General features: G+C 59.6%; 58 protein-coding genes and 1 pseudogene (2 of these 59 running past the window's edge). 22 read left to right on the forward strand and 37 right to left on the reverse strand.

Translation table 11 applies throughout. The features are described 5' to 3' along the window. From ACXAED_RS23955 to ACXAED_RS23965, 3 genes are all read right to left on the reverse strand, one after another. Positions 1-1,068, reverse strand: the 5' portion of a protein-coding gene (locus ACXAED_RS23955; protein WP_027233529.1) for an FAD-binding monooxygenase. It extends 870 nt beyond the left edge of the window; the window shows 1,068 of its 1,938 coding nt (coding positions 1-1,068); it begins with the start codon at positions 1,066-1,068; its stop codon lies off the left edge, out of view. A 272-nt stretch (positions 1,069-1,340) separates the two neighbouring features. Continuing rightward, a complete protein-coding gene (locus tag ACXAED_RS23960) occupies positions 1,341-1,520 on the reverse strand; it encodes a hypothetical protein (RefSeq protein WP_027233530.1) in 180 nt (59 codons plus the stop codon). Continuing rightward, complete coding sequence (locus ACXAED_RS23965; RefSeq protein ID WP_027233531.1) at positions 1,517-3,124, reverse strand: FAD-dependent monooxygenase; 1,608 nt, start codon at positions 3,122-3,124, stop codon at positions 1,517-1,519. Before ACXAED_RS23965 ends, ACXAED_RS23960 begins: the two co-directional genes overlap by 4 nt. 90 nt (positions 3,125-3,214) lie before the next feature. On the opposite strand from ACXAED_RS23965, the gene ACXAED_RS23970 reads away from it, so the two are divergent. After that, a complete protein-coding gene (locus ACXAED_RS23970) occupies positions 3,215-3,925 on the forward strand; it encodes a helix-turn-helix transcriptional regulator (protein ID WP_027233532.1) in 711 nt (236 codons plus the stop codon). An 88-nt stretch (positions 3,926-4,013) separates the two neighbouring features. On the opposite strand, the gene ACXAED_RS23975 is transcribed toward ACXAED_RS23970, so the two are convergent. The 4 genes from ACXAED_RS23975 to ACXAED_RS23990 all read right to left on the reverse strand — a co-directional run bounded on the left by ACXAED_RS23975 (position 4,014) and on the right by ACXAED_RS23990 (position 8,110). Then, on the reverse strand, positions 4,014-5,306 hold the full coding sequence (locus ACXAED_RS23975; RefSeq protein ID WP_027233533.1) for a TRAP transporter large permease: 1,293 nt from the start codon (positions 5,304-5,306) through the stop codon (positions 4,014-4,016). Then, positions 5,303-5,758 (reverse strand): TRAP transporter small permease, encoded by a 456-nt coding sequence (locus ACXAED_RS23980; protein WP_245597298.1) that lies wholly within the window; start codon positions 5,756-5,758, stop codon positions 5,303-5,305. The genes ACXAED_RS23975 and ACXAED_RS23980 overlap by 4 nt, the downstream gene beginning before the upstream one ends. A gap of 111 nt (positions 5,759-5,869) precedes the next feature. After that, a complete protein-coding gene (locus ACXAED_RS23985; protein WP_051357601.1) occupies positions 5,870-6,907 on the reverse strand; it encodes a TRAP transporter substrate-binding protein in 1,038 nt (345 codons plus the stop codon). Between the two features lie 30 nt (positions 6,908-6,937). After that, on the reverse strand, positions 6,938-8,110 hold the full coding sequence (locus ACXAED_RS23990) for an amidohydrolase (RefSeq protein WP_051357602.1): 1,173 nt from the start codon (positions 8,108-8,110) through the stop codon (positions 6,938-6,940). A 150-nt stretch (positions 8,111-8,260) separates the two neighbouring features. Here ACXAED_RS23990 and ACXAED_RS23995 point away from each other — a divergent pair, with 150 nt between their 5' ends. Further along, on the forward strand, positions 8,261-8,731 hold the full coding sequence (locus tag ACXAED_RS23995; protein WP_084299285.1) for a MarR family winged helix-turn-helix transcriptional regulator: 471 nt from the start codon (positions 8,261-8,263) through the stop codon (positions 8,729-8,731). 130 nt (positions 8,732-8,861) lie between these two features. Here the strand turns inward: ACXAED_RS23995 and ACXAED_RS24000 are convergent, their stop codons facing one another. Next, positions 8,862-10,418 (reverse strand): ISL3 family transposase, encoded by a 1,557-nt coding sequence (locus ACXAED_RS24000; protein ID WP_475054219.1) that lies wholly within the window; start codon positions 10,416-10,418, stop codon positions 8,862-8,864. A gap of 223 nt (positions 10,419-10,641) precedes the next feature. Here ACXAED_RS24000 and ACXAED_RS24005 point away from each other — a divergent pair. The 6 genes and pseudogenes from ACXAED_RS24005 to ACXAED_RS24030 all read left to right on the forward strand — a co-directional run bounded on the left by ACXAED_RS24005 (position 10,642) and on the right by ACXAED_RS24030 (position 18,366). Continuing rightward, positions 10,642-11,732: pseudogene (locus tag ACXAED_RS24005) on the forward strand (IS630 family transposase). 83 nt (positions 11,733-11,815) lie between these two features. Continuing rightward, positions 11,816-12,643: a helix-turn-helix domain-containing protein gene (locus tag ACXAED_RS24010; protein WP_161631043.1), complete on the forward strand. Its 828-nt coding sequence runs from the start codon at positions 11,816-11,818 to the stop codon at positions 12,641-12,643. A 189-nt stretch (positions 12,644-12,832) separates the two neighbouring features. Further along, complete coding sequence (locus ACXAED_RS24015) at positions 12,833-13,780, forward strand: glycine betaine ABC transporter substrate-binding protein (protein ID WP_051357604.1); 948 nt, start codon at positions 12,833-12,835, stop codon at positions 13,778-13,780. Positions 13,781-13,869: 89 nt separating this feature from the next. After that, complete coding sequence (locus ACXAED_RS24020) at positions 13,870-14,925, forward strand: quaternary amine ABC transporter ATP-binding protein (protein ID WP_051357605.1); 1,056 nt, start codon at positions 13,870-13,872, stop codon at positions 14,923-14,925. After that, complete coding sequence (locus tag ACXAED_RS24025) at positions 14,922-16,949, forward strand: ABC transporter permease (RefSeq protein WP_027233540.1); 2,028 nt, start codon at positions 14,922-14,924, stop codon at positions 16,947-16,949. Before ACXAED_RS24020 ends, ACXAED_RS24025 begins: the two co-directional genes overlap by 4 nt. Further along, a complete protein-coding gene (locus ACXAED_RS24030; RefSeq protein WP_084299289.1) occupies positions 16,936-18,366 on the forward strand; it encodes an amidase in 1,431 nt (476 codons plus the stop codon). The genes ACXAED_RS24025 and ACXAED_RS24030 overlap by 14 nt, the downstream gene beginning before the upstream one ends. Positions 18,367-18,598: 232 nt before the next feature. Here the strand turns inward: ACXAED_RS24030 and ACXAED_RS24035 are convergent, their stop codons facing one another. After that, positions 18,599-18,886 carry a DUF1330 domain-containing protein gene (locus ACXAED_RS24035; protein WP_027233542.1) on the reverse strand — a complete coding sequence of 96 codons (288 nt, stop codon included), beginning with the start codon at positions 18,884-18,886 and terminating at the stop codon, positions 18,599-18,601. Beyond that, positions 18,879-19,574, reverse strand: a complete 696-nt coding sequence (locus ACXAED_RS24040; protein ID WP_027233543.1) for a GntR family transcriptional regulator — start codon at positions 19,572-19,574, stop codon at positions 18,879-18,881. The genes ACXAED_RS24035 and ACXAED_RS24040 overlap by 8 nt, the downstream gene beginning before the upstream one ends. Positions 19,575-19,681: 107 nt before the next feature. Here ACXAED_RS24040 and ACXAED_RS24045 point away from each other — a divergent pair, with 107 nt between their 5' ends. The 7 genes from ACXAED_RS24045 to ACXAED_RS24075 all read left to right on the forward strand — a co-directional run bounded on the left by ACXAED_RS24045 (position 19,682) and on the right by ACXAED_RS24075 (position 27,776). After that, the gene (locus ACXAED_RS24045; RefSeq protein WP_027233544.1) at positions 19,682-20,284 is read left to right on the forward strand and encodes an amino acid synthesis family protein; all 603 of its coding nucleotides are present in this window, start codon (positions 19,682-19,684) and stop codon (positions 20,282-20,284) included. After that, positions 20,256-21,059, forward strand: a complete 804-nt coding sequence (locus ACXAED_RS24050) for an alpha/beta fold hydrolase (RefSeq protein WP_027233545.1) — start codon at positions 20,256-20,258, stop codon at positions 21,057-21,059. The genes ACXAED_RS24045 and ACXAED_RS24050 overlap by 29 nt, the downstream gene beginning before the upstream one ends. Continuing rightward, positions 21,056-21,982 (forward strand): flavin reductase, encoded by a 927-nt coding sequence (locus ACXAED_RS24055; RefSeq protein ID WP_027233546.1) that lies wholly within the window; start codon positions 21,056-21,058, stop codon positions 21,980-21,982. The genes ACXAED_RS24050 and ACXAED_RS24055 overlap by 4 nt, the downstream gene beginning before the upstream one ends. Next, positions 21,979-23,016: an LLM class flavin-dependent oxidoreductase gene (locus ACXAED_RS24060; protein WP_027233547.1), complete on the forward strand. Its 1,038-nt coding sequence runs from the start codon at positions 21,979-21,981 to the stop codon at positions 23,014-23,016. Before ACXAED_RS24055 ends, ACXAED_RS24060 begins: the two co-directional genes overlap by 4 nt. An 11-nt stretch (positions 23,017-23,027) precedes the next feature. Then, complete coding sequence (locus tag ACXAED_RS24065; protein WP_027233548.1) at positions 23,028-24,491, forward strand: aldehyde dehydrogenase; 1,464 nt, start codon at positions 23,028-23,030, stop codon at positions 24,489-24,491. 91 nt (positions 24,492-24,582) lie between these two features. Next, positions 24,583-26,253, forward strand: a complete 1,671-nt coding sequence (locus ACXAED_RS24070; protein ID WP_027233549.1) for a BCCT family transporter — start codon at positions 24,583-24,585, stop codon at positions 26,251-26,253. 74 nt (positions 26,254-26,327) lie between these two features. Further along, a complete protein-coding gene (locus tag ACXAED_RS24075) occupies positions 26,328-27,776 on the forward strand; it encodes an NAD-dependent succinate-semialdehyde dehydrogenase (RefSeq protein ID WP_051357608.1) in 1,449 nt (482 codons plus the stop codon). Positions 27,777-27,847: 71 nt separating this feature from the next. Here the strand turns inward: ACXAED_RS24075 and ACXAED_RS24080 are convergent, their stop codons facing one another. Genes ACXAED_RS24080 through ACXAED_RS24150 form a run of 15 tightly spaced genes read right to left on the reverse strand, consistent with a single transcriptional unit; the run spans position 27,848 to position 39,912 of the window. Next, complete coding sequence (locus ACXAED_RS24080) at positions 27,848-28,558, reverse strand: IS6 family transposase (protein WP_008335478.1); 711 nt, start codon at positions 28,556-28,558, stop codon at positions 27,848-27,850. Beyond that, positions 28,555-30,165, reverse strand: a complete 1,611-nt coding sequence (locus tag ACXAED_RS24085) for a type IV secretory system conjugative DNA transfer family protein (protein WP_475054226.1) — start codon at positions 30,163-30,165, stop codon at positions 28,555-28,557. The genes ACXAED_RS24080 and ACXAED_RS24085 overlap by 4 nt, the downstream gene beginning before the upstream one ends. Beyond that, positions 30,162-31,202 carry a P-type DNA transfer ATPase VirB11 gene (gene virB11, locus ACXAED_RS24090; protein ID WP_475054228.1) on the reverse strand — a complete coding sequence of 347 codons (1,041 nt, stop codon included), beginning with the start codon at positions 31,200-31,202 and terminating at the stop codon, positions 30,162-30,164. Before virB11 ends, ACXAED_RS24085 begins: the two co-directional genes overlap by 4 nt. A 5-nt stretch (positions 31,203-31,207) precedes the next feature. Beyond that, positions 31,208-32,353, reverse strand: coding sequence for a type IV secretion system protein VirB10 (gene virB10 / locus ACXAED_RS24095; RefSeq protein ID WP_475054230.1), 1,146 nt, complete (start codon positions 32,351-32,353; stop codon positions 31,208-31,210). A 2-nt stretch (positions 32,354-32,355) separates the two neighbouring features. After that, positions 32,356-33,201 (reverse strand): P-type conjugative transfer protein VirB9, encoded by an 846-nt coding sequence (virB9, locus tag ACXAED_RS24100; protein ID WP_475054232.1) that lies wholly within the window; start codon positions 33,199-33,201, stop codon positions 32,356-32,358. After that, entirely contained in the window at positions 33,198-33,884 is a 687-nt protein-coding gene (locus ACXAED_RS24105) for a VirB8 family type IV secretion system protein (RefSeq protein WP_475054235.1), read from the reverse strand. Before ACXAED_RS24105 ends, virB9 begins: the two co-directional genes overlap by 4 nt. A 2-nt stretch (positions 33,885-33,886) precedes the next feature. Beyond that, a complete protein-coding gene (locus ACXAED_RS24110; RefSeq protein WP_475054237.1) occupies positions 33,887-34,081 on the reverse strand; it encodes a hypothetical protein in 195 nt (64 codons plus the stop codon). 44 nt (positions 34,082-34,125) lie between these two features. Continuing rightward, positions 34,126-35,007: a TrbL/VirB6 family protein gene (locus tag ACXAED_RS24115; RefSeq protein ID WP_475054239.1), complete on the reverse strand. Its 882-nt coding sequence runs from the start codon at positions 35,005-35,007 to the stop codon at positions 34,126-34,128. Between the two features lie 2 nt (positions 35,008-35,009). Next, positions 35,010-35,249, reverse strand: coding sequence for an EexN family lipoprotein (locus tag ACXAED_RS24120; RefSeq protein WP_475054241.1), 240 nt, complete (start codon positions 35,247-35,249; stop codon positions 35,010-35,012). 3 nt (positions 35,250-35,252) lie between these two features. Further along, positions 35,253-35,960 (reverse strand): P-type DNA transfer protein VirB5, encoded by a 708-nt coding sequence (gene virB5, locus ACXAED_RS24125; protein WP_475054243.1) that lies wholly within the window; start codon positions 35,958-35,960, stop codon positions 35,253-35,255. Then, positions 35,957-38,317 (reverse strand): VirB4 family type IV secretion/conjugal transfer ATPase, encoded by a 2,361-nt coding sequence (locus ACXAED_RS24130; protein ID WP_475054246.1) that lies wholly within the window; start codon positions 38,315-38,317, stop codon positions 35,957-35,959. Before ACXAED_RS24130 ends, virB5 begins: the two co-directional genes overlap by 4 nt. After that, the gene (locus ACXAED_RS24135; RefSeq protein ID WP_475054248.1) at positions 38,317-38,646 is read right to left on the reverse strand and encodes a VirB3 family type IV secretion system protein; all 330 of its coding nucleotides are present in this window, start codon (positions 38,644-38,646) and stop codon (positions 38,317-38,319) included. Before ACXAED_RS24135 ends, ACXAED_RS24130 begins: the two co-directional genes overlap by 1 nt. A 27-nt stretch (positions 38,647-38,673) precedes the next feature. Next, complete coding sequence (locus tag ACXAED_RS24140; protein WP_065269219.1) at positions 38,674-38,961, reverse strand: TrbC/VirB2 family protein; 288 nt, start codon at positions 38,959-38,961, stop codon at positions 38,674-38,676. Between the two features lie 11 nt (positions 38,962-38,972). Next, positions 38,973-39,719 carry a lytic transglycosylase domain-containing protein gene (locus tag ACXAED_RS24145; protein WP_475054360.1) on the reverse strand — a complete coding sequence of 249 codons (747 nt, stop codon included), beginning with the start codon at positions 39,717-39,719 and terminating at the stop codon, positions 38,973-38,975. Continuing rightward, complete coding sequence (locus tag ACXAED_RS24150) at positions 39,619-39,912, reverse strand: hypothetical protein (RefSeq protein WP_027233668.1); 294 nt, start codon at positions 39,910-39,912, stop codon at positions 39,619-39,621. Before ACXAED_RS24150 ends, ACXAED_RS24145 begins: the two co-directional genes overlap by 101 nt. 483 nt (positions 39,913-40,395) lie before the next feature. On the opposite strand from ACXAED_RS24150, the gene ACXAED_RS24155 reads away from it, so the two are divergent. Further along, a complete protein-coding gene (locus ACXAED_RS24155; RefSeq protein WP_475054251.1) occupies positions 40,396-40,938 on the forward strand; it encodes a hypothetical protein in 543 nt (180 codons plus the stop codon). A 126-nt stretch (positions 40,939-41,064) separates the two neighbouring features. After that, positions 41,065-41,445, forward strand: a complete 381-nt coding sequence (locus tag ACXAED_RS24160; RefSeq protein WP_475054253.1) for a hypothetical protein — start codon at positions 41,065-41,067, stop codon at positions 41,443-41,445. Positions 41,446-41,857: 412 nt separating this feature from the next. On the opposite strand, the gene ACXAED_RS24165 is transcribed toward ACXAED_RS24160, so the two are convergent. Continuing rightward, complete coding sequence (locus tag ACXAED_RS24165; protein ID WP_475054255.1) at positions 41,858-42,274, reverse strand: RrF2 family transcriptional regulator; 417 nt, start codon at positions 42,272-42,274, stop codon at positions 41,858-41,860. A gap of 238 nt (positions 42,275-42,512) precedes the next feature. Between ACXAED_RS24165 and ACXAED_RS24170 the strand changes: the two genes are divergently transcribed. The 3 genes from ACXAED_RS24170 to ACXAED_RS24180 all read left to right on the forward strand — a co-directional run bounded on the left by ACXAED_RS24170 (position 42,513) and on the right by ACXAED_RS24180 (position 44,856). Next, complete coding sequence (locus ACXAED_RS24170; RefSeq protein ID WP_475054257.1) at positions 42,513-43,553, forward strand: NAD(P)H-dependent flavin oxidoreductase; 1,041 nt, start codon at positions 42,513-42,515, stop codon at positions 43,551-43,553. Between the two features lie 53 nt (positions 43,554-43,606). Then, positions 43,607-44,251, forward strand: coding sequence for a 5-formyltetrahydrofolate cyclo-ligase (locus ACXAED_RS24175; protein WP_475054089.1), 645 nt, complete (start codon positions 43,607-43,609; stop codon positions 44,249-44,251). Positions 44,252-44,553: 302 nt separating this feature from the next. Next, positions 44,554-44,856: a hypothetical protein gene (locus ACXAED_RS24180; RefSeq protein ID WP_475054092.1), complete on the forward strand. Its 303-nt coding sequence runs from the start codon at positions 44,554-44,556 to the stop codon at positions 44,854-44,856. Positions 44,857-45,027: 171 nt separating this feature from the next. Here ACXAED_RS24180 and ACXAED_RS24185 read toward each other — a convergent pair whose 3' ends face one another. After that, complete coding sequence (locus tag ACXAED_RS24185; protein WP_475054259.1) at positions 45,028-46,176, reverse strand: HPP family protein; 1,149 nt, start codon at positions 46,174-46,176, stop codon at positions 45,028-45,030. 463 nt (positions 46,177-46,639) lie between these two features. Between ACXAED_RS24185 and ACXAED_RS24190 the strand changes: the two genes are divergently transcribed. Next, entirely contained in the window at positions 46,640-47,080 is a 441-nt protein-coding gene (locus ACXAED_RS24190; RefSeq protein WP_475054262.1) for an HIT family protein, read from the forward strand. Between the two features lie 971 nt (positions 47,081-48,051). Here the strand turns inward: ACXAED_RS24190 and ACXAED_RS24195 are convergent. The 9 genes from ACXAED_RS24195 to ACXAED_RS24235 form a co-directional block, all read right to left on the reverse strand. Beyond that, positions 48,052-49,272, reverse strand: coding sequence for an adenylate/guanylate cyclase domain-containing protein (locus tag ACXAED_RS24195; RefSeq protein ID WP_475054264.1), 1,221 nt, complete (start codon positions 49,270-49,272; stop codon positions 48,052-48,054). A gap of 98 nt (positions 49,273-49,370) precedes the next feature. Then, positions 49,371-50,102, reverse strand: coding sequence for an organomercurial lyase (gene merB, locus ACXAED_RS24200; protein ID WP_475054266.1), 732 nt, complete (start codon positions 50,100-50,102; stop codon positions 49,371-49,373). Between the two features lie 384 nt (positions 50,103-50,486). Continuing rightward, on the reverse strand, positions 50,487-50,768 hold the full coding sequence (locus tag ACXAED_RS24205; RefSeq protein WP_475054269.1) for a hypothetical protein: 282 nt from the start codon (positions 50,766-50,768) through the stop codon (positions 50,487-50,489). 82 nt (positions 50,769-50,850) lie between these two features. Beyond that, complete coding sequence (gene merA, locus ACXAED_RS24210) at positions 50,851-52,302, reverse strand: mercury(II) reductase (protein WP_475054361.1); 1,452 nt, start codon at positions 52,300-52,302, stop codon at positions 50,851-50,853. Between the two features lie 238 nt (positions 52,303-52,540). Further along, entirely contained in the window at positions 52,541-52,729 is a 189-nt protein-coding gene (locus ACXAED_RS24215; RefSeq protein WP_475054272.1) for a hypothetical protein, read from the reverse strand. A gap of 3 nt (positions 52,730-52,732) precedes the next feature. After that, the gene (gene merF / locus ACXAED_RS24220) at positions 52,733-52,972 is read right to left on the reverse strand and encodes a mercury resistance system transport protein MerF (protein ID WP_475054275.1); all 240 of its coding nucleotides are present in this window, start codon (positions 52,970-52,972) and stop codon (positions 52,733-52,735) included. Positions 52,973-53,069: 97 nt separating this feature from the next. After that, positions 53,070-53,372: a hypothetical protein gene (locus ACXAED_RS24225; RefSeq protein ID WP_475054277.1), complete on the reverse strand. Its 303-nt coding sequence runs from the start codon at positions 53,370-53,372 to the stop codon at positions 53,070-53,072. Between the two features lie 22 nt (positions 53,373-53,394). After that, positions 53,395-53,700, reverse strand: a complete 306-nt coding sequence (locus ACXAED_RS24230; protein ID WP_475054279.1) for a heavy-metal-associated domain-containing protein — start codon at positions 53,698-53,700, stop codon at positions 53,395-53,397. A gap of 12 nt (positions 53,701-53,712) precedes the next feature. After that, the gene (locus ACXAED_RS24235) at positions 53,713-54,120 is read right to left on the reverse strand and encodes a mercuric transporter MerT family protein (protein ID WP_475054281.1); all 408 of its coding nucleotides are present in this window, start codon (positions 54,118-54,120) and stop codon (positions 53,713-53,715) included. A gap of 96 nt (positions 54,121-54,216) precedes the next feature. On the opposite strand from ACXAED_RS24235, the gene ACXAED_RS24240 reads away from it, so the two are divergent. Next, a complete protein-coding gene (locus ACXAED_RS24240) occupies positions 54,217-54,618 on the forward strand; it encodes a MerR family transcriptional regulator (RefSeq protein WP_475054364.1) in 402 nt (133 codons plus the stop codon). A gap of 214 nt (positions 54,619-54,832) precedes the next feature. Here ACXAED_RS24240 and ACXAED_RS24245 read toward each other — a convergent pair whose 3' ends face one another. Further along, positions 54,833-54,962 carry the 3' portion of a hypothetical protein gene (locus ACXAED_RS24245; protein ID WP_027255794.1) on the reverse strand. The gene runs 194 nt beyond the window's last position, so 130 of the gene's 324 nt are visible here — the last part of the coding sequence; the start codon falls outside the window, past its right edge — the gene reads right to left on this strand; its stop codon occupies positions 54,833-54,835.

Consider the following 54,962-nt stretch of genomic DNA (forward strand, 5'->3'; position numbering starts at 1 on the left):
GGTGTGGCAGGCATCCCCGGCGGTGAAAACGCGGGGTGTCCGGTGGGCAATCTCATCCGCGGGGACATCATCGAACTTGTCGGTCAGCCTGTGGCCGATCTCGTAGACCGACCACCAGACCACCTCTTTGACGTCGATGGAGTAGGGGGCCATGATCCGGTTCGCCGCAGCGATAATATCGCCGGCTGTCAGGTTGCGGTTCGACACCCGTTCATCCGGATTGAGCTTGTCGAGTTCGACATACATCCGGAATAGATAGCCGCCTTCGCGCGGGATGATCAGGATATTGCCTTCCTTCGCTGACTGGATCAGGCACTTCCTGCGCAGATCCGGGAAATCTGAATTCGCCAGAATATCCATAACCCCCCAGGCCTGATGCGCCGCATCGCCGTGTAACTTGCCACCGATTGATTTGCGCACTGTGCTGCGCGCGCCGTCGCAACCGACCACATAATTCGCGCGCACTGTAACAGTGTCACCTGCGCTGCCATCTTCGGCTACGTGTTCCAAGGTAACAGTAACGGGGTGATCGTCGCTGCCGCTGTCAATCGCCAGGTCATTGACGCGCAGCCCGTAATGGGGTTCCAAACGTGTTGGGGCGTTCTTCATCACGTCGAGGAACAACTGGTGTATCCTCGCCTGGTTCACGATTGTATGCGGCATCTCTGACTGATCATCGGCCACGTCCTGAGCGATCCCTACGCGGTGGATATGGCTCGGATCGGCGGGGGAGGGCTTCCAGAACGCCGTCTGGTTCACCCAGTAGGCTTCGCGCTTTACCTTTTCCGCAAAGCCAAAGGCCTGAAACATTTCCATCGAGCGGACGCTGACGCCATCGGCTTGCCCTTTTTCCATAGGCCCGTGTTTTGGTTCGACAATCATGGTCGAAATTTCCGGAAAACCCGCCAACTGTGCCGCGAGGCACAGCCCTGCGGGTCCGCACCCGGCAATCAGTACATCGACCTTTTGCGGGATATCGTTTGCGTTCGAGGTGGCACGACCAAGGCCTGGTGCTGATGGTTTGATATCGGGATCACCAGGTTTGAACCCGTCAACGTAGTACTGCATGGCCAACTCTCCGCTTCACCGCTTTCTGAACGGTTATTACTGATTGTACTATTCAGCGCCCCCCTCAAGTAAGGTATGTATACATACCATTCCGGTTGGCCAGCGCATTCATGCTGTTATTACTGGTTGCTCTTCCCCAGCGTAGAAACCGGGCCGAGAGGTGATGCGGTTAAGATCAGAGTCCCCGTTGATTTCGCAAATTCCAGTATGCCCGCCGGCTGCGCGACGAAGCCAGCCTGCGGGGGCACCGCACCGGACTGAAGGTGGCAGCGCTAAGCGGCAAGGTTCTTGCCCGCTTCCATGATGCGCCGGCAGACCAGGCCGGGGTCATCCAAATCGCGGGACAACAGCAGAACCAGTTTCGCCAGCAGTGCAGCGTGCTGTTCCTCTCCTGCGGCGTCCAGCGCACGGGCCAGGGTTTCAAAAACGGATTCGAGGTCTTCCGGTGTCATTTGATTTCTCCTGCTGTGGCGCGGGCGAAAGCCTGCCGCAGCGCTCCAGGTGTGGCTTGGCACCAGCGGGCGGCAATATGGGTGTCGGGCCGGATGAGATAGGCGCTGTCCGGAGAGGCAGAAAGCAACCGCGCGGCGTCGGAACCCGGTGGCAATACGATATGTGTCAGGCCCAGCTCAGCAGCAGTTTCGGCCAACGCCTCCCCGAAGGTGACGAGACTGAAGCCGGGGCCCAGAAGGCCGGAGAGAAACCCGTCTGAAGTGCGGGCGTCGGGCAACACCGTGCCAGGCTGCGGGCCACCTTCGAAGCCCGTATCGTCGGCCCAGACGGCAGGGCTGGCGGCATAACTGTAGGGAGTCATCTGCCGGGGGTTGGCCAGCCCGCCTGCGAACGGATGGCTTAGCGCGAGGTTTAGCGCCGTGTCTCGCATCAACTGCCAGCCGGGGCTGGGCGGGGTCATGAATCGGGCCGACTTGGATGCATTGGCGAAGACATCCAGCGTCGCGCCGCGGCGTTCCGGCGTGTAGCTGTCCAAAAGCGCTGTCCCGGCTTTTCCTTGCAGCACCCAGGCCAGTTTCCATGCGATGTCATAGGCGTCGGCCAAGCCGTTGTTCAGGCCGCGCACGCCGAAGATCGGCACGATATGGGCGCTGTCGCCGACGAAGAACACGCGTCCGTCCCGGTAGTCATCCAGCGCCAGCGTGTTGGCGGAATAGACGCTCCACCATTCCAGCTCCCAGTCGCCGTCATGGCCAATCTCCCGCAGCACTGCGCTGACCGAGGCGCGCACAGTCTCCTCGCGGATGGCTTTCTTCTCATCCTCGCCATCGTGAAGCTGGTAGTCGATGCGCCAGATATCATCTGGCTGCTTGTGTACCAGGACTGTACCGCCGCGGCGGCAGTCAGGGTCAAACAGTGCCCGGCGGATGGTTGGGTAACCGTGCTTCATCTGCACATCGGCGATGACATAGCGGCCCTCGTAGTTCTCACCTTTCAGGCGAAGGCCGCGCAGTTTGCGGATGGCACTGCGGGCGCCGTCCGCGGCCAGCACCCAAGCCGCGTTGAGCGTATAGATGCCGTGCGGGTCTTCGACCGTTAGGGTGACGCCATCGCGGGTATCACTGGCCCCGGTGATCCGGCTTTGCCAGCGGGTTTCGATCAGCGGCTCGCGGGCGATGGCGTCCCAAAGATACTGCTCGATGTACTGCTGCTGGATGTTGTACATCGGCCGGTACTTCTCGGCCCGGCTGTCAGGCATTGCGAACTCGAGGATCTGGCGGCCGCGGTAGAAACTGCGCCCTGTGGTCCAGGGCAGCGCTTTTTCCAGGAAGGGCGTTACTGCGCCGATGCGCTCGAAGATGCGAAAACTGTGGCGGGCGACACAGATGGCGCGGCTTCCGTCGTTGAAGGTGGACTTAGCGTCAAACAGCACCGATGGCACGCCGTGGCGGGCCAGGGCGAGTGCTGCTGTCATGCCCACAGGACCGGCGCCCACGATTGCGACCGGAACATCATCTGATAGATTGCTGCGGTATTCCGGCGGATCAAAATGCGGGTACGTGAAGTAGAGCGAGTCGGTGTCGCCGCGGCCTGCCGGTCTCATAGGTAAGTTCCTCCTTGATTGGGAAAAACATAGCTGCCCGGCAGGTGTCCTGTCTGTCCTCCTTGAGGGGGGACATGATAGCTTGTGGCGATGGCATCCTGTATCCGGCATATCGATACTTGTCTTGCGCTGCTGGGCAGCGGCGGCTTTGCGCCGGCGTTTTCAGAGTTCATGGAAACGTTGGGGGCCGATCAGGTCATGGTATTTGCGATCACTGAAGGGAATGCGCGCTGCCTGTTCTCGCGCCATTACCGAAGTGCAGCGCTAGCCGAGGAACTGTCAGCGCAATATCTGGATGGCTGGTATCTGCAGGATCCGCTTTTGCCTGAACTGGTGCAGGCGCAGCCAGGCACAGTCCGGCTGAGGCGGCTGGAGACGATTGCTGAAACGATGGGCAGCGACTACCGGCGGATATTCTTTGACACGCCGGGGCTGCGGGCCAAGACCACTGTGCTGGCCGCCGGAGTGCGGCTGAGGCTGTTCGTAAGCCTGTACCAGACGGGCGGGGCACAGCCGGACTGCGACGCGGATTTAGCACGAATTGCAGGCCGGTTGGCGCTGATGCATTTCGAAAGTACCGCCGGCAGCGCCACTCCACCGGCTCTGGACGCGTTGAGTGAGCGGGAGCGGGCGGTCTGCCTGGGTATTCTGGCGGGGCAGAAGGCGGAGGTGATCGCAGCGGCTCTGGAGGTCGCGCCCAATACCGTGATCACCTACCGTAAGCGCGCCTATGGCAAGCTGGGGATCAATTCGCGTGCGGGGCTGTTCTCGCTGTGCAGAGACCTTGGTGCCTCGAGCTGACATTGCTGCAAAGCTGGCGGCCGGCCTGCGGCAGTTTCCACAGTAAAAGTCCCGTTCAGGCAAGGAGAACCTGAACGGGTCTCGGAGTTCACCCTACCGTACTTCCCAGCCAAAGCGTCAGGGCAGGGAAGGCGATCAGCAGAGCCAGCCTGGCTACATCGGCGATGATGAACGGCACCAGCCCTCTGAAGATCTTTACCACCGGGACTTCTGGCAGCACGGCCTTGAGAACAAAGACGTTCATACCGACGGGTGGCGTGACAAGGGCGATTTCGGTCACCACGATCACAATGATGCCGAACCAGACCAGGTCAAAGCCTTGGGAAACCACCACCGGTGCGAACAGGGGCACGAAGATCAGAATGATGGCCATAGAATCCATCACGCAGCCCAGAACAAGGAACACCGCCATGATGACGAAGATCAGCGCGAGGCCTTCGAGCCCGGTCGACTCGACCAGCCCCAAAACACCCGCGGCAAGCCCGGACAGAGTGAGCAGCTTGGACAGCATCAGTGCGCCGAAAAGCACAGTGTAAAGCGATACCGAGGTATAGGCGGTATCGATGATGATGGTGCGCAGCACGCTCCAGCCGAGCCGCCCGTGAAAGGCCGCGATCAGGATGGCAAGACCAGCTCCCATGCCAGCGGCCTCAGTGGGGGTGAACAGCTTGGCATAAAGCCCGCCGATGATCAGCCCGAACAACAGCAGGAAAGGCCAGACGCCGGACAGCGCCAGGAGCTTTTCCGGCCAGGGGGTGCTTTCCCCGCGCGGGGCATGGCTTGGGTCAAGGGCCGCAATGATGCGGATTGCCACCATGTAGGCGGCCAGACCGATCAGCCCCGGCACCACTCCGGCAATAAACAAGTCGCCGATGTTGGTCTGGGTCAGAATTCCGTAGACCACCATGATGATCGAGGGCGGGATCAGGATGCCGAGTGTGCCGCCGGCGGCAATGGTGCCGGCCGCCAGCTCGTCGGAGTAGCCGTATTTTTTCATGCTGGGATAGGACACCTTGGCCATGGTGGCGGCGGTGGCATAGCTGGAGCCGCAGACGGCGGAGAAGCCGGAGCAGGCGGCCATGGCGGAAAGCGCCAGCCCGCCGCGCACGTTGCCCACAAAGGCATATGCGGCGCGGAACAGATCGTGGGCGATGCCGGTTTTGGAGATGACATTGCCCATCAGGATGAACATAGGCACTACGGCAAGGTCATAGGACAGCACTGCGTCCGAGATCGTCAGCGGCACCAGCTGCAGCGCAATGTTCCAGTTAATCGCCAGCCCGATACCTATGACCGAAACAGCGAGCAGCGAAAAGGCCAGCGGGATCCTGAGGAAGGCAAGCAGGATGGCCGCAGCCATGGACAGAGAACCGGCAATCATAACACTTCCTCCTTATGGGTGTTTTCGGCGTCGGCCAGCGGCCTGCCGAGGACCACGGCAAAGGCGGCCACTGCAGACAGCGCGCAGCTCAGTGCCATGAAGAAATAGAGCGGTGCGCGCGGCACGCGAAGCGCTTGACTGACCTCAGAAATGCTCGAGGCATTGAGGCCGTGCTTGACGAACAACCAGGCCATCATGCCGAGCACAGCTGCCACCAGAAGCCCGGTCAGCACGCGCCACCATGCCAACCCGGGGCGGTCCAGCAGTTTGTCGAGAAGATCGATTGTCAGGTGCGCCCCCGCGGCGGTCACCAAAGGCAAGCCGGCAAAGACTGTCAGCGCCATCAGGTGTTCGGTAATGTCATTTGCGCCGTAAACCGGTTCGCCGAACAGGCGGCGTCCGATCACATCGGTGAAGGTGAGAGCCACCATGGCCAGCAGAAACAGTGCCATTGCCGTTTCTACTGTCCGGCGGATTTTCAAAGCCAAAGAGCGCATCCTGCGGCCTCCTATTGCAGAAAGGGGGACGGCCGCACCGTCCCCGAGTGGTTTGCCCGGAGAGGGTTATTCCGCAGCCAATTCGGTGTAGGTCTCTCTGTAGAAGCCAAGCATCGCAGCCGGGTCTTCCACGCCGGCAGCCTTTGCCTTCTCGGTCCACTCCGACACCATCTCGTCGTAGATATTGTTCACCGCGGTAATCAGCTCGGGTGCGGCTTCGGCAATTTCGTGACCTTCAGCAGCCAGCTTCTCCGATGCAGCTGGGTTTTGGAGATCGAAGTTCTTGCCCCATGCCGCCGACAGGGCCTCACCGGTGACGGCTTCGATCGCCGCTTTGTCGGCATCGCTGAGCCGGTCCCATTTGGCGCCGTTCATGATCACGAAGAAGGTCGCGTCATAAAAACCGTTGGGGAAAATTGTGTGATGCTTGAGGCTGTCCTCGAGCCTGAAGTTGACCACGGATTCCATGGTGTGCAGCGAGCCATCGATGACTCCGCTTTCCAGCATTTCGTAGGCTTTGGTGGCGGGCGCCGCGACCGGAACCGCCCCCAGTTTGGTCAGCAGCTGCTCCTGGATCGGGCCTCCCATGCGGAACTTCTGGCCGCTCACATCCTCGGGTGTGGTCACAGCGGCGCTGCCGTGGTGCAGTTGGCCGCCTCCAAACATGCCTACGGCCAGCATCTTGACCCCGTCAAAAGCAGGATTGCCGGCCAGAAACTTCTCGTAGGTTTGCCAAAGCGCCCGGCTTTGTGCCTCGGCGTTGGTGCCGGCGTTGGGGAATTCCGCGAACCACAGCGGTACGAAACGCTCCGGCTCGTAAGTGAAATTACCCCAAGTGATGTCGGCGACGCCATTGCGAGCCAGCTCCCAGTGCTGCGGCGGGCTGGCCAGCGGCGCGGGCAGGATGGTCACGGTGACACGGCCTTCTGTGACCTCAGCTACTTTTTCGGTAAAGGGCACGAGAAAGTCGGTATGCACGAAATGGGTCGGCGGCACCCAGGACGACATCGTCAAGTTTTCCGCGCTGGCGGCTTGAACCGTAGCGGTCAGAATTACGGCAGCCGCCGCGGCGCCCTTGAGCAGTTTGATGGCAGGGTTGATCATCTGTTTCCTCCCTTGGATGTATGATCGTGGTTATTCAGGCTTGCGGGTCCGGCATTTGGCCAGGTCGGCAAAAATCGCAGCACCCAGCGGAATGACCGCCGGGTCGAAGACGAATTCGGGGTGGTGCGGTGCACGGCCGTCCTGTCCGATGAAGAAGTAGCTGCCCGGCACCCGGTTCAGAAATTCCGAGAAATCCTCGGAGGCCATCAGATTTCGGGCATCTGCAATAACTTTGTCTGCACCGGCGACCCGTTTGGCCGAGGCCGTCACTGCGGCGACGGCGTCACTATTGTTGAAAGTCACAGGAGCAACTTTGGTGACCTGAAGCTCTACCGCGACGCCGTAGAGGTGCTCGGCCGCAGTGGCGGCTTCCTGAAGCAAGGTGGCCAGCCTGTCGCGTACCTCGGGCGCGTTGGTGCGCATTGTTCCTTCGATGGAGACCTCAGCAGGCAACACATTGCGAGCCGTGCCCCCCGTGAGAACGCCAAAGGAGATCACACCGGCTTCCCGCGCATCGATGACCCGGGTCGACGTTTGCTGTACCAAACCGATGAAGGCAGAGGCCGCCGCGATGGCGTCCTCGCCAGTATGCGGCATCGAACCGTGGGCACCATTGGCGCGAATGGTGACGTCGATGTTGTCAGCTGAGGCCATTGCTGCAGCTGATGGTATGCTGACTTTGCCCGCCGGCAGGCCGGGCAGGTTGTGCAGGGCGTAGATCTCGTCGCAGGGAAAACGCTCGAACAGGCCGTCGGCCAGCATTGCGCGGGCACCGGTAAGCAATTCCTCGGCAGGCTGGAAGATGAAATGCACGGTGCCGTCGAAATCTGGGCTGTGCGCCAGATAGGCCGCCGCAGTGAGCGCGGTGACGGTGTGGCCGTCATGGCCGCAGCCGTGGAATCTCCCCTCCACTTTTGAACGGTAAGGCACGTCCGCCTCTTCTGCCATCGGCAGTGCATCCAGTTCGGCGCGAAAGCCGATGCGGCGGCCCGGTGCAGCATCACTGGCGCCTGCACCGTGCAAGGTTCCGACGACACCAGTGCCGCCGAGGCCAGTGGCAACTTCATAGCCGAATTCCGTTAGACGGCTGGCTACGAAGGCAGCGGTCTTGGTTTCTTCGAAGCCAGTTTCGGGATGGCTGTGAAGATCGTGCAGCCAGCTCTCAGAAATGGGCTTCTGGATGCTATACCACTCTGCGAACATGCGACGGGCCTCCATTATGTCTCAAGGCAAGATGGTTGCGATGTGAGATTAAATTTGCAAAGTGGTTATAGTTTAAGATTATTGCTTGGTGAAATCAGGGTATCGCTTGATACCTTTCCTGCACCGTGGCTCAGTAAATAACGGATCCAGATGAAGATGAAAAAAGCCTTCAGAAACGAAAGATTGACCTACCGGCTCGAGCTCGTGGCGCAGGAAGCGATCGGTGCCAATGACGAGATATTCTTGCGCGAAACGGGCTTCCGGATCCGGGAATTGCGGGTTTTAAGGCTAATTGACGACACACCTGGCACCACATTTGCGGAGATAGCCAAGGCGACGGGATTGGAGCGCAGCCTTACGTCGAGGATCATTCGAACCCTGTTGGGCGACGGCCTGATTGTAAGGGAGAACTCTCTTGAAGATGCCCGGGTGTTTCTGCTGACTACAACGCCCAAAGGGCAGAATATTCGTCGCATCGCCCGCCAGTTATCTGACCGTCTTGAGGTAATTCTGACTGAACCTCTGTCGGACCAGGAGCTTGCAACGCTTGACGGAATTCTCGACCGGCTCGGCAGCTGGATCACCTCGGAAGAGTACCGAACTGCATTGGCTGTTGATTAGGCAACCTGTTCTGGCGTTTTTTCCCAAAGAATCCTTCAGTAAACTGTCAATGAGCGTTCAAAACTGACCCGGTTTCAGCGTTTGAATTTGGCTCTGACTCAGTTTTGGTGCAACTTCGGCCTCCCTCAGATCAGAGCGCTTGAACGAGCCGCGCTTTGAGCAGGTCGATGTTCGCCCTTCCATACATCTGGCGTTTGAGCGTTTTGAGGCGGTTAATCTGCCCTTCAGTCTGCCCGTTCGACCATGGTTCCCGAAGCGCCGCGGCGACCGCTGCCTGATCTCGCCGCAGCCCGCGGGCAAAGGCACCGAGCAGCCCGTCTTCCGCTTCATTCAGCCATCCTTCCAGCGCGCCTTCGCGAGCATTGCGTACCATGTCCGTAAACCGGTCGGTCAGCCTTCGGGCTGTGGCGAGAGCAGGCAGCGAAGCTTCGATCCTTGCGACCTGGATGGCATCCGCCTTGCACAGATGATCCCGGCCCAGGGTCAGGAGGCGGGCAATCTTGCGCGTGGGCGGCGATTTTTCTGCTCCCGATGGCGCGGCCCGCCCGGCACGGCGCTGGCGCGTGGCCCATTCCCCGACGACGCGGAGGCTGCCCTGGAAACCATCGGCCCGCAGCCGGCGCCAGATTTCGGCGCCGTTCCGGCAGCCGCCCGCCCATTCCCGCTCCAGCCGCGGCAGCCAAGGAGTCAGACTGCTCTCACGGATGCGGAAAACATCCTCGCGTTCCCCGCGCAAAATCTGGCGGACGAGCTGGCGGCTGAGCCCTGTCTGGCGAACGATCCGCCGGATCGGTACGCCATCATCAGCCATCTGGCGAACCATCCGGTTGGTTTGCTGGCGGCGCAGATAGCCTTCGTATTGCAGCTTTTCAGCGGCTGTCAGCAGCTTTGGGTCCAGTGTCTTTGCTCCGATCGCTTTGCGGATGGCAGGCATGTTACGCTGCACAGCGGCCAGGAAAGCTGTGCTCACGTTTTCTAACAGGTGCCAGCGGTCGGCAACCTGAACCGCTTTTGGCAAGGCCCGAGAGACGGCACCTCCATAGCCTCCGTTGCGGTCGCGGGCGACGACCTCAATCCCTGGACGGGCCCGCAGCCAGGCCTCGACCGTGGCCGGTTCCCGGTCCGGAAGGAGATCAATGACCCGGCGCCGCTCCAGATCGCAGATCAAAGTGCCGTATCGCTGCCCCTTTCGCCAAGCCCAATCGTCGATACCTATAACGCGGAGATCACTGTTTGAGGCCTCAGCCGTGTCCCGGATGCTGCGGAGGAAAGTATCCTTGCTGACCGGCAGCAGGAGCCGTGCGGCGAGCGCCTGTGCCGGACGCCCGCCGAGTGCCAGGCCGAGGTGCCGGACCAGTCCTTGCAGACGGGAGGTGCGCCGCGCATGTGGCCGGGTCACGTCCGCCGGAAACCGCTCGGCAAATATCTTGGCTGGGCAATGCAGAGCACGGCAGCGAAAGCGGCGAACCAGCAGGACCAGTTCCACCTTCCGGCCATGCGCAGGAAGATCGGCAGGCCGTCGGCGGTACCTGCTGTGAACATGGCGTGAAGCCGTGCCGCAGCGCGGGCACGCCGCCGTGGCTTTGGCGGAACGCGAGTGGATCCGGACCGTGTTCCCAACAAGCTCAACCTGGTCGGCCTTGAGACCTGCTGGCAGGAAATCCCGCCGTGAAAACTGTGACGCCATCGGCAACCTCCTCCAAAACCTGCCAATATATAGCGCTTAGCAGGTTGGGCTGCACCAAATCTGCTTCAGAGCCAATTTTGCACGCCGATTCACACTGAAGGTCTGCAAGCGGCCTGAGGATAGGCCACCACACCCCGGGACTAAACACCTAAAACCAAAAGTGCTAGTGTTCCACACCTGACATAGGATTCCCATCGGTGATGATGTGTGTCAGTGTCGAGGGATGAGACGTGGTGACCTTTACCTGTATCTGAGCCCTGATGGCCGAGCCGAGTTTCAAGCCATTGTTGCCGCCCGAAACACGCCCCGCAAGCTGGTCTGGCGGGCCGAGATCGTGTTGGCGACGGCGGACGGCCACGGTACTTTCGCAATCATGCGGCGCGCGAAGGCGTCGAAGCCGACCGTTTGGCGCTGGCAGGCGCGGTATCTCGACGATGGCCTGGCCGGGCTCAAGCGCGACAAGACGCGGCCGTCGCGGGTGCCGCCGCTGCCTCGGGAGGTGCGCCTGAAGGTGATTGCCAAGACGGTGCAGGAGACCCTTCCGAACGCAACGCATTGGAGCCGCTCGACCATGGCCGAGGCGGTTGGCATCTCGCCGTCGAGCGTCGGCCGCATATGGGCCGATACGGGTCTGAAACCGCATCTGACCAAGTCCTTCAAGGTCTCGAACGTTCCAATGTTCGAAGAAAAGGACACCGATATCGTCGGGCTTAACCTCGATCCGCCAGAGCGGGCGGTGGTGCTCTGCGTCGACGAAAAATCCCAAATTCAAGCGCTTGACCGGACCCAGCCGGGGCTACTGCTGAAGAAGGGCCGCGCCGCCACCATGACCCACGACTACAAGCGTCACGGCACAACCACCCTGTTCGCGGCGCTCGACGTGAAGTCGGGCATGGTGATCGGCGAATGCTTGCCGCGCCACCGGGTCAAGGAATTCCTGAAGTTCCTGCGCCGCATCGACAGGGCCGTCCCGGCGCCGCGTGAGGTGCATCTGGTGCTCGACAACTACGCCACCCACAAGACGCCCGAGATGATGGCCTGGCTGGCAAAGCACCCGCGGTTCAAGTTGCATTTCACGCCCACCAGCGCATCCTGGCTCAACTTCGTTGAACGGTTCGTCGCCGAGATCACGTCCAAACGCATCCGGCGCGGCAGCTATTCCAGCGTCGACGACCTTGAAGCCGCAATCTACAACACCTGCTGCTGCACAACGCCAAGCCGAAGCCCTTCATCTGGACCAAAACGGCTGAAGACATCATCGCCCTAGATCGCCGCGCACTGAACGACCTCGATGAAATCCGGGGCAACAGGTAGCAAGCGTCAGACTCGAAGCACTAGGAGTTGGGGTTCAGGTCTCGCTTACACTGGTGCAGGATGCCGTTTTGGAGAGCATGAATATGGCAGTAAACAATTTTTCGGAAAATCTGCGTTTGTTGTGCAGTTATTCGCGTTCTATTTCTGACCTTTGCGAACGTCTTTCGATTAACCGCCAACAGTTTCATCGATACCTAAACGGCCAAAGCCGACCATCGCACAGAAATATGCTAAAGATTTGCGACCACTTTGGAGTGGAAGAGCACGAAATCCTAATGGACACCCGGGATTTCCGTCAGCTCATTGCGGTGCGGCGTCCTTTGGAGCATGAGGCGGATCCTTTTGGTGAATATATTGCAAAGCTGTATCGGATCAATCCCAACAGCTTAACCGAGATGTTGCCGTTCATTGGCTATTATCATTGTTACTACCGTCCAATTGAGTTTCCAGGGAAAATACAGCGGTCGCTTATGAAGGTGTATCGCGATCGCGGATATATTTACATAAAAAATGTGGAAAACTATGCTTCCGTCAAGCACCGATCACGGCGCACGCTAAAATACACAGGAATCGCGTTCCACACCGGTGAACGGATATTCGTGCATGAGCGTGAAATGAACGCCGGCCAAATGATCTGGACAACTATTCTCTACCCTGCCCAACGCGATCAAACTTCGGTTCTCACTGGCCTAAGCCTTGGAATCAGCAGCGCCGCAACGCGGGACATAGCCTGCTATCACGTCGTTTGGGAACCACTAGGGCAAACTATCGATCTCCGCCAGGCGCTGAAGGCATCAGGTCTATTCAATGAAGATGATCCGGCCATTTCGGATGAAATCCGGGAAGCAACGCTTAATGTCAGTAGAGCTGACAACCATGGATTTGTCGGTCGGCCTTGGTCACATTTCTGAGACTACAGCTGTCGCACCTTGTCTCTATCTTAGATGCAGTACGCGACTTCAGCTCTGGCGATCAATCTGCAACTTTCGTCGGGCTGAATACGCGTAGCGATCATCCGAATGGGAGGAGAGCCCCGTTGTGACCGCAGGACCGTGGTATGCGGCTCCGCGTGACGGCTATATCAACAGGGAGAACTTGACATGAAACCGAAATTTTTAGCCCGGGCAGCCGTCATGGCTGCAACCGCAGCAATACCGGCCACTGAAGTGCTGGCCACTAACCGTACCGAACCAATAGTGGTTCCGGTTGTCAGCGACACTTCCACTGACGTAATTTCGAAAATCCTCGGCGGGACGCTGACTGAAGCGGGTTATAGGGTGGAGTATGTCGAGGCGGATTACACGGCCAGTTTTTCGGGTATTCAAACAGGCGATCTCCAATTCGCCATTTGCTGGCAATCCACCTGGGAGCTTTGCGAAGGTGCAACCGAAAGCGGCAAAGCCGTCAATGCGGGTGTTACTGGAGTGAGTTCCGCCGAAGGCTGGTGGTACCCGGTTTCGCTTAAGGCGCACTGCCCCGGCTTGCCTGACTGGGAGGCACTGAAACAGCCAGCTTGCATTGAGGCGCTGGCTACAGCCGAAACTGCTCCGAAGGCCCGTTTTATTGAGGGCCCGGCTGACTGGATCATGCCAGTTCAAGAGATGGCAGCAGCCTTTGGAATAGATGTTGAGCCTATTGCTTCCGGAAGCGCGGCAGCGCTCGTGGCTACGATCTCGACGGCTGCCCGGCGCGGAGAACCGGTAATCGGCTGGGGATATACGCCGCATTGGTATTTTATGAGTGGTGAGGGTGAATTTGTGAAATTCCCTGAATACAGCCAAGATTGTTACCTTGACCCTGCTTGGGGACTAAACGCTGAAGCGACACATGACTGCAATGTGCAGGTTGGGGCGTTGTGGATCTACGCGAACGCGGAGTTTCTCGACAGTGATGCTGGTGCCAAAACAATCATCGACAAGTTTGAGCTTGCAGATGCCCAGGTTGCAACCATTCTGAAGGCAGTCGACGTGGACGGCATTTCATTGGACGAAGCCGTTGCCAGCTGGATGGTTGAAAATGAAACTATCTGGAAAGCGTGGATTAATTAGAGGCGCCTCAATTCTAGAACTCCGGCCCGGCCGCGCTGAAAGCCGGGCCATCCTTGCCTGTACGGGCTCCCTGCCGAAACGAGGCGAAAATGCCAAAAAATCAGAATTCTATATCTGCAGCCCGGCAAACACTAATTGAATGCCGTTCTGTCTGGAAACTCTACGGTGAAAAGGCGAAGAAGGTCGCCGGTAAGCATGGCCAGGACTTAACATCAGATATTCTAAAGGAAGAAGGGGTTATTTCTGCTGCTCGAAACGTGAGTTTCGATGTGAACAAGGGCGAAATCTTTGTGATAATGGGCCTTTCAGGTTCGGGAAAGTCGACGATGCTTCGCTGCATGACCGGGTTAGCCGAACCAACGCTAGGCTCCCTTAAGGTCAAGGGAACGGATCTTGCGACCGCTTCGCGCGATGAACTGACTACGATACGCCGGCACACAATGGGCATGGTATTCCAGGATTTTGCCTTGCTGCCGCATCTGAGTGTGCTGGACAATATTGCCTTTCCGCTTCGGGTACAGGGCGCGCGCAAGAACGAACGTCTCGCCAGGGCGCGCGAGATGATGGAACTGGTCGGGCTGTCCGGTCGCGAAAACTACTGGCCGCATGAATTGTCCGGTGGCCAGCAGCAGCGGGTTGGCATTGCCAGAAGCCTTACCACAGAACCTGATATCTGGTTCCTGGATGAGCCGTTTTCAGCGCTTGACCCTCTGATCCGGATGGAAATGCAGAACGAGTTCCTGCGCCTGCAGAACCTGCTGCACAAGTCCATCGTCTTCGTAACGCATGATTTTGACGAGGCGGTTCGATTGGCTGACCGGATCGCGATTATGGAGGGAGGCCGCGTAGTGCAGATAGGCACTCCCGAGGAGCTGATCATGCAGCCCGCCAATGAATACGTCGCCGAATTCACAGAAAAAATCCCGCGGAGCAAGGTGGTTCGGGTGCGCACCATTATGGGGAAGGTCCAAGCAGGGCTGGCTGGTGCCCCAGTAAACGCAGATGCTCTTGTCGGCGATGTCGCAGGCAAAGTGCTGGATAGCGGTGACCCGCTGCCTGTAGCCGATGAGACTGGACAGATCATCGGTGCTATTGAAGCACGGCAGGTTGCGGCTGTGCTGATGAACCTGGGGATAGCGGCATGAGTGGGATAAGTGATATTTCTCCTAAAGCGAGCGGCAGGATTGCCTACCCGGGTTGGAAAGCATTGGTTCTGCCAAGCACACTTCTCTTCACCCTGTTGGTTTGGATGACGGTGGAAGAAGGAAGCTGGCTGCACGATTATCCCGAGAGCCGGGTCTGGGAAATTGCGACCTCAGTCACCGTGGCAGTGAAATACCTAGTCAACGAATTCTCTATTGGCGGTGTCAACTTGGCTGAAGTCACGCGCGACATCGCTGATGTCATTGCTATCCCGATGCGGGGGCTACAGGGTTTGCTAGCGGAAGGCTTCACTGTCTACCACGATGACGGCAGCATGACCGTCATCCCCTCGCTTCCCTGGCCGGCGGTAGTTCTGGCGATGACACTTTTCGCTTGGTGGGCTGCCGGTTCGGGCGTGGCGTTTCTTACGTTCTCTTCGCTGATGTATTTTCTGCTCTTCGGGCTGTGGCTGCCGGCAATGTTGACATTGTCCTCAGTACTAGTCGCAGTCTTGGTCAGTTTCGCGCTAGGTCTTATGCTGGGCGTCTGGGGGTATCGCAGTCCTCGTGCCAATGCTGTGCTAATGCCGATCTACGATGTGATGCAAACCATCCCTACGTTTTCCTACTTGGTGCCGGTGCTATTGCTTTTTGGGTTCAACCCAGTGGCGGCGATGATTGCAACAGTGATCTACGCGATGCCACCTATGGCACGAGTAACTACACTGGCGCTTCAGAGGGTTCCGTCCAATATTAATGATTTTGGGTCCATGAGTGGTTGCACCCGGGGTCAAAAGATGTGGCTGGTGATGGTCCCAGCAGCTCGGCAGAATCTGCTGATCGGGCTCAACCAAGTCATCATGCTAACTTTCGCAATGGTGATCATCGCCTCTGTCATCGGCGCGGGCGGCTTGGGCGGCAAGGTCTATCAAGGGCTCAAAGCGTTGAAGATTGGCAATGCGGTCGAGGCCGGAATTGCCATAACCCTTATGGCCATCGCATTGGACCGGATTTCCAGAGCTATTGCTCTGCGGCGACCGAACCATACCGAGCCAGCGCCGGCTTTTTTCTGGCAACAACACAAACTGACCACGATAATGGTTCTGTTCACACCAGCCGCATACTTCTCAGGGTATTTTTTTCCCGCTTTGCAAACCTACCCTGAGATACTGACCGTTTCGACAGGTAGCTTCTGGAACGATGCCATACTCTGGGTAAGCGACAGTTTTTACACTCAGATCAAGGCGGTGCGGGAAGGTGTGATTGGCTATGCAATGCGCCCGATAAAAAACTTCCTTCTTGATGTTCCCTGGAGTGGTTTCATAGCAATTGTCACTGGGCTTGCTTATTGGGCTGGCGGACGGCGACTGGCACTGGTCAGCCTTGGTCTTTTGGGTTTCATTGCCATCACAGGCTACTGGGACGCAGCAATGATATCGCTCTACCTAGTCGCGCTTTCGGTGGTCGTCACGCTGGTTTTGGCATTGCCGATTGGCATCTGGGCTGGGTTGAACGAAAGCGCCGACAGGATCGTCACGCCAATTATCGACACCCTTCAGACACTGCCGAGCTTTGTTTACCTCATACCGGTAGTAATGCTGGTCGGAGTAGGTGAATTCGCCGGCCTCATCGCCATAGTAGCCTATTCCCTGCCCCCCGGAGTGCGATATGCAAAACAGGGCATCCGAAATATCAGCCGCTCTAACATCGAAGTGGCAGATATGTCCGGATGCACAGCCAAGCAGAAGCTGTGGCATGTGCAGCTCCCGCTTGCACTGCCAGATATCATGCTGGGGATCAATCAGACAGTCATGTTCGCCTTCGGGATGCTGGTGATCACTGCGCTGGTAGGCACACGCGGACTAGAACACGACACGCTGGTGGCAATCGCCAAGGTGCAACCCGGAGAGGGCATCGTCGCTGGGCTGGGCATCGCATTCCTATCAATAATCACTGACAGACTGATCGGCCAGGCAAGCCGCAAGCTGCAACAACGCACAAAGCAGAAAAACGATGCAATTAGCTAACCAGATGATAGCGCCGGATACAGCCTTATGCAGGCTGAGCGCGCTAGAAGCACTCGCATTGTTCCGATCGGGGGAGCTGTCACCTGTTGAACTGCTGCAAGCACAAATAAATCGAGCGGCAGAGGTAGAGCCGGTTATCAACGCCTTCACTGAAACCTTCTTTGACACCGCGATGCAGCAGGCGCGGCAGGCCGAACGGCGCTATCTTGATCGCACAGGGGATTTGCGCCCGCTGGAAGGGCTAACTGTCACTGTCAAAGACGTTATTGATCAGAAAGGTGCCCGGACTACCTACGGGAGTCTTGTTTACCGAGACAATCTGGCACACCGCGACCATCCCGTTGTTGCCAGGATCCGGCAAGCCGGAGGTATAATCCATGCACGCACAACAACGTCGGAACTGGCGTTCGGCTGGATTACTGCAACACGGCTTTGGGGTGTGACACGAAACCCCTGGAACCCGGCGCTATCACCAGGAGGCTCCTCTGGCGGCGCTGCTGCCAGTCTTGCTGCAGGGACTAGTACACTGGCAATTGGTTCGGACAGCGCAGGGTCAATCCGGGTGCCAGCCTCGCTTTGCGGGGTCGTAGGCTACAAACCGCCTGCCGGTCGTGTGCCCGACCCGGCAGAGGGGCATGACCCCTACAATGCGATTGGACCATTGGCGCGCAGTGTAGGAGACTGCGCGTTGCTGCTAAACGTGATCAGCGGTGGACATCCCTCCGACATCGGCTCACTGCGTGAGCGTTTAGAGCTGCCGCTCACCAATTTGGGCGAAGAACCACTCCGTGTCGCGCTTTCGCTTGATCTTGGCAAGTCATCTCCTGCCAGAAACATCGTAAGTGTCATCCGCGACTTTGCCACACGAATGCAGCAGGCGGGTATTTCCGTTGAGGAACCTAGTATCAGTTGGCCAGGTACCGTGATTGATGACGCAAAGGACTACGCTGTTAGTCTGATCGCAGAAAGCTTGAGCGGAATGCTTCAGCAACATGGCGCAGATGTATGTGACTATATCACAAGTGTCGGAGCTGCCGCGCGCAACTGCCCATGCACAGCGATCCCTCGTGCGTTTGAGACCAAGAAGCGACTCTATGCCGAGCTTTCTGCTATTCTCCACTCGGCTGACGCGCTTATTTGCCCAGTGGTCCTGACCAACTGCGTTGGTGCTGAGCAGCGCCCTTGGGAACGAATGATTGTGAACGGGGCCGAACTTGACAGTGACTATGACTGGGTGACAACACCCCATTTCAATATGTTAGGGCAACTACCTGCTCTGGCGGTTCCAATCGGCTGCGATGGGGGCGGGCTTCCGGTCGGTATTCAGATTGTCACCCGGCCGTATGATGATCAGCGCGCTTTCCGTGTTGCGGCGGCAGTGGAGCGAATAGTCCGGACGGCAACTAGAGGCTTCTAACATCTTCAAATCGAAATCGCCCACTGGGACTCTGATTAGAGCAAACACTCCAGCCACGCGGCTTTTCTTTCTCATCTCCTGCAAACAGTATGAATGCGTTGCACGATCACCCTCGAGTTAAGGCAAGGTATTGAGCTCATTGGCACCAGCCAAACTAATGACCAGTGACCTCAACGGTACTGCTCCAAATGTTTGCCGAACCTTTACGCCCGTATTCTCATTGAAGGTATACTCAAATCAAGCCCTCGATGATAGCAATGTCTGCAACGCAAGCACCTGCGCGTTCGGCTCTTGCCGTGCGGTAAGCCGGGGAGTTGTAGCAGGCGCGGGCTTGCTCCAGACTATCGAATTCGATGATCACTCTTCGCTGCCAGTCGCGGCCTTCAAGAGTTTCCGCTTCACCCCTTGCTAGAAATCGTGCCCCAAAATCCGCGAATGCCGCCGGGGCAGCGGCTTGGTATCCGCTGTAACGGTCGGGGTCCGTGATTGTTACGTTGGCGATCCAATAGGCTTTAGGCATTGCGAGTTTTGGCCTCTTCCTGGTTGAGCGTCCGCTTGGCAACAGCGGCCGCTTCCGTCAGGTGGCTCTGGACTGCGGCTCTGGCGGCCTCGGCGTTGCCTGACGTGATAGCCTTGCAGATATCCTGCATATGGGCGGGGCCGGGTTTTCGCCGCTCTGCGGTCGAGAGCGTCACCGCCCGCAGCCGGCTGATGCGGCCGTTCAGACGCTGGACGATTTCCCAGGCTACGTTGTGGCCGGCGCCTTCGAAGATGATCCGGTAGAACTCGGTCGTGGCGTTCAGCATCGGACCGGGAACACCTGCCGCAACGGCCTCTTGCAGCCTGCGCAGCGCGGAGTTCAGCATTTCCGCCAGCTGCGGCGTGATGTTGCGGGCGCATTCGGTGGCGGCGGCGGTCTCCAGCATCTGGCGGATGTCGTAGATCTGCCGTGCGTCTTCCCACCCCAGTTGCGCCACGATCGGCCCTTTGCCGGGCAGGATTTCCACCAACCCCTCCGCCTCCAGGTAGCGGATGGTTTCGCGCACGACGGTGCGGCTGACGCCGAGCTGCTCGCACAGAGGGCGCTCCACCAGCCGTTCACCTGGGGCAAACTTTCCGGAGACAATAGCCTCGCGCATCCGTTCCTGCACGATATCGCGCAGGGTCTGCGGGTGGTGGTCTATTTTGCTCATGATGGGGTTGGTCATATTGCATCCAATAGCAACAGGGACAGGGTGGAACAAGTGTGCATTGACATACTGTATGATGGTATACCATATTACGCAGAATGGAATCAAACAGGAAAGATCTGCCCATGCCCGCCGAAATCCGAAAGACGCTACTGCATGTCGAAGAGACCCTGATTGAGGGCGGCAAGGCAGCGGAAACCCCGTTCAAGATGATTGCTGCGGTGGCGGTGATCAAAAATCCCTGGGCAGGGCAGGGCTTTGTCGAGGATCTGCGTCCGGCAATCCATGACTGCGCGCCGGGGCTGGGCGAGAAGTTGACCGCGATGATCCTGGAGGCTGCAGGCGGCGGCGACAAGGTCGAGGGCTACGGGAAATCCGCCATCGTCGGGGTCAGTGGCGAGGTAGAGCATGCCTCTGCTCTCATCCACACCCTGCGGTTTGGCAACCACTTCCGCGAGGCGGTGGGGGCGAAGTCTTATCTGGCATTCACCAACACCCGCGGGCCGGCCAATGCGCCCCTGCAAATTCCGCTGATGGACAAGAACGACGGCGGGCGGCGCAGCCATTACCTGACCATCCAGTTGTCCGTCGCGGACGCGCCGGCGCCGGACGAGATTGTGATCGCGTTGGGAGCCTCCATCGGCGGTCGGCCGCATCACCGCATCGGGGACCGCTACCAGGATTTGAAGGAGCTGGGCCATGACGCTGACAACCCTGCAGCTGTCTAAGCCTTTCGGGGCTGTCACCTGCCAGCGGTCAGGGCAGGGTGCGCCTGTTGTGCTGCTCCATGGAGTGGGGATGCAATCGGCGGCCTGGGCGCCGCAGATCACTGCGCTTTCTGGAACCCATGAGGTGATCGCACTGGATTTGCCCGGTCATGGTGGCAGTGACCTGTTGCCCGAAGCGGCAGAACTGCCGGATTACGTGGCCTGGTTGCACGCGGTGATCCAAGCGCTGGACCTTGGCCCAGTGTATCTCGCGGGTCACTCCATGGGGGCGCTGATTGCCGGTGGTTATGCCGCCAGCCATCCTGAGAACGTGGCCCGGGTGGCGTTGTTGAATGGGGTGTTCCGGCGATCGGCGGAGGCCAGGGCCGCGGTTGAAGCGCGCGCTGCCGAAATCCGCGCTGGCAGCTTTGATCTGGAAACACCGCTGGCGCGATGGTTCGGGGAGAGTGAGGCTGACCAGGCGGCACGGGCGCAGGTGGCCGAATGGCTGTCGGGCGTGGACCTGGCGGGTTACGCCGCCGCCTATACCGCCTTTGCCCGCGGCGACAGCACCTATGCCGATGGGTTCGGCGGTATCCGTTGCCCGCTGCTGGCGCTGACCGGCGATGGCGATCCGAACTCGACACCCGCGATGGCGCAAGCCATGGCGGATGCCGCGCCGCAGGGCAGGGCGGTTGTCATCGAAGGCCACCGGCATATGGTCAACCTGACTGCCCCCGCAGAGGTCAACGCGGCCCTGCACGACTGGCTGAACACCGAAGGAGCAACGACATGAGCGAGATCGACCCGCGCGCCCTGCGAAACGCCTTCGGCACCTTCATGACCGGCGTCACCGTGGTGACAACGCACGATCCGGACGGAAACCCGATCGGCTTTACTGCCAACTCCTTCACCTCAGTGTCGCTGGACCCGCCTCTGGTACTGGTGTGCATCGCCAACTCCTCCAGCAACTACGCCGCGTTCGAGCAGGCCGAGGGCTTTGCCGTCAATGTGCTGGCGGAGGACCAGAAGGGCGTCTCCAACACTTTCGCCCGCCCGGTCGAGGACCGTTTTGCCGCCGTCAGCTGGCAGCAGGGGCCGCAGGGCAGCCCGGTGTTCGAGGGTGTCTCCGCCTGGTTCGACTGTTCCATGCACAACCGGGTGGAGGCGGGCGACCACCTGATCCTGATCGGCCGGGTGGAGGCGTTTGAAACCTCGCCTGCGCCGGGTCTCGGCTATGCCCGCGGCGCCTATGTGACAGCAGCGGCGGAGGCCGAGGCCCTGACCCAGGGCGCCAAGCTGATCGTCTCGGCATTGATCGAGCATGAGGGCAAGGTGCTGCTCCTGGGCAACGACCAGGGCAAGCTGACGCTGCCTGAAATCCGTGTCGGCAAGGAGGGCGCCTCTGCCGCCCTGGCCAAGCTGATTGCGGACACCGGCGTCGAGGCGGAGCCGGGGTTCATTTATTCCGTCTACGAAGACAAAGCGCGCGAACATCAGCACATCTCGTTTCTGTGCCAATCGGCCGGCGGCACACCGGCCAAGGGTGTTTTCACGGCACTGACCCAATCCACGCTGATGGACATTGCCGATGCGGCGATGTGCACCATGCTGGAGCGGTTCGCCAGTGAGGCCCGGATGGGCAATTTCGGGGTGTATTATGGCAATCAGACCACCGGGCAGGTCCGCCCCGTGGCGACAGGGAGCAAGGGCGCATGAAATTTTCCCTCTTTGCGCATATGGAGCGGATTTCCGCGGCAGACGATCAGAAGCGGCTGTATGACGAGTTCATCCAGCTGTGCAAAATTGCCGACGACGGCGGCATGCATGCGGTTTGGACCGGCGAACACCACGGGATGAACTTCACCATCTCGCCGAACCCGTTTCTGAACCTGATTGATGTGGCGCGGCACACCAAGCACGTGCGGCTGGGCACTGGCACGGTAATTGCGCCGTTCTGGCATCCGATCCGGCTGGCGGGCGAGGCGGCGATGACCGATATTATCACCGAAGGCCGCCTGGACCTGGGCATCGCCCGGGGCGCCTATTCGTTTGAATACGAGCGCATGATGCCCGGCATGGACGCCTGGGAGGCGGGCCAGCGGATGCGGGAGCTGATCCCGGCGGTGCAGGGCCTGTGGCAGGGCGACTATGCGCAGGAGGGGGAGTTTCATTCCTTCCCGAAAACCACGTCTTCCCCGAAACCGGTGCAAGAGAACGGTCCGCCGATCTGGATCGCGGCGCGCGATCCCAACAGCCACGAGTTCGCCGTGGCCAATGGCTGCAACGTGCAGGTGACGCCGCTGTGGAAGGGTGATGAGGAAATCACTGACCTGATGGGCAAGTTCAACGATGCCTGTGCCAAGCACGCCGATGTGCCGCGGCCCAAGATCATGCTGCTGCAGCACACCTATGTCGCGGACAGCGCCGAGGATGTGAAACGCGGGGCGGAGGAGCTCAACCGCTTCTTCTGCTACTTCGGGGCCTGGTTCATGAACAAGCGCGAGATCCGCCAGGGCCTGATCGACCCGCTGAGTGACGAGGAAATTGCAGCGCATCCGTTCTACTCGCCTGAGGCAATGGAGCGCGACCTGGTGATCGGGGAACCGGCGGCGGTGATTGAACGGCTGAAGAAATACGAGGCCCTGGGCTATGATGAATACTCGTTCTGGATCGACTCCAGCATGAGCTTCGAGCGCAAGAAGGCCTCGCTTGAGCGGTTCATCACCGACGTCATGCCAGCGTTTCAGTGAGGAAACCGAAAATGCAGACTTTCCAGCACTATATCGGGGGCGCCTTCGAGGAAGCGGGCGCCACCTTCGCAAGCCTTGACCCTGCCACCGGCAAACCCTGGGCGCAGATGCCTGCCGCTTCGGCGGCGGATGTAGACCGGGCGGTAAGGGCAGCAGAAGCTGCGTTTTTCTCTAGCGAATGGGCGGGTATGACCGCCACTCAGCGCGGCAAGCTGCTGATGCGGCTAGCCGATCTGGTGGCGGAAAACGCCCCGCGGCTGGCGGAGCTGGAAACCCGCGACACCGGCAAGATCATCCGCGAGACCTCGGCCCAGATCGCCTATGTGGCGGAATACTACCGCTACTATGCCGGCCTTGCCGACAAGATCGAAGGCGCGCATTTGCCGATCGACAAGCCGGACATGGAGGTCTGGCTGCGGCGCGAACCGGTGGGGGTGGTGGCCGCCATCGTGCCGTGGAATTCGCAGCTGTTCCTGTCGGCGGTGAAAATCGGCCCGGCGCTGGCGGCGGGCTGCACGGTGGTGCTGAAAGCCTCGGAGGAAGGCCCGGCACCTATGCTCGAATTCGCCCGGATCTTTGACCAGGCCGGCTTTCCACCCGGCGCTTTGAACGTGATCACCGGCGGGCCGGAGGCGGGTGCTGCGCTGACCAGCCACGCTTCGGTCGCTCATGTCGCCTTCACCGGCGGGCCGGAGACCGCCCGCCATATCGTGCGCAATTCCGCGGAAAACCTCGCCTCCACCTCGCTGGAGCTGGGCGGTAAGTCGCCCTTCATTGTGTTTGACGACGCCGATCTGGAAAGCGCGGTGAATGCGCAGGTGTCGGGCATTTTTGCTGCGACCGGGCAAAGCTGTGTCGCAGGATCGCGGCTGGTGATCCAGAAGGGCATCAAGGACGCCTTCCTTGCGCGGCTGAAAGAGAAAGCCGAAGCGGTGGTCATTGGCGCGCCGGATGACATGGCGACCGAAGTCGGGCCGCTCTGCACTCTGAAACAGCGCGACCATGCGGTGCACCTGATCGAGGCGTCGGTGAAGGCGGGGGCCAAGCTGGTCACCGGCGGCACCGTGCCGGAAGGGGAGGGCTTCTTTTTCCCGCCGACGGTTCTGGACTGCTCGGACGCGCCGGACGCCCCCTGCCTGTCGAACGAATTCTTCGGCCCTGTTTTGTCAGTGGTAGAGTTTGAGACCGAGGCCGAGGCCCTGGAGATTGCCAACACGACCGCTTTTGGCTTGGCCTCCGGCGTCTTCACCCGCGATCTCACCCGCGCGCACCGGATGATCCGCGGCATCCGCGCGGGCATCGTTTGGGTCAATACCTACCGCGCCGTGAGCCCGATTGCGCCCTTTGGCGGCCACGGCCTGTCTGGCCACGGCCGCGAGGGCGGCCTGCAGGCGGCTCTGGATTATACCAAGGTCAAGGCGGTCTGGCTGCGCACATCGGACGATCCGATCCCGGATCCCTTCGTCATGCGGTAGGGCCGGACTAACCCCATCGGAGGACATTTACACCACCGGCTGCGCTTGCGCGCGGCCGGACACACGCGGTCGTTGCCTAAGGGAGGAAACCATGGCGAGAAACGACAAACCCGGTCCCGGGGGCCTGCTGGTCGCCGGACAAGGGCCATTCAAAGGACTGCACAACGGCATGAGCATCGCCTCTAAGGCAATGATTGCTGCCTTTGTGGTGTTCACCATCCTGAACGTGGACTACGCGGGCAAGATCTTTGGCGGCATCCGCTCCTGGGTCGAAGGCGCGCTCAGCTGGTACTACATCAGCTCGGTCATCATTATTCTGTTTGCCTGCCTGTTCCTGATGTTCAGCCGCTTCGGCTCGATCCGCCTCGGGGATGATGATTCCAGGCCGGAATTTAGCCGCTTCTCCTGGTTTGCCATGCTGTTTTCGGCGTCGGTGTCGATCGGCATTATGTTCTTCGGCGTCGCGGAGCCGCTGTTCTATTTCGACACGTCAGCGGGCTGGGGCTATCCCAACAACCCGTTTGCCGATGCCTCGGGACATACCGGCATGAGCCTTGAGCGGGCCGTGGATGCGGTGCGCGTGACCAACTTCCACTGGGGGCTGCACGGTTGGGCGATCTACACGCTGACCGGTCTGGCGCTTGGCTATTTTGCCTTCCGCAAGAAGCTGCCGCTGACCTTCCGGTCGGCGCTGTACCCGGTGCTGGGCGAGCGGATTTATGGCCCGGCGGGCCATGCGGCCGATCTGCTGGCCGTGTTCGGGACCGTCTTCGGCATCGCCACCTCGATGGGGCTGGGGGTGAACCAGATGGCCCATGGCCTGAACGTTCTGTTCGGTGTCGATCCGGGCGTGGGCACCCAGGTCGTGTTGGTCATTATCATTTCTGTCGTGGCGACCTTGTCGGCGGTTTCCGGCATCGGCCGAGGCATCAAGATCTTGTCGGAGTGGAACGTCGTGCTGACCATCGCTCTGATCCTGTTCTTTGTGATCGCCGGGCCGACCCAGTGGCTGGCCGGCTTCTTTCTGAACGCGACAGGCGATTACGTGACGCAGTTCCTGTCGATGGGCTTCTGGACCGCGTCGGCACCGGGAGATGTCGCCTGGCAGGGGGGCTGGACCATTTTCTACTGGGGCTGGTGGCTGAGCTGGGCCCCCTTTGTGGGCATGTTCATTGCCCGCATTTCCAAGGGTCGCACCATCCGGGAGTTCATGTTCGGTGCCATGCTGGTGCCAACCACGATGGCATTCATCTGGATCTCGGTGTTCGGCGGCAACGCATTGTTCCTGGAGCTGAACGCCGAGGGCGGCGCGGGCACCGCGGGACTGATCGCCATGGTCAACAGCTGGAATCTAGGAGGCACCCTGTTCGGCACTATAGATCTGCTGGCAGACGGCGGCACGCTTGCCTGGGCGATCTCGGCGCTGACCACCTTTCTGCTGGCCACCTGGTTCATTACCAGCTCGGACTCCGGCACGCTGGTGGTCACGACGATCCTGTCGATGGGCAACGCGCATCCGCCGAAGATCCACCGGATCATCTGGGGCGCGGCACAGGGGCTGGTGGCGGCGGTGCTGCTGATGGCAGGTGGGCTGTCGGCGCTGCAGACCGCGGCAATTGCCGCTGCGCTGCCGATCTCGGTCCTGGTGGTGATGATGGCCTGGGGGGTGATCAAATCGCTCCTGGAAGATCCGGCTGCGGTCTCTGGTGCGGCCGAGAGCGCACCGGACGGCACCGCCATGGATGGCGACCTGCACGCCTGATCCGGCTGACGGCCAATACGATACCGGGCCGGGGGAATCCCGCACCTTTCTCAACTGAACTGGAGTACTCAGAAATGTTCTCACTCTCCCGTCCCGATCTGTTGCTGCAGGACGCCTATCTGAATGGCGAATGGCAGGGACGCAGCACCCGTTTCCCGGTGCACAATCCGTCCACCGGCGAAGTGCTGGCCGAGGTGGCCGATTGCACGGTCGAAGACGCCAGGGCGGCCATTGACGCGGCAAAGGCCGCGCAAAAGAACTGGGCGCAGTATACCGGCAAAGAACGCGCAACAGTTCTGCGCAAGTGGTTCGACTTGATGGTTGCTCATGCTGACGACCTCGCCGCGATCCTGACCGCCGAGATGGGCAAACCGCTCAACGAAGCAAAGGGCGAGATCATGTATGGCGCCAGCTTCATCGAATGGTTCGCGGAAGAGGCCAAGCGGGTTTATGGCGACACTATCCCCGGCCATCAGCGCGACAAGCGTATTATGGTGTTAAAACAGCCGGTGGGCGTGGTCGGCGCGATAACGCCCTGGAATTTTCCCAACGCCATGATCACCCGCAAGGCTGGTCCGGCGCTGGCGGCGGGTTGCGCCATGGTTGTCCGGCCTGCCAGCGAGACCCCATTGTCAGCTCTGGCAATCGCCAAGCTGGCTGAGGAAGCAGGCATTCCTGCGGGTATTTTCTCGGTGCTGCCATCGACCGACAGTAAGGGTATCGGGCTGGAATTCTGCGAAAACCCGGCGATGCGGAAAATCAGTTTTACTGGATCCACCAATGTTGGCAGCATCCTGATGCGCCAGGGCGCGGGACAGATCAAGAAGCTGTCGCTGGAACTGGGCGGAAACGCGCCTTTCATCGTGTTCGATGACGCCGATCTGGATGCTGCAGTCGAAGGCGCGCTGATCTCGAAATTCCGCAACGCCGGCCAGACATGTGTCTGCACCAACCGGATATATGTGCAGGATGCCGTCCATGATGCCTTTGTGGAGAAGCTCTCAGCGGCCGTAGCGGCTCTTCCGGTTGGCGACGGTTTTGCTGAAGGCACTGCCATTGGGCCGCTGATCAGCGAGGCTGCGGTGGAAAAAGTGGGTGAACACATCAGCGATGCCGTTTCCAAGGGTGGGCAGGTGACCGTCGGCGGCAAGCGGCATGATCTTGGGGGCACCTTTTTCCAGCCGACGGTGATTGCCGGGGTAACCCAAGAGATGGCGGTGGCACGAGAAGAGACCTTTGGCCCGTTGGCGCCTGTTTTCCGGTTTTCGGAAGTGGAGGAAGTACTGAATGCAGCCAATGACACCGAGTTTGGCCTGGCGTCGTATTTCTACAGCCGCGACTTGACCCGGATCTATCGAGTAATGGAGGAGCTTGAATACGGAATGGTAGGCGTTAACACTGGTTTGATCTCTACCGAAGTAGCACCTTTTGGCGGGGTCAAGCAGTCAGGTCTTGGCCGTGAAGGATCAAAATATGGGATCGAGGATTATATGGAGCTGAAATACTGCTGTTTGAGCGTATGAGGGAGATATACAAGTCTGCCGGCATTGCCAACTTATTTGCACCCGGCTGAATGCGGCCTGCTCCGCGCCCGTCATGCGGTCATCTCGAGTGCGTAGCCGTTCCAAAGATCAAAGGCATCGGATCGGGCGTGGCGGTACGATGTGGCGGTAAGACGATAGCGGCGGGGACGGAAGAACATGTTGATCTGGTCATGTGCGTCCAGAAATCTCTGAGCCTGTCCGGGTGACTTGAACCGCCCCATGAGTTTCTCTCGCTTGCGGGTAGGCCGATGGGATCCTTCGATCCGGTTGTTCAAGCCCTTGTGCGCCCGATGATCAGCATTCGCCACGAGGTTGCGGATCGGCCTGATGTAACTGCGCAGCTTGTCGGTGATCACGACCCGCGGCGCGCCAAACCGGTCGATCAGCCGCTTCAAGAACCGGCTGGCGGCCTTTGCATTACGTTGCTTTTGCACGAGAATGTCGAGCACATTCCCATTCGCGTCGACTGCCCGCCAAAGCCAGAACTTCACGCCATTGATCGGAACAACGACTTCATCCAAGTGCCATTTGTCACTGGCGCCCGGCCTGTCGCGCTTGATGCAATCGGCGAAATGGCGGCCAAACCGGTTCACCCAGTTCCGGACGGTTTCCCGGCTGACCATCACGCCGCGTTCGGCCAGCAGATCCTCGACATCTGCCGTGCTCAGCGCAAACCGATGGTAAGCCCAGACGGCATAGGAGATGATCTCGCGGGGAAAACGAAAGCCCTTCAGGCGTCGAATTGTCGGCACGGTTTTCATGATGACCGCCTATCCCGACGGAACCCCGTGATCAACTTGGCAATGCCTTTCGACTTGCTCTCGCTCCTCGCGGCCAAGCCATGTGTGCCGAGGCGTTCTGAGATCTTCTTGGCTTCGTCGATATTCTTGGGTGTGAACACCACGGTCACGCCGGCGTTGTCCATATAGGATTTTGCCCCCTCCTGGCCGTAGATATCCGCCAGCTGCGCCGGTGTCTGAAGGATGGTCAGCACCTTCAGCCCGTAGCCCGCGAAATACCCGATGCCGCGTTTGAAGCTGGGCAGCTCACCCACGGCCGCGAACTCATCCATGCACAATAGGACACGGTGTTTCAGCTCCGGATTGTGCTCGGGCAGCTCCTGCATGTTGGCGTCAACACAGCTCTGGAAGAAAAGGTTGAGCAGGGGCGCTAGGCGGCCGAGGTTGTTGGGGGTGATGCCGACATAGATGCTCATCGGCTTCCTGCGCAGATCGGCGAAGTTGAAATCAGATGCCGATGTTGTGCGGTCGAGCATCGGGTTTGCAAACAGTCCCAGGTTTGCGGTGATGGTGGACTTCACGCTTTCAAAGGTTGCCTCGCTCTTGGACAGGAAGTCGTTGAGCGTGGAGACGGTTTGCTGCGACAGGGGCGTTCCCGATGCGGCCCGGTCCTCGATCCTCTTTTTGAATGTCTTGACGAATTGATCCGTGAGGGTGAGCTGCCGGTAGATTTCGCCGAGGGTGAACGGCAGCTCGGGCGTTTCGGCCAGATAGCCGCCGACGCCGACAAAGGCGGTTTGGGCGGCGCGGTCGAAGAACGGGTCTTTGGATTGCACAGGAATGAACAGGTCAGCCAGACGCTGGAGATCATCGATCTGGTAACCGGTGCCCCGGCGCACGGCGGACAGCGGGTTCCAGCGGTGCGTGCGGCCGTTCGGCTCCAAGGGGTCGAACATGAACACCTCCTGGCCGCCTGCTTTCCGGAAGCCTGCAGTGAGGGTCCAGTTCTCTTTCTTGATATCGAGGATGACCGCCGATTCCGGCCAGTTCAGCAGGTTGGGGATCACAACACCCACGCCCTTGCCTGAGCGGGTCGGGGCATAGAGCATCATATGCTCCGGCCCGCCATAGCGCAGAAGATTGCTGGCTGTCAGATGACCGGTCCTGGCCACTTTTACCTTGCCGTTGTTTTCATCGACCCTCCCGAAACGGTCAACGGGCTTGCCGTAGTTCGGCGAGGGCAGGGGGCCTGTGAACCCTGCAATCAGCCCCTGTTTTGCCCGCAGGCCTGCACGTCTGATATCTGCGGCCTTGGCGAATGCGGCGCTGCCGTGCAGGTCAGGCTTCGGCTGAGACTTGAGAATCCCGGCGATGATCAGAGCTGCTGGTGCCAGGGCCGCATAGCCGGCCAGTTTCAACCATTTCGCGGTATGCGCGGGCTGGCCGCCTGCCAGTGCTAACTCGGGATAGATCAGCAGATCCTGAGGCAAAGAAACCGGGATCTTGAGCCCCCACTGCAGCACCAGCGCAGAGGCCGCGAGGCCGCCGAGGACGGCAAGACCCGTCCCTGCAGCCACCGCGGCCATGCGGGTGCCGGTGCCCATGCGGGGCCAGTTCTGGACGATCATTCCGCCCCTCCCTTGGCCTGCTTCAAGGAGGGGTCATAGAAAATCTCGGTAATGCGCCGTCCCTGCGGGGTTTTCCTGATCTGCACCACCACATCGACCATCTGGAAAAGCATGTCCTTGATCTCGCCGCGCTTGAGGTCGCGCCCGGCTTCGCTTTCCTTCACCAGCAGAGCCAGCTGCTCGAAGGCGAGCTGTGCGGAATCCGCGTGGATAGTAGTGATCGATCCTGCGTGGCCTGTGTTCACATTGCGCAGATAGTAGAAGGCCGCGGCGTCGCGCAGCTCCTGCAGGAAGATCCGGTCTGGCCGCATCCGCAGGGCGCTTTCCAGGAGGTCACGTGCGGACACATTGGCTTCGCCCTGGCCGCCTTTCGAATAAATCAGTCGCACCACATTGGGCTGCGGCAGTTCGAGCTCCACGGTGTCCTCGATCGTGATCAGCCGTTCATGCTCGGGGATCAGCGGGATCAGTGCCTTGGAAAAGGTTGTTTTGCCGGAGCCGGTGGCGCCGGAAATCAGGATGTTTTTCTTGGCGGTGACGGCCTTCTTCAGAAAGGGGAGCCAGGCTTGGTCCCTGTGCAGCTGCATTAGCTCTCTGCTGTCCCCATCGGGCGTATCTGCATCGGCTGTGACGTCATCGAACATTCCCAGCCCGGCCAGCTCTTCCAGTGTAAAGCTGCGCTGAGCCGGTTTCCTGATCGTGATGCTGACAGTGCCTGCGGGCACCGCAGGCGGCACCACAATCTGGATCCGCTCGCCACACGGCAGCGAGCCGGACAGAAGCGGATTGGTTTCGTTGATCTCCTGGCGGGCGTAGGAGCCGATGGCACGCACCATGCTCATGAGGAAGTCGAATGTCATCTGAGGTAGGTCGTAGGTCTCCCAGTCGGAATAGGCCTCGACGAAGACACGGCCAGGGCCGTTGACGCATATCTCAATAACATCCGGCCGGTCGAGGAAGCTGTTGAGCGGCTCTAGATAGGCCGCGAGTGCCACTGGCACCCGATTTACCGTTCCGATGGGACAGGGATCTGTCATGGCAGTCACCGCAGCTTGTAGACAGAGGAAAAGTCCAGGTCGCGGGCAACCATCACGGCAACCTCCTCGCCTTGGTTCTTCCGCAGGATCACCGGCACGTTGATGGTGTTTTCCAGCTCGGTTTCGGCCAGCCTGCTGGCACCGTTGCTTGTGCTCTCATATTCGCCATCCTCATCATGGCGGTTTGCCGCAATCGCCAGGGCGTCATCAATGACCGACAGCATCATGGTGCCGCCGAAACGGGTCCAGAATTGGGTATCCACATCACCGTCAAATCCGCTGCGGCCGAGGGTATCGGTGGCGGGAGACGCCAGGCTGACGGTGACACCATTGGGGGTTTCTGCCCGGGTCCACACCACGAACAGGCGCCGGTTCCCCCGCTTCAAGCCGCCCTGGTATTCGCCAATGATCCGGGTTCCCCGTTCCAGCAGAACAACCGCGCCGGTGGTGGAGAATATGTCGTCGGTCACGGTGCAGCGGACCATGCCGGGGTTGCTGGAATCCATTGCCGTATCAAGCGCGCAGCGGATCATTGTTCCCTGGGTGATGGTCAAATGCGGATTATCGAGAAGCTTGGCTTTGGCGGGCGAGGGCGCCCCGGTGAGCAGCGAAGACGCAAAGCCGCTCAAGTCTCCACCTGCACCGTCGGCGGCACTGCCGAACAGGCCGCCGGGGCTGCCCGCTGCCGCGTCCGCGTTGGCTGCTGCGGTGCCGCGGGGACCTGAGTAGGCCAGGAGCGGGGCCCGCTTCGAGCTTTCGTAGATCAGGTCTGCCTCGCTGGGCGGGGCAGGGCGACGCTCTTCCTCGGCTCTGGCCTGTTCGATAGGACCGAGCGGCTTCACCGGCTCAGACGGAACCGGTGCCGGCAGGACAACAGGTGCCGGATCCGGAAGATCGGCGGGCTGGAAGCTGCCGCTGGAGCGGATCCGCGTGAAGCTCAGCTGCGTTTCCGGCTCCTCCGGCACCTCGTCGCTGGGCCATTGCGCGTAGGCGGCGATACCAAGGAAGGTGATACCCGCCAGCACCAAAAGCTTCTTCCGGGTTTCGCCATCCAGCCCGCCGGTCTTTTCTGCGGTTACGGAGGAGATGCCGCGCTCTTCGGGGATCGCGCTTTCGGTCCCGGCATCAAGTGGGTTCTTGTCGTCAGCCATGATTATTCCCCGATGATTTCGCGCCGCACGGAGCGGGAAATTGTGCCGGTGCCTGTGCCGCTGCGGCCATCGCCGGGCCCCATGTTGTAAATCTCCGTGACTTGGTTTCCGAGGCGCAGGCGCAGTTCCGGCGCAACGTCGTGGACGATGATCTGGTTTTTCCGGACGGTTGTGTTTGCGGTACGCTCTCGCCCGTTTTCGACGATGAAAACCGAAGGCAGTCGGGTGCGGCGCTTGAACGACAGCACGGTCATTTCGCCATTGTCATAGGCGCTGGCGGGCTGCAGGTCGCGGGAGCCGGCGGCCAGGTAGCGCCAGTTCTTTGTGCCGGTGGTTGCCACTGCATCGGCAAGCCGGGCTGCTGCAGCCTGTTCTTGCGCGCGGGCTTTGTGTTCGGCAGCTTCCGTACGCCTGCGTTCCGCCTCGTCGCGGGGGTAGGTGTAGCGGATCTGGAAATAGACATCCCGCATGTTGTGCATGATTTCGCCGTCGCGGGTGATCAGCTCCATGGAATAGGTGCGCGTTGTGCCATCCGCCCGCATGGTGGCGACCTGGAGATTGGTTGGAGGATTGGCCTCACGCGCCTTGAGGTAGAGGATGTTCCCCCGCGGCTGGACTTCCCAGGCAATCGTGTCGCCGCCCGCCACATCAATGATCTCCTCGCTCTGGGCAAAGACGATCTGAACCGTGGTACGGATGGTGCCGATCACGCGCACAACATCCCATTCGTTATAGCGCACCGAGCGCACGCGGCTGTCTGACCGTGAAGGATCGGGAATTTCCAGTGCCGCCGCCGGACCCGCGGCGACCAGCAGGACACTGGCCAGAAGGGCTGCTTTCAGTCTCATTCCACCACCTCCGGATCGGCACGGTAGTTATTGGCGATGAAGCCCAGCGGGTTGATCAGCCGGTCTTCGGAGCTGATTTCGGCACGCGGGTCGAAATCAAAATTGATGGTGGCCACCCAATGGCTGCGGGTTCGGAGGTCTTCCCGTTCGTTGATTTCAGTGCGGTAGAAGCGCACCTGGGCCAGCCCGTCCCCGAGGAAGGCAATCGAGCGGATCTTGATCTCGGCCTTGGTGTCTTTGCCGTAGGTGTACTGCGGGCTTTGCGGGTTGCTGGCGTTGTAATAGGCAGAGAATTCCTGCTGCGTTTCCGGCGAGGACAGAAGCGAGACCTCTTGAAAAATTGCCTCCCGTTCTGCGTAGGTGTAGCCCTCCCGGGTCCGCACGTAGCGGGCAAGGAAATAGCGCGATACGGCCTCGTCATAGGTCTGCCCGCCGTCTTTCAGTGCAGTCATGACCTCCGGCACGCCGCTGGCCTCGTCCACGCGGATCACAAAGGGCGTGACCTCTTTCAGAGGCGCCAACGCGGCTACTGCAGTGACGGCCGCCAGGGCCAGCACGCTCGCACCGCCCGCGATGATCCAGGCCACCCGCTTTGACCGTTCTGCGGCAATGCGCAGGTCAAAATCAAAGGACCGCGCCTCGCTCAGGTATTTCTGGAATTCTTTGTCGTGTGCATCCTTCATGATCAGCTCCCGCGGCTATCCTGATCGGCGGGATTTGCGAGGCCGATTTCCTTCTGCTTCTGGAGTACGGCCTCCTGGTAGTTCCATTTCGTGGGGTTCAGCGGGCGCACCATGCTTCCCCTGACATCGGGCAGAGGAGTCACCGGGGTGCAAGCGGTGGCGCCAAGCGCCGCCGCCAGAACAAAAAGCTTTTTCATGTAATACCTGGTATTTAAGGGTGGTGAGACCGGATTTTCTAGCCTCAGGTTCTGGTTGCGGAGCCGCTATGCGTGCTGTTTCCGCCGCCGCTGGAGCCGCCGAGGAGTTTCCGCTCAACAACCCGTTGCAGCGCGCCGGTAGAGGCACCGGTGCCAGCGGTCAGCGCCGAGGCTATGGACGGCAGGAGGAAGAAGAACAGCATGCCGCAAGTGAGTGCTACTGCGTAGTTCATCATTGCAGTGAGCGCATCAACTCCAGAGGTTTTGGTGATAACCTTTGCAAGAAAATCTACGATGATGGTCATGACAACAACCACCAGCAACTTAAGGACTGCGAAGTTCACTGTTTGGCCGAGCCAGGAGAAAAACCATCCTCGAGATACATCGAATAGTGCAAAGCAGATGAACAGAGGGCCGATCGCCGCCATGATCGCCAGCCCGAAGTGCGTGATGACGGCTACAAACAGTGCAACTGCTGAAAAAATGGCGCCATAGGCCATTATGACCAGGTTCTGGATGGATCCAGTGATGCTGCCGGAAATACCGCTTCCTGCTTCTTCCTCAGCCCGGACCCCTAGATCTGTGACGTGCGCCATTACACTGTCGGCCGGATTATTTCCCGTGCCCCCAGTTATGCCAGTTACAAATGCCGGTGTGTCAGTCAGGATTGTGTTCGAAACCCAGCTCGAGTAGCCGCCTGCACCACTAACCAAGGACCAAATGATGGCGAGTTTTATCCCGCGCGCCAAGAAATCCATCACTGGCTCCTGAATCATACCGCGCATGATCGCAAAACCATAAAGCACAATATACAAGGTCATGGCTGCGGCCAGAGGTGCTGCCAACGCGCCTGACATTTTGCCGGCAATCGTGTTGGTCGTGTCCGCGATGCTGCTGGTAAACTGGGAAAAGAACCAATCCCACATAACTATTCTCCGTAAAGTCTTTTGGCAGTTTCCAACCTCTTGATCCGCCGAGCTTTTGCAGCCGCTTCTGTTGCGTTTCGGCAATTGGCATCTACACCTGACCGATCTTGTACTTCGCAAGCTTCGATCATCGTGGCCCGTTCATGTTCGTTTTCCAGGAAGTATTCGATCGTGTGGTTTTCCTCCTCGTTGCACGCGGCAAGAAAAAGCAGAGAAAGGAAAGTCGCCGCTCGAAGATTCATCACTTATTCTCCATAGAGATTTTTCGCGTTTTCAAGGCGTTGCACCCGCAGTTTGGCCCGGTATTCGTGCTGGCGCTGTTCTTCGACTTGCATCTGCGCCTCCTGCAGCATGGCGAGGCCTTGGATGCGGTTGGTGTCGTTCTGCAGCATGGCCTGCTCGACCGAGAGGCGGGCGTTCAGGGCATTGATCTCCTTCTGAGTTTCCGCCCGGCCGATTTCCATGCGCAGCTTTTCCAGCCCGGATAACCGGTCGTCAGCTACCTGCAGAATGCGGTCTCCCATAGCGGCATTCCGGGCACTCTGGCCTTTAATGCGCTCTAGTTCTTTCCGGTAGAAATCCTCGGCGGAGATGTCCGCGCCAATCAGAGAGGCATGATCGTAGACATCCCGCGCGGCCCCGGCCAGTTCACCCAAATCGTCAAGATCGACATCAAAGGCGCTGGCAATCCGCATGGCATCGGCGCCCAGCAACTCCCGGACTTTGGGATCATTGAGCGCCTCGGCGATATCATCCATGCTGGTCAGGCCGTTCACAGAGTCATAGAGACGTCTGGCCTCTTCAAGCTCCTGTGCCATCTGCGCCAGCTCCTTAGCGAACTGCGCCTTGGCGTTGGCGATGGCTGTAGCATCGACAACTGGGACACCTGCGGCATGCGCGCCTGTGCATGATAGGGTCAGAGCGAGTGCGGATGTGAGTAGGAGTTTTTTCATTTCATCTCCTTTCGTCTTTGAAACAGCAGGGGAAGCCAGTGTGCTGGATCCGGGTTATCAGCCCGCAGCTCACGCATGATTTCATTGGTGGCGGTGCGGCCTGACAGAACAGTCAGGACGTCATCAAGCCCGGTCAGATCCAGATCGCAGACCACCGAGTTTCCGCCCTGTTTCACCAGGAAGTGTCCCCGCGGCAGCTCGTTCCGGATGATGTCGAATTCCCGCTCAGACAGCCCGAATCCGTCAATAAGGTCGGCCCGGCTGGCCTTGTCCGAGCCGAAGAAGATCAGGTTGGCACATTGCTCAATCACGGTCCGGGCGATCGGGCTGGCAAGCACGTCTGAGGGGGACTGGGTGCCGGCCACGATAATGCCGTTCTGCTTCCGGATCACCTTCAGTTTGTCCCGCACAAAGGAGACGAAATAGGGGTCCGACAGCGCTTTCCAGAATTCATCGATAAAGATTGCGATGCGCTGGCCGTTGATCAGCTGCTCGACCCTGTACATTAGGTACATCATGATCGGATTGCGGATTTCAGGGTCATCCAGGAAAGCGGTGATATCAAATCCAGCCAGGCTGGCTCCGAAATCGATTAAGTCCGCCTGGTTGTCGAAGATCCAGCCGAACTGGCCAGTTTCGCACCAGCGGTCCAGCCGGTTGCCGATATCCCCGGCGCCCCGGCCGAAGCCCAGCAGTTCTTTCAGCGTCGAGACCGAGCGCTGTCCGCGTGGCAGGGTGGCCAGAGAGGCAACTGCAGTTTCGATACGCTTCTGGTCTTCGGCGGAGAAACGGCAGCTGTCGTCGCCGCCGCTCAGCATGCTTTTCACCAGCGAGACAAGAAACGGCGCGGTTTCCGGCGTCGCGTCGATCGCCATGAAGGGGGCACAGCCCGTTGGCTGCCCGGGCTGGAAGCCGAGGTAGCTTCCGCCCAAGGCGCGCACGAAGATCTCGCAGCCGTAATCCTTGTCAAAGAGGATGCCCTTGGCGCCAAACTTTCCCAGCTGGGACAGCATGAAGGTCTGGAAAACGGTCTTGCCCGAGCCGGAGGGGCCGCAGATAAGCGCATGCCCCAGGTCTTCGACATGGAAGTTGAAATAGAAAGGTGTGCCCGCGGTGGAGCGCAGCTTAGCGATGGCGCTGCCCCATTCGTTGCCGCTCCGGTGCCCGGCCGGGAAGTTGTGCAAGGGGGCCATTGCCGTGAAATTCCGGCTGGTGACCAGGGCAGGGCGGATGCGGAACGGGTGATTGCCGGGAAGCTGCGACCAGAAGGCGCTTTCAAGGCCCAGGTCTTCCCGGCCCGAGACAGCGCCGGATTCCGCCAGCAGGTTCTTGGCGTCTGCCACGTGGTTTTTCAGGGTTCTTGCGTCGCTGGCAAAGACAGCCAGGCTCAAGTTGTGCTCGCCCATGACGAAGTGACCTGACATGAGCTCATCGCGGGCGCTGACCAGCTGGTCCGCCTGGGACAGCGCCGGATCCTTGGAATTTCGCATCCGGCCTTCTTTGAGCGACATGGCACGGAGGGCTTCATGCTTGGCCACGCAGCGGAAGGATTGGGTCAGCACGTATTGAAACGGGGCCGTCAGCAGGTTGTCGAACATATTGGGGCGGGTGACGGCGTGGTACTCCTTCACCCCGAACATGGCGCCATAGGTGGAAGCGGCCGGGTGCCGGATTTCGAACGCTTCCCGGCCGAAAATCACCCGGTCGGTGTAGATCGCATTGCCGATGGTGCCCATGACAACAGGGACGGGCTCATTGTGGCCGGTGATGAGCTGTCGCAGCACACTGGCAGGCTGGGAGATCAGCAGGCCTCTGCTGTTGCGCTCGACAGCCAGCCGCCGGGGCTTGAACCGGCTCAGGTTGCTGAGGAGCTGCAGGGTTTTGTCATCCAGTTCGCCAAGCAGATCCTTGTCCACCTCGATCTGGCTGGTCCGGGCGCGGCGGACACCTTTCGCCAGCTTGGCGCCGGGCAGCTCCCGCGGCTGCATGTAGACCGTCAGGTAAATGTCGTTCCGGAAGAGTGTCTTGCGCTCAAGCGTTTCGCGGTAGGAGGCATCGATCCATTTGCTCGTCTCAGACGAGAAGCCGCCGTCGGGGTAGTCGTCATCTGCCGTTCGGATCACGTGCACGTAGAGCATCACATTGTCATCGGCGATGTTGCGCAGCGCATGATTGAGGCTGTTGTGCAGGGTGTTGATCCGCTGCCGGTCAGCGGTTTCAAAGGAGACGCCGTCCAGTTTGAGCATCTGGAATGCGCCGCGGCCGCGCGTGATAATGGTGTGCTCATCGGAGTGCCGGATGTACGGCAGGTAGCGGTCTGCGGTCAGCTCCGCTTTAATTTTCTTGGTAAAACCCATCAATCAATTTCCTCAATCCTGTAGTCCCGCTTGAGGCGCAGAGCCGAGGACGAAGAACCGCCCCAGAACCGGTGATTGAGGCAGCGTGCGCCAGTGTCGAACCAGCGGAACAGAATGCGGAAGGCGTTCTGGTCGCGCTGCACGATGAACCGTGACATGGCGAGAAAAGGGAGAGCCAGGAGCAGGTAGAAAATCGAGTCCGCAGCAATCATTGCCAGGCCCGCGGCCCCGCAGGAGATCGCAAAGGCTTCCATAGGAATGCCCCAGATCATCGCCGGGCGTGTCAGCGCCAGGAACAGTGGATCCTCGTTGATCTTTTCCATGTCCATATGGCCTCCCTTTTCCGTTCCGGCTGCTTAGGCGGTGATCATCGACAGCACATCGGTCGAGGCGTAGATCAGTACGATGCCGCCCACGACCCAGCCTGCCCGCCGCAGGTCGACGAAGTTGAAGAGCCAGCCGACGCCCACCAGCATAAGCCCGATGAGGGCCAGCGGCTGTTTGGCGTTGTTGAACTCATCGACGATGTTGTTGAAGAAATCCGTGAACCCCGCAGCCGCGGCCGGCTGTGCGGCCAGGGTCAGGATGGCGGCCATGACTATGGGCGCCGCAAAGTTGCGGCGTTTCGCGAAATCGGTTCGCATGAGGGTCTCCTTTATTGAAATACAAGCGATGCGGATGTTCCGGAGCTTCCGAACACATCCCAGCGTGTTGCCGCATCCGCGGCAACTGCTGTTACGGGGGGGCGATCTGCAGAATGTTGACGGCCTGTCCCGTTCCCGCCCAGCACGCGCGCCACATAGCCGTTTGTGAAACCGCGTGTGAACGAGCCGGTGTTGTAGGCCGAGAGGGCTTTCCCCAGCGCATCCTCTCTGGATGCGCCTGCCTTCCGCGCGCGCTCATACCCGTCGCGCAGAACCTTGGCAGAGGCTTCAAGGTTCTTGCAGGGATCAAAGACGGTTTCCGGGGTGAGCCCCAGCCAGGCGAGGTTGGCGCTGTTAACCTGGCCGAGGCCCATGTCGATGGACTCGCCCCTAGAGATCATCTCGCGCGACACTGCGGCCGCCTCGGCAGCGCTGGCCGGGGCATAGCTCCGGCGGTCCGGGCCATTCACACCGATGGCGAACGGGTTGAATCCGCTCTCTGACCGGACAATTTTCTCCAGAATATGGAGCGCGACGCCCGGAGCGCAGTTTTCGGCAATGGCTTCAAATGCCTGACGGCTGAGCTTTCCGGCTGAGGCGGGAGCGGCTGACGCCACTCCTAGTATAGCAGCGAACAAGAATGCCGATGGGCGCCCTTTAGCTGCCGCCGGTGCTTTCTTGACCGCTGTCGTCCGGGATCGGGATGAACAAGCCGTTGGCGCCGGGGTTGTTCCGGATGTGGAAGGCCAGCAATGCATCCGCTGTTTTGAAAACCCGCGGGCCGCCGGTCTTCGAGGAGGTGACAATCTCCTCATGGCCGTCAGGAGAGATGGCCCACAGTTCCCACTGCCAGCCTTTTGGTGTGTTAATGGGGCGGTATTCAACCCGGCCGCCCTTCTTGAAAAATGAAGGAAGTGCATCGCTGGTAACTACTGGTCGGTTAATTCGCATCTATCCTCACCTGCCGAAATACGATGACAGGTGCAGTTAGCTTTGAATCACATTCCACTCCAAGAGGAAAGCGCTAAATACAAAAAAGCGCAAAAAGATAAAAGGCGTAAGTGGCGAAAGCGCGAATCCGCTAAACGTGCCATTTTTGGAAAATCAGGTGGACGCAGGCATCGTCCGTCGGGTAACGCTCCGCCAGCCAACGTGTATTAGAGCGTTTGGACATTCTTGAGTTGAGTAACATGATTTTGGATCGCGCAAATGATTTACAGGACACGTAAAACGGTAGCGGCCGGGCTGCTAGCAGCTTCAGCGGTAATAGGCGGAATTTCGCGCACGGAAGCGGCGCCCATCGACTGCGCGATTTTGCTCTGCCTTTCAGGCGGTTGGCCGGCCTCGGCAGAGTGCGGCGAGGCGCGTGCAGAGTTCATCCGCCGGATCACACCATTTCCGATTGAACCGCCTTTGCAGATCTGGCGTTGCCCGATGGGAGCGTCCTATGGCCCCGGACAATCGGCCAGCCCCGCACAGCGTCTCTATGACGCCGCATTCAGCGATAGTCTGAACCCTGCAGGGATACTGCCGCAACTGGGAACGGTGGACCTGGCATCAGTCACGATTGGCAAGCCTCGCGTCGAGCTGTTTCCGGCGGTCCTCAGCCAGCTGAAGCACGATGGAGCACCTCCAACCGGGATGCTGGAGCCGGCTGGAGACTATTCCACGGAAAACGGGCGTGCCGACATCGACATTAGCGATCCCGCATTTGATTTTGTCCGCTCCATCCGCGTCTACCATGTGAAGTTCGAAGCGCGGAGGGAGAAGGATTATTGCGGGGAGATCGACAGCACCCAGGTCGGCACCTACGGCGTTCAGGGCGGCTTTTCCTGGCATGGCTACGGCGCGCGCGGTGTGCCAAGCTATGTGATGCCAACCGTCAAGGGATGCCCGGAAGGCGGCCGCATCCGGGCGGTTGGTGTCGAGTGGAAGGACTACGAGGGCAATTCCGGGTCGGAGCTCGTCTATTACTAAGACCTGTGCCGTTGAAAGGTCGAGCCTCAATGATTGCGGCACATTCCAGACCGTGGGTCTCCGAGGTTCGCCGGACATCAGCCGGGCTTAATCGGCTTTTAAGCACGGAAGCGAGGGGAGGGAAGAGTGAGCATTCGGTTCCTGATGTCGGCCGTCCTTGCAGCGGTGCCGGGAAACCTGGCTGCGCAAGCCTGTGTCGAACCGGTGCGGCCGGAACTGGCCTATCTGGAAGATGCCGGGTTCACCGGTGCCGAATTGCGGGAGCAATACCGCCTCTACTTTGCGGACGTGGAGGTCTACCTGAATTGCCTGAATGCCAGTTCCGGCCGGATCCGTGAGGAGGCCAGGGCTGCGGCTTATGATTACGAGCAGGTTTTGAATCGGCACCCGCACGTGCCAAGCGCGGAAACCGATGGCGAGTACAGTGCTCCAGAGGTCAGCATGCGCGAAAGCGGTGAGCTCTACCTGTCTTACAAGCCCGGATCCGGGGAGGGAGACCGGGAATGATACTCTAGGGAGCCACGGCCAATTGGTGTCTGGTTTCGTGCTGTTCTGCTGAGGTTGTCCTTTTTGTGCTGCCGGTGCTGGAGTGGGTTGTTTCGCGCAGGCAGCCGCTTGCGGCGTACTAGCCCTCAAGGGCAGTCGCCGGTTGCAATCCGCTCAGGCGCTCGTAGACGGCCTCGCTGATGGCTTCAATTACATCGGTTGGGAAACCCGCCGGCATGGACTCTGCAGCTGTTTCGAGCGCCTTTGCAGCATGCGCCCTCGGGGATCGCGCCTATTTGACAAGGGAGACCGGATCTTCCGCAGCCGTCCTCGCAGGCACAGTCAGTGTGAAGGCCCTGAGGTTCTGGTGCATATCCAGGATTTGTTTCGCCTGACGGCTTGAGGTGAGAACATGGCCTTCCGCCTTGCCCCCTCAGGCTGCGCTTTGTGCCGGTAATGCGATATCCGCAAGTGTTGTCTGATTCAGATCCTCTAGGAATACCGCTTCAGCCTGGCGCAGCCTGGCTTTCAAGCGGCAGCGTCCATCTATCGTGCAATCGCCTCCGTCGGCGCCAAAGCATTCAACCAGCGCCTGTCCTTGTTCGAGCAGCTCAACAATTTCACCAAGACGGATGTTTTCAGCAGGCATGCACAAGAAGGCGCCGCCACCGGCACCGCGCCGGGTTTCAACAATCCCAGCGCGCGCCAGCCGCTGCATGATTTTCGTCAGGTGATTTCGGGAAAGGCCGAACTCCTCAGCCAGATCGGCAGTCGAAAACCCTTGCTCTGGCTGGCTCGCCATCCTCATCAGCATTCGAAGTCCGTAGTCCGTGAAAGATGTTAGGCGCATGCGGGGTTCCCTTCGGCTCTAATAAGTATTTACTGTACCAATTAAGGTGCTTAGGCTCAATGAGTGAAGCAGGCCAGCCAAGTCTATGCCGCCACATCACTCGGACGTGTTATGTGCCGCAGGCAGTGGTTCCGCCGGTGAACCATCGGCGCTGACTGATTTGAAAAACCCGCAATTGAGTGGAGCGGCTTACCTTGGGCGCCAATTCCACTGTTTGCGCCAAAGGGAGCATAGTCGAATGAGCGGCCAGAAAATTGACAATCCACTGCACGCTCCGGTTTGCAAGTTGCTGGGATGTGACCACCCGGTCCTCCTGGCTGGCATGGGCGGCGTATCCCGCTGGGAACTTGCTGCCGCCGTCTCCCAAGCCGGCGGCTTTGGCATGCTTGGAATGGTGCGCGAAAGCCCGGACCTGATCACCGAAGAAGTCACAAAACTCAGGGCCGCAACTGACCGTCCCTTTGCGGTGAATGTCATCCCCGCAGCCACCGAGCCTGGATTGCTTGATGCCCAGATCAGCTGCTGCCTGGAACTCGGTGTTCCGGCCTTCACATTCTTTTGGGATGTCGTGCCCGATGCCGTTCTCCGGGTGAAGGCGGCAGGCTGCCTCGTCTTGCACCAGGTCGGCACAGTTGAGGCCGCCGGCGCGGCAGAGGCGGCCGGCGCGGATGTGATCATCGCGCAAGGGATCGAGGCAGGCGGTCATGTCCATGGCCGCCGCCCGGTCCGCGACCTTACCGAAGCAATTCTGGAAGCCGTGTCAGTACCAGTGGTTGCCTCAGGGGGTCTTTCTTCCGGCGAAGATCTGGCCCGGTTTCTGTCAATTGGCGCCTCCGGCATACAATGCGGGACCGCCTTCCTAGCCACAGATGAATCCTTTGCTCACCCCTACCACAAGGAACGCGTCGCAGCCTCCACCGGCGGCGATACTGTCCTGACCGATGTCTTCGTCTTGAACTGGCCAATGGGGGCGGCGGTGCGTGTGCTGGAAAACAGCGTGACCAAAGCACTCAGCGGCACCTACCTGGGCCACGATCCGGATGCCCTGCCGCGCGAGGCGATCGCCTGGGACGGATCCCAGCCGCGCCTGCGGTTCAGCACGGATTCTCCTCTGCGGACAACAACTGGAGACCTTGAGGCAATGGCTCTGTTTGCAGGACAAGGCGCGGGGGCCATCAGCCGGATTGTACCGGCAGCAAGCCGTATCGGGGATATTGTCAACGAAGCAGAGCAGATCCTCGGATACTCCCTTTCGCACCGCAGCGGAGCAGGACTATGAGCCGAAGTTCTGATGGTCCGCCCGATCAGAAACAATACGCTTCCTCACCCTGCATGGCTGCGGAGGCCGGACATTACGACCCGCAGGCGGTTTCTCCGCAGCAGACTGCTGACGTTGCCCGCTGGCGCAAGGCAGAACGGAACCGGCTGCGGGCGGAGCGCTTGGCATTGCCGGTTGCTATCCGTCAGTCCGCTGGAGAAGCGCTGGCCGGACATCTGCGCGAATTGATCCGGAACCGGTTCTCCGGCGCAAACGGGCGTGTTATCTCCTTCTACTGGCCGATCAAGGGCGAACCCGATCTGCGCCCCCTAATGGCAGAGATGCACGCACAGGGCGCCGCCATTACCCTGCCGATTGTCGAGACCAAGGCTGCGCCGCTGGTTTTCCGGCTGTGGACACCAGATACTCAGCTGGTGCGCGGCGACTGGAGCATACCGGTTCCGCCGCCCAGTTCGCCCGAGCTCATTCCCGGAATTGTCCTTGCGCCGCTGGTGGGCTGGGCTTCTGGAGGTTTCCGGCTGGGTTATGGTGGCGGATATTTCGACCGGACCCTCGCTGCAATGTTGCCGCGCCCCTATTCAATTGGCATTGGCTTGGAAAGCGCACAGCTTCCTACAATCTTCCCGCAACCGCACGACATTCCTTTGGATGCTATCCTGACCGAAGGCGGCGAAAGGTACGCAAAAGTAGGTGCGTAACGAACGCCAGCACGCGGATTGGTGCCAGACGGCTGGCTGAAACCCTGGCACCGGAATGTTGCCTACGCAGACAGATGGATCTCGTTCGAAGCGCACTCACAATTGGCGGGCTGACTTCACTGCTATTGTTTTGAGCGACCTGCCGCCATCTGAGGCTTGACTTAAGCCCATCGCACAAATAGGTATTTTGGATACCGATTAAGGGAATAGCGATTTCAGCTTTTGCCGAAGCTGTCCATCAAGGACATGGCCGCACTGGCGCAATTGCCCTGCTTCCCTTCAACGATCCAAAGGAGAGCGTGATGTTCCGCGTTGTTTCACTTATCGCATGTCTCATTTCACCTGCAGCGGTATTCGCCGCCTCATCCTGTGAGGAGGTCAGAGAGCTGGCAGATACAGTGATGTTCACTCGGCAATACATGCCAGTCGAAATGCAGAGTCAGATGATTGCCGTTGGAGGCCCGGAACGTGTGCTTATTGCCCAGCAACTAATTCAAGAGGCATACGGCTGGCCGAAAGTACCTTCCACTCAATGGAACGCTGCCGCCGACCAATTCGCAGAGCTTGCGGAATTAGAATGCCGGAAGTCTGGCCGGGATCAGTGACAGGCCCTAGCTGACCTTAGTCACATCCGTCACGAACTCACTCTATGCGGGACAAAGTGAAAATTGGCTGCAGCTGCTAGGTTTGGGCTCTGAAAAGTTCACACGGTGCGGACCAACCCGACATTCGCCGATGCCAATCAGTTACATAACTGCCCGCTGGAGGATTGAGGATCACCCTCGACAGCGCGCCGTATTTCTGGCGATTGCGGCAATCAGGTCCGTCCGAGTGACAATGCCGACGATCTTTCCATATTCGAGCACGGGGACAGCATCGGTGTCCCCGTCCGCCATCATTGGGAGCAGCACACCGATCGGAGTGTTTGTGCTAGCGCGGGGTACAGCTGCGCTCATGATATCCCCTGCAGTCATCTGCTTTTGCCATTCACGGTCCAGAAGGCGCCGCAGCGCGGCCCCAAAGCCTCGCTTCAGGCGCAGCGCGTCCGATCGGGCCTGGTTGATGAGATGCATCTGGAAAATGATCCCCTTAAACGCCTTATCAGTCCCCACGACAGGCAATGATGTAAACCGATGCTGTTGAAACAAGTCCGCGATCTCGCCGAGGGAGGTTTTCAAGCCGACGGTGATGAGGTTGCGGGACATAATATCCTGTGCAGTCAGGGGGCCAGAAGACTGAGCTGCGGCCTGAAGTTCTGCTGCGCCGATCAGCCGTGCGAGATCCTCGACACCGAGATTGAAGGACTGGCTGTAACGTTCAAGAATACCAGTCAGCTCTTGCTCGGAGAGTCCGAGCCGTTCTGTCGGGTTGCGGTCTTCTGTTGCATGCTTACCAGGATCATCGAATTGCCGGAACGGGTAGTGCCGTCCGGTGAGCCTTGCATAAAGGGTTGCAAGCACCACGAGAGTTGCCGTTCCGACAGCTATGGGTGCAAGCGTGAACCAGAACCCCAGTTGTGCGATGGCGTCCGGGGACATGGCGGCAGTCATCGCGACCGCACCTGCCGGAGGATGAACGGCGCGGCACAGGATTGTTGCGGTGATCGCAAGGCCCACCGCCAGGGCGATCCGGAGCGTCTGATCCGGCACCAGAAGGCAAACGGCCACGCCCACGAAGGCAGCAACGGTATTACCGACAATCGCCGACCAAGGTTGCGCCAGAGGGCTGTTTGGTACTGCGAAGAGGAGGACGGCGGACGCCCCGAATGGAGCTACGAGATAGAGGCCCAATTCTGGGTCGATCTGAGGAGACAAAAGAAAAAGTCCGGTTAACCCCAAACCGATGAGGGCACCAAGCCCGGCACGCATGGCTTCAGCGCCTGAGACGCGGGCGACAGCGGGGCCAAGTGAATTCAGATTGAGCAAATGGGCGCCTCCGAGTGAGATATGCGCAAAATTTCATCAGTTTGTGAAAGGTTCAACCTGTCATCTAATTGAGATACCGCTGCAGTCGTCGTCGGCAGTCCCAGTTGGTCGCGAGCGGCGGCCTGCCTGGCGCCGGCACCTTGCGGAGATGCAGTGCTTGGATCACCGCCATAGAGAAACCCAGACGGTTGTTAGGCTTGGTGTGAAGTTTGCAGGCAGCCCGAAGCAACCGTCTGAACCCGAAGTGATCGCAGAGCTGCTCAGAGGGCGAAGCATCTGGGGAGCCATTTGAAAGCTGCCGGTCCGCAGGCGGTGGAACCCAAGGGTGATGCTGCGGGATCACGGCGGACCTCGGACATACGGTACCGCGTCAGCCAATTCCTAGCCGTTTCAGCATTGTCTTGCGGCAGGCGCCAGACACTGTAGCGTGGCCGGGGCATGCCGCTGCTGAATAGGGACTTGAATGACCGATACCTGCATCTTTTGCCAGATTGCCCGTGCGGAAGTGCACGCACACAAGCTCATCGAGGATGACCTCGTTCTTGCGTTTCTCGATCTTCACCCGATCCGCGAAGGCCACGCCCTGATCATTCCCAAGCAGCACCATCCCTGGTTCGAGGACCTGCCGGAATCCACCGCATTACGGATCATGTCTACGGGGCAGCAGTTGGCACGCGCGATGAAGCGTGAATGGGGCGCAGAGCGCGTCTCGTTCTTCTACACCGGCATCCACGTTCCGCACGCCCATGCCCATGTTGTGCCTATGTTTCACCGCCATGATGTCACCTCGGCGCGGTATCTCGAAGACGGCTTTGAGGAATTTTCTTTGCCCCCGAGCCCCGGCGGTGCGACGCTTGCCCTTACGGCCGACCGCATCCGCGCCCGCCTGGCAGAGACTTGCTGAATGGAAAACCCCAGCCACAGCTTGGCGGTGGCAGCCCCAAACGTGATTCATAGGTGGACGTATATGCACCCCGCCTGATTGCAACGCCCGATCTGGTCGGGTTCGAGTTTCGCAATTGTGGACGTATATCCGGCTTCTTTGAGCGGCCCGATACTTCGTCGCCGCGAGCTCCGATGGATTTCCGCGTGCTTCCTCCTCAATGCCCCCGAGGCATCGGCAGGCGCCGTGCCGATCCACACATGACGCAGCAAGCTGCCGGAGCTCGTTTTCATATGTCCGGCCACATGACCCAGTATGCCTATGAAAACAACTCCGAAATGTGGATAGCCGAGTGGCTGGTTTCTCCTGAAGTCGCTGACCTCAGGAAAATTTCTAGCGCAGACAGGATCAACATGCCAGCCCCGGCACCGCCCCACACTTTCTCATGTTAGAACCCGTGCCCTTGGCCTTCCGGGTCGATAAAGATCGATGTCAGTGAGCTCTTTGCCGAGCAGTAGACGGGATTCAGAAAGGAAAAGGAACCGCCCTTCGCCGTATGTGCAGTCCAGGTCGCCCCGTGCGGCAGCGAAGTGCAAGAAGCGTCCATTGCAAACTTGGCCGTTTGACGCAACCGACCGAGGTTTAATGCTGCGGCGCAGTCGGCAGTTCCTGCCGTTCGCTGCGACTGCGAAGCTTTGAAACTGGTGAACTTACACATTGCGGGACCAACCGGACCTCTGCATCCGCAGCGGATGCACATGCAGAAAGTTCAAGTTGATGAGGATGCCTGCACCAACTGTAATTTTGCAATGCAGCGAACTTCCTCATTCCGGTCGTTCGTTTGTGCTAATCTCGTCAGATTTCAAGCCGCCCGTTCGCTGCGGTCAGCATCAATAATCGACAAGCTGGACCAACCCAACTTTTCCCAAGCCGCTCAAACGCACGTCTTCTGCCCAGTGCGCCAGGCGTCCTCCTCCAAGGACGGGAAAAACCTACGTTGAATTCGGGCAAAGTTCATGGAGCGATACCGGGCTGGCAATGCCTTTCAACTTGCGCGTCCCGATGTGTGAAGAATTTCCTGGAGAAAACCGCGTTACGAATGCCTCTGTGGCAAGGTATACGACGCCGAATGCGCGGGTTTCCTCAAGACATCGGGCGGCCACATTCACCGCATCGCCGATAATGGTGAAATCCAGACGCTCACTCGCCCCAATATTGCCGTAGAGAACTTCGCCGAAATGCAAGCAGAGCCCGTGTTGCAGGGATTTCTCACCTCTTTTCCTATGCGCGGAATTCAGCATGCTGAGTCTCTGACTGATGGCGGCGATTGCTTCCTGCGGCCGCGGCTCAGGCGATCCGGCTATGTTAACAGGAAAGAAGGCTAGAACAGCGTCGCCGATAAATTTCAGTATATGGTCGCCATTCTCTTCAATCGGAGCGACAAGACAGTCGAAATAGCTGTTCAGCAGGCTGACCGTCTCCGCCGGTTTCAAGCGCGCGGAAAGGCTGCTGAAGTCATGAAGATCCGCAAACAGCACGACAGCCTCGACCAGTTGACCTTCGCCGAGGCGGATCTCGCCGCGCATGACCTGGCTGCCGGCGTGCCGGCCCAGGTAGGTCTGCAGTGCGGTGTCGAGATTTTCAACGGCAACAAACCGCTCCAGCAGCGCGGCCAGGAGATCTGCCAGCCGACGGAACCCAACCAGGCTGCATTCCGAAAATCCACCTGGTTGGCGCGTTGCAATCGACAGTGTGTTGATTATGCCGCCGCTGAAGCGCAACGGGATAATGAGATAGTCGGTGAAACCGTCAAGCCGAAGCTCTTCATAGAGATTGCAATGCGACGGCGGGGCGTTTTGGAGATCTGAAACATGTAACTCCGTACCCGCGGTATGAACGTGATGATCCGGAGAGGAGCGGTATCCCTGCCTGTTCTTAAGCCCATGCGGCCATTCGATAACGCGCACCCGACCGTCCTTGGCTAGCCACAGGTAAGTGCGTGCCCGAAAGTCCGGATGCAGCGGCTGCACGCTCACAAACAGGCGTTCTACCCGCAATGGCGCCGCTGACAGAATTTGCCCGAACTTTCGGATAGCTGCCTGGGCGTCCTCTGAACTGGCGCCGTGTTCGGCTAGGCACAGTGCTAGCTGGCCGGTGTCACACCCGTTATCATCAGGTGGTTTTGGTGTATGTCGGCAGTTCATGTCAGTCATGGTCCCATGTCAGGAAGCCCGTTAGCGCGTTCAGATAGTCTCCAGGGATCAAGCGAGCGGCCTATTCGCGATACACAGCGCGTATAGGATGAGTGAACTCACTGTGCAGCCCCCTCGGCCGGGGCTTGAAGGAATGGCCGGAAGATCGCAGCCCCGAGGCGCACACCTTGAGCCAGCGAAAGATCGAACCCCCGCGCACAGGGCAGTTGGGAGCGTTTCCAGGCATCGAGGTGATCGGGGCTGCAGAACAGCAGCATCGACTTGCACTGGGTGTCAGCCGCACAGGCCCCGACGTCCTTTACGCCAGTCCAGACCCGAGGATCGGGCTTGGAAGCATGGTCGAGCGTGAGACCATCGGCGAATACTCCCAAGCTGACACGAGCCCGGCAAGTTGGGCACAGACAGGTGACTTCGGCTGGTTCGCGGGCCATGGCCGAGGTGCCCAGTGCATCGACGGCACAGATCGCATAGACCTTCACCCCGCCCACGCGCACCAGGAAATCGGTTGGACGGGTTGAAAACGGATAAGCCAAGGCAATCTCTCCGCCGCGCACATGCACAAGATCGCGCCGTCCCAGATCGGCAAGCGATTCAGCGGAAAATTGGGAAATTGGAGGCGGAGCGCCATCAGCCAGAAACGCCTGCAGGATCGCTTGATGAGCTTGCCGCGTCGCAGGCGAAAGCCCGCCCCAACGCGCAGCCAGCCGGGCGTTGGTCATGAGTGCGGACAGCGCTTCCAAGACTTCTGGGTCCGAGAGGGTCGAAGTGTCCGGGAGATAGGTTTCAGCGGGCTTTGCCATCAATCTCACTTTCCTTTGGGTGAACTGCATGGGCCTGACCCCACTTCCGTTCCTGCAGTACTGACGGCGTGGTTCGAAGAGTAAGACAAGCATGTCATCGATTGCTGGCTGACTGCCTCTGGAGGTCGGATAGCATCGCAACTGCGGAGTTCGTTCCGGCGCGCACCGGTATTCTGCGATGGTGAAGCGGCGCTGCTAGAAAGCACACGCCACAACAGCCAGCCAACTGCCAAAACCAAGAAGAGAACGCCTCCAAGTTTGACAGCGGGGTCGGCCACCAGTGACAGGAACCCGCCAAGCGAAAATGCGCCGGTGGCCAGCAGGAGCCCGCCACAGCAGACGAGTTTGAGCGCGAGCAACGCAGCTAACGGGCCTGTTCTGCCATCATCCTTCATCATGGCTCCTTTTGATTGCTCAGAGATACTTGCCCCTGCGCTCCGTGACAGCGATGACACCCAAGGCGCCAATTCCGATCATTGCACCAAGCCATTTCCACCCCTGGCTTCCGAGGTCCACAACCCCATACCCGTGTGTCAGCACAACCAGCGCCATCGCCAGAAAGTATGGCCCGGTCCAGAAGCAATGACGCCGCCCGCCGCGGCGCGCGTTCCAGAGGCAGGCCGTCCCCATCCAGACGAGAGCCCCGGCCCAGACCCATGTCTTGACCGGATGCGCACTGCCGAACGCGGCAAACATTGCTACTGCGGGAGCCCCCCAGCCTAACAGCACGCCATGGCAGCTGGAGAGAAGATCCGTGGTGTGCCCGCGTCTCACGTCGTCACCCAGCACAGCAACTGAGTTTCGCCACATCCTTGTCGAAGGTCTGTGCCGCCAGTTTCAGCCCCTCGACCGTGGTCAGATAGGGAAAGAGCGTCTCGCCGAGCGCCTTGGTGGTCATGCCGAACTTGAGCGCCATTGCCAGCGTCTGGATCGTGTCGGAACCCTCGGGTGCTGCGATCTGACCACCCAGCAGACGGTCGGTCTTGGCATCCGCCACCAGCTTGATCACGCCGCGGGTATCGCGTGCTGCCGCGGCGCGCGGAACGTTGTCGAGCGTTATCACGCTGGTCTTGACCTCGTGCCCAGCCGCTTTTGCCTCGGCCTCCGAGAGACCGGCGCCAGCCACTTGCGGGTCGGTGAAAACCACCCAGGGCATCGCGGCATTGTCATAGCGCATTGGCTCCAGTCCCAGAGCGTTGTTGATCGCCACCTTGGCGCCATAGGCCGCCATGTAGACGAATTGGTCGCGGTCAGTGACATCGCCTGCCGCCCAGACGCCCTTCCGAGTGGTGGCCATGTCCGGGCCGACCTTGATCGACCCGCGCGCATCGGTTTCGATGCCCAGTTCTGCCAGTCCAAGTCCGTCGGCGTTGGCCACCCGGCCGGTGGTCACAACAAACCGTTCCGCCGTCAGTGCCTCGGTCTTGCCATCGCGTTCGATGGTCAGGGTGACACCGCCCGGGCCTTGCGCGACAGAGGTGTAAGCCAAGTTGGTTTCGACCGCGATGCCTTCCGCCTTCAGCGCCTCGGTCAGCGCCTCGACTACCTCCGGTTCGGCGCCGGGCAAAAGGCGTGAACGGGTGACAAGCGTGACCTTCACCCCGAGCCTTGACGCCAGCTGCGCCAGTTCGCAGCCGATATAGCCCCCACCCAGCACCATGATGCTGGCAGGACGCGCGGACAGGGTCAGAAGGCCAGTAGAGTCCAGCACGTCCACCTCAGCGAGGCCTTGGATTTCCGGCAGTTGAGGGCGGGACCCGGTGGCGATCAGGACGCGGGGAGCGGAAAGCAAACGGCTGCCCGCTTGAACCCCGCCCTCGACGATACGTGCGGCACCTTCTTCAATGTAAGTCACATTGTCATAGGCGGGCAGCAGATCGAGATACTTCTTCTGCCGCATTTCGACGACCAGATCGGTCGTGCCTTTCACCACCGCGCCCCAGTCGACTCCGTGGGTGCAGGACTCGACGCCTGGGAACCGTGCAGCCGATGTGCCGCCATGAACTGCTTCGGCGGCGCGGATCATCGCCTTCGACGGTACGCAACCGACGTTCACGCAGGTGCCGCCGATCGTACCGTGTCCTACAAGGGCCACTCGCTTGCCAGCCTCGGCCGCGGTGATCGAGGCGGAGAAACCTGCCGAGCCCGCACCCATCACGATCAGGTCAAATGCGTTGCCATCAGTACCTGCCGGACCGCAACAATCATGGGTTTCAACCTTTTGCTCCATCATCATCTTCCTCTGTTTCCTAATAGGGCCGTCACGTCCGTGTGGCCTCGGTTGTTTTTTGGCCATCGATCCGATGCCGGTGGTGTAGCTGGGATAGGCGAAGATCATCGCCTTTTTCTGGTTGGCGGTCAGTCCGGCGCCTATGATCTTAGCGAACAGGTTGATCTGATCCTCGGCTTCCGGTCCGACCAAGGTGATGCCACAACTCACCTTCATTCTAGCTGCGCCGTTCCGAAATCTACGGTTGGGAGAAGTCCTGACTGCTCCCTGTCTCGGGGCGCTTGGTCAGGAGGTAGACGATTGCACCGATTGCGATCAGCGGCGTGGTGATTAAAACCATCCAGGACACCGCGCCGAAAAAGTTGAAATAACAACAGCCCATCATTTGCGGTGCCATCGGCATCAGATCGTCTATAGGGGGCATCATCTCCTAGTTCCTTTGCGATTGGGTATTGCGAGCGTTCTTTCGCCACAGTGCGTAGATCGTCAGCAGGATGAAAATTCCGAGCGCGGGAAGCAGCACAAAATCTAGGTATCCGACGACGGCGGCAAGACCGACGGCGCTGAAGAGGACGACAAGAACAGGTGTGAAGCAGCAAAGCGCCGCGATGACCGTGCCGATGAGGCCGACCTTCAGGAGGCCATTCGAGGATTTTTCTTCAGTATTCATGTATCTTCCGTTTCCAAGCGTGCGGACAACCTGCCCGGCGAAGAGGCCGTTTTCCTGATGAAATGGACACGGCCACTGCCACGACGGCCTACGAAGTCTATCCGCTTTGCTGCCGGTTCACGTTTTCAGCAGAGTCGAGGCTGACATTCTTGTCATGCCGGCAGCATGTGTCTTCTGGCGCGCCGTCGGCATGTGTCGGGCGTCTCCGTTTGATCTCTCGAAAGACCAGCATGGCACCAACGGCAGCGATCACAGTTGCAATCCAACCGAGCCCAGACAGCCAGCCACTCAGCCCGCCCAGAATAGCGGTGAGGATAACACCACCGCCTCCGCAACAGATCACCATAACCGGAGCTGCAATAACGAAGGCCAGAAGACCTCCCATGTGACTGTCACTCATGGCCTTCGCCTTCCTTCGAGCCTCAGGAACCGCCGGGCTGAAGGACTTCAGCCGGGTAGCCATTGGCCAGAACGGCGTCGACGATCATGTCAGGGTTGGCCTCCTGATCATCATAATTGACTACGTAGATGCCTTCGCCCCAGGACTGACCCTCAATAAAGTCGACAATCTCGACGGAGGGTACGCCGCGCATGGCCGCCGCCACAGTAAAGGAACAGGAGGGACAAGTCAGTTCGCCGACTCCGACATTGATGCGCTGTTCGCCGGCACTGGCGGGAACCGCTGCGAGCATGCCCAGAGCTGAAAGAATAAGAAGGATGTTTTTCATGATGCGGGCCCTTCAGTAAGATAGGATGTAAGGGGTGAGGTAGGGAAAGATCATCGCAACGGCGACGATGGCGGTTGCAATCCAAAGAATGTATCGCATGAGTGTCCGGTTGATGGGGCGCGCGCAGGTTCCGTCGGCGCAGGCCTCGGCCGGTATTGGGCGGTAGGCCTTGTAAAAGCCGTAGCCAATGAAGGCTGCGCTCAGCGCAAAGGTAATCCACTTGTACTGATAGAGCGCGCCCAACTGAGCGATGAACACGCCAGTGACGCCGAAGCTGACCAGCACCAGTGGCAGAATGCAGCATGAAGTCATGGCCAACGCACCGAGTACCCCCAATGCGGTAGTCGCCCAAGCCTTTCGGTCGGCATCCGGTTTTTCCTCGAGTGCCGTTGCCCGGCCTGCGGATGTGGTTTCAGTCATGTTTCGAGTTGTCCTTGCCTCGTTGATGACTTCAACCTATGGTCTGTAGCCAGTACAGGCTCAAGGGGATCCAACGTGAAAACTCATCACAGAACAGTGAAGGTCATACGGCGCGGGGATTTGGCGCGAATGACGGGATGCAACTTGGAGACCATCCGGTACTACGAAAAAATCGGCGTCATGCCGGAACCACCCCGCACATCCAAGAACTACCGCGCCTATGATGAAAGCCATGTCGGGCGCTTGCGCTTCATCATGCGTGCGCGCGAATTGGGCTTCACGCTCGAAGAGATCCGCGATCTGCTCGCGCTCGTCGATGGTGGGGCACAAACCTGCGGCGAGGTGCAGGTTCTTGCGAATACTCATCTCGACTCTGTCCGCGCCAAGATTGCCGATCTCAAACGCATCGAGCACGTTCTGTCCTCCACAGTGGCGCAATGCACCGGTGACGATGTGCCGGAGTGCCCTGTGATCGACGCGCTTACAGAGGTAACCTAACCGATCGCCAATTGATGATGGTCGCACCCGTCACCCAAACGGGCAGTGGAACCGGAGCGATCGCAAGGATCAAAGTGACGACGGTGGCTGGCAGTGAAAACAAGTCCACAGGCAGTTCAGGCCGGAGCCGCGATCTTCCGCAGCTTCCTGCCGGGTTGATTGACCGCATCCGGCATTCGTTCTTACCAGGCAGCGCTTCGCGTCATTAGCCTCATTACATAAGGGTTATGAGGAAGTCGTTGATCTGAGCTTCATTCACAACAACGATCCATGATATCGCGATCAGTACTGTGCTGCCCGTCAACCACCACTTTAGGTGGGAAATTGAGCCCCTTCGGTACGAA

The organism is Leisingera sp. ABM4_103, assembly GCF_056158685.1.

Coding starts and splice junctions, on each gene's coding strand:
- virB10 (WP_475054230.1), bottom strand. CDS start 32,353: ATGGCTGACGACAAGAACCCACTTGATGCCGGGACCGAAAGCGCGATC.
- ACXAED_RS24075 (WP_051357608.1), top strand. CDS start 26,328: ATGTTCTCACTCTCCCGTCCCGATCTGTTGCTGCAGGACGCCTATCTG.
- ACXAED_RS24015 (WP_051357604.1), top strand. CDS start 12,833: ATGAAACCGAAATTTTTAGCCCGGGCAGCCGTCATGGCTGCAACCGCA.
- virB11 (WP_475054228.1), bottom strand. CDS start 31,202: ATGACAGATCCCTGTCCCATCGGAACGGTAAATCGGGTGCCAGTGGCA.
- ACXAED_RS24145 (WP_475054360.1), bottom strand. CDS start 39,719: ATGCATTGCTGGCCTTCCACATCCGGAACAACCCCGGCGCCAACGGCT.
- ACXAED_RS24040 (WP_027233543.1), bottom strand. CDS start 19,574: ATGACCAACCCCATCATGAGCAAAATAGACCACCACCCGCAGACCCTG.
- ACXAED_RS24010 (WP_161631043.1), top strand. CDS start 11,816: ATGGCAGTAAACAATTTTTCGGAAAATCTGCGTTTGTTGTGCAGTTAT.
- ACXAED_RS24150 (WP_027233668.1), bottom strand. CDS start 39,912: ATGCGAATTAACCGACCAGTAGTTACCAGCGATGCACTTCCTTCATTT.
- ACXAED_RS23960 (WP_027233530.1), bottom strand. CDS start 1,520: ATGACACCGGAAGACCTCGAATCCGTTTTTGAAACCCTGGCCCGTGCG.
- ACXAED_RS24205 (WP_475054269.1), bottom strand. CDS start 50,768: ATGTTTGCCGCGTTCGGCAGTGCGCATCCGGTCAAGACATGGGTCTGG.
- ACXAED_RS23965 (WP_027233531.1), bottom strand. CDS start 3,124: ATGAGACCGGCAGGCCGCGGCGACACCGACTCGCTCTACTTCACGTAC.
- ACXAED_RS23995 (WP_084299285.1), top strand. CDS start 8,261: ATGAAGATGAAAAAAGCCTTCAGAAACGAAAGATTGACCTACCGGCTC.
- ACXAED_RS24140 (WP_065269219.1), bottom strand. CDS start 38,961: ATGCGAACCGATTTCGCGAAACGCCGCAACTTTGCGGCGCCCATAGTC.
- ACXAED_RS24175 (WP_475054089.1), top strand. CDS start 43,607: ATGGCTGCGGAGGCCGGACATTACGACCCGCAGGCGGTTTCTCCGCAG.
- ACXAED_RS24045 (WP_027233544.1), top strand. CDS start 19,682: ATGCCCGCCGAAATCCGAAAGACGCTACTGCATGTCGAAGAGACCCTG.
- ACXAED_RS24060 (WP_027233547.1), top strand. CDS start 21,979: ATGAAATTTTCCCTCTTTGCGCATATGGAGCGGATTTCCGCGGCAGAC.
- ACXAED_RS24135 (WP_475054248.1), bottom strand. CDS start 38,646: ATGGACATGGAAAAGATCAACGAGGATCCACTGTTCCTGGCGCTGACA.
- ACXAED_RS24180 (WP_475054092.1), top strand. CDS start 44,554: ATGTTCCGCGTTGTTTCACTTATCGCATGTCTCATTTCACCTGCAGCG.
- ACXAED_RS24070 (WP_027233549.1), top strand. CDS start 24,583: ATGGCGAGAAACGACAAACCCGGTCCCGGGGGCCTGCTGGTCGCCGGA.
- ACXAED_RS23970 (WP_027233532.1), top strand. CDS start 3,215: ATGGCATCCTGTATCCGGCATATCGATACTTGTCTTGCGCTGCTGGGC.
- ACXAED_RS23990 (WP_051357602.1), bottom strand. CDS start 8,110: ATGTTCGCAGAGTGGTATAGCATCCAGAAGCCCATTTCTGAGAGCTGG.
- ACXAED_RS24050 (WP_027233545.1), top strand. CDS start 20,256: ATGACGCTGACAACCCTGCAGCTGTCTAAGCCTTTCGGGGCTGTCACC.
- ACXAED_RS23975 (WP_027233533.1), bottom strand. CDS start 5,306: ATGATTGCCGGTTCTCTGTCCATGGCTGCGGCCATCCTGCTTGCCTTC.
- ACXAED_RS24155 (WP_475054251.1), top strand. CDS start 40,396: ATGGGAGCGTCCTATGGCCCCGGACAATCGGCCAGCCCCGCACAGCGT.
- ACXAED_RS24170 (WP_475054257.1), top strand. CDS start 42,513: ATGAGCGGCCAGAAAATTGACAATCCACTGCACGCTCCGGTTTGCAAG.
- merB (WP_475054266.1), bottom strand. CDS start 50,102: ATGCAGTTCACCCAAAGGAAAGTGAGATTGATGGCAAAGCCCGCTGAA.
- ACXAED_RS24165 (WP_475054255.1), bottom strand. CDS start 42,274: ATGCGCCTAACATCTTTCACGGACTACGGACTTCGAATGCTGATGAGG.
- ACXAED_RS24025 (WP_027233540.1), top strand. CDS start 14,922: ATGAGTGGGATAAGTGATATTTCTCCTAAAGCGAGCGGCAGGATTGCC.
- ACXAED_RS24105 (WP_475054235.1), bottom strand. CDS start 33,884: ATGAAGGATGCACACGACAAAGAATTCCAGAAATACCTGAGCGAGGCG.
- ACXAED_RS24055 (WP_027233546.1), top strand. CDS start 21,056: ATGAGCGAGATCGACCCGCGCGCCCTGCGAAACGCCTTCGGCACCTTC.
- ACXAED_RS24215 (WP_475054272.1), bottom strand. CDS start 52,729: ATGATGCCCCCTATAGACGATCTGATGCCGATGGCACCGCAAATGATG.
- ACXAED_RS24115 (WP_475054239.1), bottom strand. CDS start 35,007: ATGTGGGATTGGTTCTTTTCCCAGTTTACCAGCAGCATCGCGGACACG.
- ACXAED_RS23985 (WP_051357601.1), bottom strand. CDS start 6,907: ATGATCAACCCTGCCATCAAACTGCTCAAGGGCGCCGCGGCGGCTGCC.
- ACXAED_RS24120 (WP_475054241.1), bottom strand. CDS start 35,249: ATGAATCTTCGAGCGGCGACTTTCCTTTCTCTGCTTTTTCTTGCCGCG.
- ACXAED_RS24065 (WP_027233548.1), top strand. CDS start 23,028: ATGCAGACTTTCCAGCACTATATCGGGGGCGCCTTCGAGGAAGCGGGC.
- ACXAED_RS24225 (WP_475054277.1), bottom strand. CDS start 53,372: ATGAGTGACAGTCACATGGGAGGTCTTCTGGCCTTCGTTATTGCAGCT.
- ACXAED_RS24190 (WP_475054262.1), top strand. CDS start 46,640: ATGACCGATACCTGCATCTTTTGCCAGATTGCCCGTGCGGAAGTGCAC.
- ACXAED_RS23980 (WP_245597298.1), bottom strand. CDS start 5,758: ATGGCACTGTTTCTGCTGGCCATGGTGGCTCTCACCTTCACCGATGTG.
- merA (WP_475054361.1), bottom strand. CDS start 52,302: ATGGAGCAAAAGGTTGAAACCCATGATTGTTGCGGTCCGGCAGGTACT.
- ACXAED_RS24000 (WP_475054219.1), bottom strand. CDS start 10,418: ATGGCGTCACAGTTTTCACGGCGGGATTTCCTGCCAGCAGGTCTCAAG.
- ACXAED_RS24110 (WP_475054237.1), bottom strand. CDS start 34,081: ATGAAAAAGCTTTTTGTTCTGGCGGCGGCGCTTGGCGCCACCGCTTGC.
- ACXAED_RS24080 (WP_008335478.1), bottom strand. CDS start 28,558: ATGAAAACCGTGCCGACAATTCGACGCCTGAAGGGCTTTCGTTTTCCC.
- virB9 (WP_475054232.1), bottom strand. CDS start 33,201: ATGAGACTGAAAGCAGCCCTTCTGGCCAGTGTCCTGCTGGTCGCCGCG.
- ACXAED_RS24195 (WP_475054264.1), bottom strand. CDS start 49,272: ATGACTGACATGAACTGCCGACATACACCAAAACCACCTGATGATAAC.
- ACXAED_RS24235 (WP_475054281.1), bottom strand. CDS start 54,120: ATGACTGAAACCACATCCGCAGGCCGGGCAACGGCACTCGAGGAAAAA.
- virB5 (WP_475054243.1), bottom strand. CDS start 35,960: ATGAAAAAACTCCTACTCACATCCGCACTCGCTCTGACCCTATCATGC.
- ACXAED_RS24085 (WP_475054226.1), bottom strand. CDS start 30,165: ATGATCGTCCAGAACTGGCCCCGCATGGGCACCGGCACCCGCATGGCC.
- ACXAED_RS24030 (WP_084299289.1), top strand. CDS start 16,936: ATGCAATTAGCTAACCAGATGATAGCGCCGGATACAGCCTTATGCAGG.
- ACXAED_RS24020 (WP_051357605.1), top strand. CDS start 13,870: ATGCCAAAAAATCAGAATTCTATATCTGCAGCCCGGCAAACACTAATT.
- ACXAED_RS24130 (WP_475054246.1), bottom strand. CDS start 38,317: ATGGGTTTTACCAAGAAAATTAAAGCGGAGCTGACCGCAGACCGCTAC.
- merF (WP_475054275.1), bottom strand. CDS start 52,972: ATGAATACTGAAGAAAAATCCTCGAATGGCCTCCTGAAGGTCGGCCTC.
- ACXAED_RS24230 (WP_475054279.1), bottom strand. CDS start 53,700: ATGAAAAACATCCTTCTTATTCTTTCAGCTCTGGGCATGCTCGCAGCG.
- ACXAED_RS24035 (WP_027233542.1), bottom strand. CDS start 18,886: ATGCCTAAAGCCTATTGGATCGCCAACGTAACAATCACGGACCCCGAC.